This window comes from Achromobacter sp. NPDC008082, assembly GCF_042957345.1.
In the GTDB taxonomy this organism is placed as follows: domain Bacteria; phylum Pseudomonadota; class Gammaproteobacteria; order Burkholderiales; family Burkholderiaceae_B; genus Achromobacter; species Achromobacter kerstersii_A.
The window spans coordinates 285,000-339,373 of the sequence record NZ_JBIBIB010000006.1; the positions used below are offsets into that span (position 1 = coordinate 285,000).

55 protein-coding genes (1 of these 55 only partly in view) are annotated in these 54,374 nt (G+C 65.1%); 32 read left to right on the top strand and 23 right to left on the bottom strand.

What is annotated here, in order from left to right; all coding sequences use genetic code 11:
• Positions 1-166: the beginning of a TerC family protein gene (locus ACFZAI_RS24860; RefSeq protein ID WP_391569433.1), read on the bottom strand. 1,421 nt of this gene lie to the left of the window's left edge; the window shows 166 of its 1,587 coding nt (coding positions 1-166); the start codon lies at positions 164-166; its stop codon lies off the left edge, out of view.
• A 211-nt stretch (positions 167-377) separates the two neighbouring features.
• Positions 378-1,163, bottom strand: coding sequence for an inositol monophosphatase family protein (locus ACFZAI_RS24865; protein WP_391569434.1), 786 nt, complete (start codon positions 1,161-1,163; stop codon positions 378-380).
• A 130-nt stretch (positions 1,164-1,293) separates the two neighbouring features.
• Between ACFZAI_RS24865 and ACFZAI_RS24870 the strand changes: the two genes are divergently transcribed.
• Positions 1,294-2,085 carry an RNA methyltransferase gene (locus ACFZAI_RS24870; RefSeq protein ID WP_391569435.1) on the top strand — a complete coding sequence of 264 codons (792 nt, stop codon included), beginning with the start codon at positions 1,294-1,296 and terminating at the stop codon, positions 2,083-2,085.
• Positions 2,086-2,205: 120 nt separating this feature from the next.
• Here the strand turns inward: ACFZAI_RS24870 and ACFZAI_RS24875 are convergent, their stop codons facing one another.
• Positions 2,206-3,195: a Bug family tripartite tricarboxylate transporter substrate binding protein gene (locus tag ACFZAI_RS24875; RefSeq protein WP_391569436.1), complete on the bottom strand. Its 990-nt coding sequence runs from the start codon at positions 3,193-3,195 to the stop codon at positions 2,206-2,208.
• A gap of 160 nt (positions 3,196-3,355) precedes the next feature.
• Here ACFZAI_RS24875 and ACFZAI_RS24880 point away from each other — a divergent pair, with 160 nt between their 5' ends.
• Entirely contained in the window at positions 3,356-4,117 is a 762-nt protein-coding gene (locus ACFZAI_RS24880) for an IclR family transcriptional regulator (protein ID WP_054426580.1), read from the top strand.
• 181 nt (positions 4,118-4,298) lie between these two features.
• On the opposite strand, the gene ACFZAI_RS24885 is transcribed toward ACFZAI_RS24880, so the two are convergent.
• The 5 genes from ACFZAI_RS24885 to ACFZAI_RS24905 all read right to left on the bottom strand — a co-directional run bounded on the left by ACFZAI_RS24885 (position 4,299) and on the right by ACFZAI_RS24905 (position 10,284).
• Entirely contained in the window at positions 4,299-5,159 is an 861-nt protein-coding gene (locus ACFZAI_RS24885) for a mechanosensitive ion channel family protein (RefSeq protein ID WP_391569437.1), read from the bottom strand.
• Between the two features lie 122 nt (positions 5,160-5,281).
• Positions 5,282-6,394 carry a DUF1513 domain-containing protein gene (locus ACFZAI_RS24890; protein ID WP_391569715.1) on the bottom strand — a complete coding sequence of 371 codons (1,113 nt, stop codon included), beginning with the start codon at positions 6,392-6,394 and terminating at the stop codon, positions 5,282-5,284.
• The gene (locus tag ACFZAI_RS24895; protein WP_391569438.1) at positions 6,384-7,472 is read right to left on the bottom strand and encodes an imelysin family protein; all 1,089 of its coding nucleotides are present in this window, start codon (positions 7,470-7,472) and stop codon (positions 6,384-6,386) included. Before ACFZAI_RS24895 ends, ACFZAI_RS24890 begins: the two co-directional genes overlap by 11 nt.
• Positions 7,472-8,989 (bottom strand): di-heme oxidoredictase family protein, encoded by a 1,518-nt coding sequence (locus ACFZAI_RS24900; RefSeq protein WP_391569439.1) that lies wholly within the window; start codon positions 8,987-8,989, stop codon positions 7,472-7,474. The genes ACFZAI_RS24895 and ACFZAI_RS24900 overlap by 1 nt, the downstream gene beginning before the upstream one ends.
• Positions 8,986-10,284, bottom strand: coding sequence for an imelysin family protein (locus ACFZAI_RS24905; RefSeq protein WP_391569440.1), 1,299 nt, complete (start codon positions 10,282-10,284; stop codon positions 8,986-8,988). The genes ACFZAI_RS24900 and ACFZAI_RS24905 overlap by 4 nt, the downstream gene beginning before the upstream one ends.
• Before the next feature lie 212 nt (positions 10,285-10,496).
• Between ACFZAI_RS24905 and ACFZAI_RS24910 the strand changes: the two genes are divergently transcribed.
• From ACFZAI_RS24910 to ACFZAI_RS24925, 4 genes are all read left to right on the top strand, one after another.
• A complete protein-coding gene (locus tag ACFZAI_RS24910; protein WP_391569441.1) occupies positions 10,497-11,423 on the top strand; it encodes a LysR family transcriptional regulator in 927 nt (308 codons plus the stop codon).
• Between the two features lie 107 nt (positions 11,424-11,530).
• Positions 11,531-12,331 (top strand): class II aldolase/adducin family protein, encoded by an 801-nt coding sequence (locus ACFZAI_RS24915; protein WP_391569442.1) that lies wholly within the window; start codon positions 11,531-11,533, stop codon positions 12,329-12,331.
• Between the two features lie 100 nt (positions 12,332-12,431).
• Positions 12,432-13,391, top strand: a complete 960-nt coding sequence (locus ACFZAI_RS24920; RefSeq protein ID WP_391569443.1) for a Bug family tripartite tricarboxylate transporter substrate binding protein — start codon at positions 12,432-12,434, stop codon at positions 13,389-13,391.
• A gap of 32 nt (positions 13,392-13,423) precedes the next feature.
• Positions 13,424-14,413 (top strand): D-2-hydroxyacid dehydrogenase, encoded by a 990-nt coding sequence (locus ACFZAI_RS24925; protein WP_391569444.1) that lies wholly within the window; start codon positions 13,424-13,426, stop codon positions 14,411-14,413.
• Between the two features lie 124 nt (positions 14,414-14,537).
• Here ACFZAI_RS24925 and ACFZAI_RS24930 read toward each other — a convergent pair whose 3' ends face one another.
• The 3 genes from ACFZAI_RS24930 to ACFZAI_RS24940 all read right to left on the bottom strand — a co-directional run bounded on the left by ACFZAI_RS24930 (position 14,538) and on the right by ACFZAI_RS24940 (position 17,592).
• A complete protein-coding gene (locus ACFZAI_RS24930) occupies positions 14,538-15,860 on the bottom strand; it encodes an MFS transporter (protein ID WP_391569445.1) in 1,323 nt (440 codons plus the stop codon).
• A gap of 28 nt (positions 15,861-15,888) precedes the next feature.
• A complete protein-coding gene (locus ACFZAI_RS24935) occupies positions 15,889-16,554 on the bottom strand; it encodes a hypothetical protein (RefSeq protein WP_391569446.1) in 666 nt (221 codons plus the stop codon).
• Positions 16,555-16,680: 126 nt separating this feature from the next.
• The gene (locus ACFZAI_RS24940) at positions 16,681-17,592 is read right to left on the bottom strand and encodes a LysR family transcriptional regulator (protein ID WP_391569448.1); all 912 of its coding nucleotides are present in this window, start codon (positions 17,590-17,592) and stop codon (positions 16,681-16,683) included.
• A gap of 362 nt (positions 17,593-17,954) precedes the next feature.
• Between ACFZAI_RS24940 and ACFZAI_RS24945 the strand changes: the two genes are divergently transcribed.
• The 6 genes from ACFZAI_RS24945 (at position 17,955) to ACFZAI_RS24970 (ending at position 23,069) form a co-directional block, all read left to right on the top strand.
• Positions 17,955-18,962, top strand: a complete 1,008-nt coding sequence (locus ACFZAI_RS24945; RefSeq protein ID WP_391569449.1) for an ABC transporter substrate-binding protein — start codon at positions 17,955-17,957, stop codon at positions 18,960-18,962.
• A gap of 93 nt (positions 18,963-19,055) precedes the next feature.
• Positions 19,056-19,862, top strand: coding sequence for an ABC transporter permease (locus ACFZAI_RS24950; protein WP_391569450.1), 807 nt, complete (start codon positions 19,056-19,058; stop codon positions 19,860-19,862).
• Positions 19,863-20,684 carry an ABC transporter ATP-binding protein gene (locus ACFZAI_RS24955; RefSeq protein ID WP_391569451.1) on the top strand — a complete coding sequence of 274 codons (822 nt, stop codon included), beginning with the start codon at positions 19,863-19,865 and terminating at the stop codon, positions 20,682-20,684.
• 55 nt (positions 20,685-20,739) lie between these two features.
• Positions 20,740-20,922: a DUF4089 domain-containing protein gene (locus ACFZAI_RS24960; protein ID WP_054426595.1), complete on the top strand. Its 183-nt coding sequence runs from the start codon at positions 20,740-20,742 to the stop codon at positions 20,920-20,922.
• Positions 20,919-22,307 (top strand): AtzE family amidohydrolase, encoded by a 1,389-nt coding sequence (locus ACFZAI_RS24965; protein WP_391569452.1) that lies wholly within the window; start codon positions 20,919-20,921, stop codon positions 22,305-22,307. The genes ACFZAI_RS24960 and ACFZAI_RS24965 overlap by 4 nt, the downstream gene beginning before the upstream one ends.
• Positions 22,308-22,361: 54 nt before the next feature.
• Complete coding sequence (locus ACFZAI_RS24970) at positions 22,362-23,069, top strand: GntR family transcriptional regulator (RefSeq protein ID WP_391569453.1); 708 nt, start codon at positions 22,362-22,364, stop codon at positions 23,067-23,069.
• 50 nt (positions 23,070-23,119) lie between these two features.
• Here the strand turns inward: ACFZAI_RS24970 and ACFZAI_RS24975 are convergent, their stop codons facing one another.
• Entirely contained in the window at positions 23,120-23,662 is a 543-nt protein-coding gene (locus ACFZAI_RS24975) for an antibiotic biosynthesis monooxygenase (protein WP_391569454.1), read from the bottom strand.
• Positions 23,663-23,920: 258 nt separating this feature from the next.
• Here ACFZAI_RS24975 and hpxZ point away from each other — a divergent pair, with 258 nt between their 5' ends.
• From hpxZ to ACFZAI_RS24990, 3 genes are all read left to right on the top strand, one after another.
• Entirely contained in the window at positions 23,921-24,295 is a 375-nt protein-coding gene (gene hpxZ / locus ACFZAI_RS24980; RefSeq protein ID WP_391569455.1) for an oxalurate catabolism protein HpxZ, read from the top strand.
• Between the two features lie 168 nt (positions 24,296-24,463).
• A complete protein-coding gene (locus ACFZAI_RS24985; RefSeq protein WP_391569456.1) occupies positions 24,464-25,018 on the top strand; it encodes an NADPH-dependent FMN reductase in 555 nt (184 codons plus the stop codon).
• A 541-nt stretch (positions 25,019-25,559) separates the two neighbouring features.
• Positions 25,560-25,706 carry a hypothetical protein gene (locus ACFZAI_RS24990; RefSeq protein WP_391569457.1) on the top strand — a complete coding sequence of 49 codons (147 nt, stop codon included), beginning with the start codon at positions 25,560-25,562 and terminating at the stop codon, positions 25,704-25,706.
• 629 nt (positions 25,707-26,335) lie between these two features.
• Here ACFZAI_RS24990 and ACFZAI_RS24995 read toward each other — a convergent pair.
• Positions 26,336-26,551 carry a dodecin gene (locus ACFZAI_RS24995; protein ID WP_054426601.1) on the bottom strand — a complete coding sequence of 72 codons (216 nt, stop codon included), beginning with the start codon at positions 26,549-26,551 and terminating at the stop codon, positions 26,336-26,338.
• A gap of 186 nt (positions 26,552-26,737) precedes the next feature.
• On the opposite strand from ACFZAI_RS24995, the gene ACFZAI_RS25000 reads away from it, so the two are divergent.
• Positions 26,738-27,259, top strand: a complete 522-nt coding sequence (locus ACFZAI_RS25000; RefSeq protein ID WP_391569458.1) for a DUF6496 domain-containing protein — start codon at positions 26,738-26,740, stop codon at positions 27,257-27,259.
• Positions 27,260-27,424: 165 nt separating this feature from the next.
• Here the strand turns inward: ACFZAI_RS25000 and ACFZAI_RS25005 are convergent, their stop codons facing one another.
• On the bottom strand, positions 27,425-28,327 hold the full coding sequence (locus ACFZAI_RS25005; protein ID WP_391569459.1) for a LysR family transcriptional regulator: 903 nt from the start codon (positions 28,325-28,327) through the stop codon (positions 27,425-27,427).
• Positions 28,328-28,440: 113 nt separating this feature from the next.
• Here ACFZAI_RS25005 and ACFZAI_RS25010 point away from each other — a divergent pair, with 113 nt between their 5' ends.
• The 4 genes from ACFZAI_RS25010 to ACFZAI_RS25025 all read left to right on the top strand — a co-directional run bounded on the left by ACFZAI_RS25010 (position 28,441) and on the right by ACFZAI_RS25025 (position 31,917).
• Complete coding sequence (locus ACFZAI_RS25010) at positions 28,441-29,235, top strand: SDR family NAD(P)-dependent oxidoreductase (RefSeq protein ID WP_391569460.1); 795 nt, start codon at positions 28,441-28,443, stop codon at positions 29,233-29,235.
• A gap of 35 nt (positions 29,236-29,270) precedes the next feature.
• On the top strand, positions 29,271-30,284 hold the full coding sequence (locus ACFZAI_RS25015) for a zinc-binding alcohol dehydrogenase family protein (RefSeq protein WP_391569461.1): 1,014 nt from the start codon (positions 29,271-29,273) through the stop codon (positions 30,282-30,284).
• A gap of 233 nt (positions 30,285-30,517) precedes the next feature.
• Complete coding sequence (locus tag ACFZAI_RS25020) at positions 30,518-30,763, top strand: hypothetical protein (RefSeq protein ID WP_391569462.1); 246 nt, start codon at positions 30,518-30,520, stop codon at positions 30,761-30,763.
• Positions 30,764-30,954: 191 nt separating this feature from the next.
• The gene (locus ACFZAI_RS25025; RefSeq protein WP_391569463.1) at positions 30,955-31,917 is read left to right on the top strand and encodes a tripartite tricarboxylate transporter substrate binding protein; all 963 of its coding nucleotides are present in this window, start codon (positions 30,955-30,957) and stop codon (positions 31,915-31,917) included.
• Positions 31,918-32,006: 89 nt separating this feature from the next.
• Here ACFZAI_RS25025 and ACFZAI_RS25030 read toward each other — a convergent pair whose 3' ends face one another.
• Both ACFZAI_RS25030 and ACFZAI_RS25035 read right to left on the bottom strand, forming a co-directional pair.
• Entirely contained in the window at positions 32,007-32,804 is a 798-nt protein-coding gene (locus ACFZAI_RS25030) for a flavin reductase family protein (RefSeq protein ID WP_391569465.1), read from the bottom strand.
• 11 nt (positions 32,805-32,815) lie between these two features.
• The gene (locus ACFZAI_RS25035; RefSeq protein WP_054426608.1) at positions 32,816-33,880 is read right to left on the bottom strand and encodes an LLM class flavin-dependent oxidoreductase; all 1,065 of its coding nucleotides are present in this window, start codon (positions 33,878-33,880) and stop codon (positions 32,816-32,818) included.
• 107 nt (positions 33,881-33,987) lie between these two features.
• Here ACFZAI_RS25035 and ACFZAI_RS25040 point away from each other — a divergent pair, with 107 nt between their 5' ends.
• Positions 33,988-34,935 (top strand): LysR substrate-binding domain-containing protein, encoded by a 948-nt coding sequence (locus tag ACFZAI_RS25040; RefSeq protein WP_391569717.1) that lies wholly within the window; start codon positions 33,988-33,990, stop codon positions 34,933-34,935.
• Between the two features lie 13 nt (positions 34,936-34,948).
• Here ACFZAI_RS25040 and ACFZAI_RS25045 read toward each other — a convergent pair whose 3' ends face one another.
• Entirely contained in the window at positions 34,949-35,827 is an 879-nt protein-coding gene (locus tag ACFZAI_RS25045; protein WP_391569467.1) for an SMP-30/gluconolactonase/LRE family protein, read from the bottom strand.
• A gap of 290 nt (positions 35,828-36,117) precedes the next feature.
• On the opposite strand from ACFZAI_RS25045, the gene ACFZAI_RS25050 reads away from it, so the two are divergent.
• Genes ACFZAI_RS25050 through ACFZAI_RS25080 form a run of 7 tightly spaced genes read left to right on the top strand, consistent with a single transcriptional unit; the run spans position 36,118 to position 43,930 of the window.
• On the top strand, positions 36,118-36,888 hold the full coding sequence (locus ACFZAI_RS25050; protein WP_391569468.1) for an enoyl-CoA hydratase/isomerase family protein: 771 nt from the start codon (positions 36,118-36,120) through the stop codon (positions 36,886-36,888).
• 1 nt (position 36,889) lies between these two features.
• Positions 36,890-39,028, top strand: a complete 2,139-nt coding sequence (locus tag ACFZAI_RS25055) for an acetate--CoA ligase family protein (RefSeq protein WP_391569469.1) — start codon at positions 36,890-36,892, stop codon at positions 39,026-39,028.
• A 9-nt stretch (positions 39,029-39,037) separates the two neighbouring features.
• The gene (locus tag ACFZAI_RS25060; RefSeq protein ID WP_391569470.1) at positions 39,038-40,243 is read left to right on the top strand and encodes an acyl-CoA dehydrogenase family protein; all 1,206 of its coding nucleotides are present in this window, start codon (positions 39,038-39,040) and stop codon (positions 40,241-40,243) included.
• Positions 40,240-41,184: an acyl-CoA dehydrogenase family protein gene (locus tag ACFZAI_RS25065; RefSeq protein ID WP_391569471.1), complete on the top strand. Its 945-nt coding sequence runs from the start codon at positions 40,240-40,242 to the stop codon at positions 41,182-41,184. The genes ACFZAI_RS25060 and ACFZAI_RS25065 overlap by 4 nt, the downstream gene beginning before the upstream one ends.
• Positions 41,185-41,193: 9 nt before the next feature.
• Positions 41,194-41,952: an SDR family NAD(P)-dependent oxidoreductase gene (locus tag ACFZAI_RS25070; protein ID WP_391569472.1), complete on the top strand. Its 759-nt coding sequence runs from the start codon at positions 41,194-41,196 to the stop codon at positions 41,950-41,952.
• Positions 41,952-43,190, top strand: a complete 1,239-nt coding sequence (locus ACFZAI_RS25075; protein ID WP_391569473.1) for an SDR family NAD(P)-dependent oxidoreductase — start codon at positions 41,952-41,954, stop codon at positions 43,188-43,190. The genes ACFZAI_RS25070 and ACFZAI_RS25075 overlap by 1 nt, the downstream gene beginning before the upstream one ends.
• Positions 43,178-43,930, top strand: a complete 753-nt coding sequence (locus ACFZAI_RS25080) for a carboxymuconolactone decarboxylase family protein (RefSeq protein WP_391569474.1) — start codon at positions 43,178-43,180, stop codon at positions 43,928-43,930. The genes ACFZAI_RS25075 and ACFZAI_RS25080 overlap by 13 nt, the downstream gene beginning before the upstream one ends.
• 4 nt (positions 43,931-43,934) lie before the next feature.
• Here ACFZAI_RS25080 and ACFZAI_RS25085 read toward each other — a convergent pair whose 3' ends face one another.
• On the bottom strand, positions 43,935-44,291 hold the full coding sequence (locus ACFZAI_RS25085) for a hypothetical protein (RefSeq protein ID WP_391569475.1): 357 nt from the start codon (positions 44,289-44,291) through the stop codon (positions 43,935-43,937).
• A 239-nt stretch (positions 44,292-44,530) separates the two neighbouring features.
• Positions 44,531-45,436, bottom strand: a complete 906-nt coding sequence (locus tag ACFZAI_RS25090; RefSeq protein ID WP_391569476.1) for an aldose 1-epimerase — start codon at positions 45,434-45,436, stop codon at positions 44,531-44,533.
• A gap of 123 nt (positions 45,437-45,559) precedes the next feature.
• Between ACFZAI_RS25090 and ACFZAI_RS25095 the strand changes: the two genes are divergently transcribed.
• The 4 genes from ACFZAI_RS25095 (at position 45,560) to ACFZAI_RS25110 (ending at position 50,742) form a co-directional block, all read left to right on the top strand.
• Positions 45,560-46,333, top strand: coding sequence for a hypothetical protein (locus ACFZAI_RS25095; protein WP_391569477.1), 774 nt, complete (start codon positions 45,560-45,562; stop codon positions 46,331-46,333).
• A 119-nt stretch (positions 46,334-46,452) separates the two neighbouring features.
• Positions 46,453-49,107: a DNA mismatch repair protein MutS gene (mutS, locus tag ACFZAI_RS25100; RefSeq protein WP_391569478.1), complete on the top strand. Its 2,655-nt coding sequence runs from the start codon at positions 46,453-46,455 to the stop codon at positions 49,105-49,107.
• The gene (locus ACFZAI_RS25105) at positions 49,104-50,297 is read left to right on the top strand and encodes a JmjC domain-containing protein (protein ID WP_391569479.1); all 1,194 of its coding nucleotides are present in this window, start codon (positions 49,104-49,106) and stop codon (positions 50,295-50,297) included. The genes mutS and ACFZAI_RS25105 overlap by 4 nt, the downstream gene beginning before the upstream one ends.
• Before the next feature lie 217 nt (positions 50,298-50,514).
• Positions 50,515-50,742 carry an endopeptidase gene (locus ACFZAI_RS25110; RefSeq protein ID WP_082387197.1) on the top strand — a complete coding sequence of 76 codons (228 nt, stop codon included), beginning with the start codon at positions 50,515-50,517 and terminating at the stop codon, positions 50,740-50,742.
• A gap of 117 nt (positions 50,743-50,859) precedes the next feature.
• Here the strand turns inward: ACFZAI_RS25110 and bamC are convergent, their stop codons facing one another.
• The 4 genes from bamC to ACFZAI_RS25130 all read right to left on the bottom strand — a co-directional run bounded on the left by bamC (position 50,860) and on the right by ACFZAI_RS25130 (position 54,341).
• Positions 50,860-51,984, bottom strand: coding sequence for an outer membrane protein assembly factor BamC (gene bamC / locus ACFZAI_RS25115; protein ID WP_391569480.1), 1,125 nt, complete (start codon positions 51,982-51,984; stop codon positions 50,860-50,862).
• 17 nt (positions 51,985-52,001) lie between these two features.
• Positions 52,002-52,907: a 4-hydroxy-tetrahydrodipicolinate synthase gene (gene dapA, locus ACFZAI_RS25120; RefSeq protein WP_391569481.1), complete on the bottom strand. Its 906-nt coding sequence runs from the start codon at positions 52,905-52,907 to the stop codon at positions 52,002-52,004.
• A gap of 87 nt (positions 52,908-52,994) precedes the next feature.
• Entirely contained in the window at positions 52,995-53,642 is a 648-nt protein-coding gene (locus tag ACFZAI_RS25125; RefSeq protein WP_391569482.1) for a site-2 protease family protein, read from the bottom strand.
• 72 nt (positions 53,643-53,714) lie between these two features.
• Positions 53,715-54,341: an L-threonylcarbamoyladenylate synthase gene (locus ACFZAI_RS25130; protein WP_391569483.1), complete on the bottom strand. Its 627-nt coding sequence runs from the start codon at positions 54,339-54,341 to the stop codon at positions 53,715-53,717.
• Positions 54,342-54,374 lie beyond the last annotated feature (33 nt).

The following is a 54,374-nucleotide window of genomic DNA, read 5'->3' on the forward strand; positions in this document are numbered from 1 at the left end:
TCAGCGCGAGGCTCAGCCCCATGATGCGCGCGCGGTCGCGTTGCGCAGGGGGAAGTTTGTCCGCCAGGATGGCGATGAAAATCAGGTTATCAATGCCCAGGACGATCTCAAGGACGACCAGGGTAAGCAAGCCGACCCACGCTGCGGGGTCTAGCAGCCACTCCATCAGGAGCTCCAGAAGTTACACGACCGGTAATCGTACATGGAAAATTCGTGACATGCCGGTGACACGCCCCCGTCCGTATGCCTGATGGCCATTGGTTTTGCGCCAGATGCAGGGGTTGCATCGGGGTTGCATTGCGCTTAGCCCAACCGTGCGCGCAAAGAAAAACCGGCCCGAAGGCCGGTCTTGCAGAACGCCGGATCGGCGCTGGGAATCAGGCAGCCGACGGCGGGTTCAGCGACGTCAGCATCTGCGTGAAGATCTTCGGGCTGGCGGCCAGCACGTTGCCGCTGTCCATCCAGCCTTGTTCGCCGTCGAAGTCGGCGATCAGGCCGCCGGCTTCCAGAACCATCAGGCTGCCGGCCGCCAGGTCCCAGGGCTTCAAGCCCACGCCGCAGAAGCCGTCCAGGCGGCCGCTGGCCACGTAGGCCAGGTCCAGCACGGTGGAACCCATGCGGCGCACACCGGTGACGTTTTCAGCCATATGGCGGAAACGCTGCGAACCCTGTTCCAGGTCGCCGGCGTTGGGCCAGTGCGCGCCCAGCAGCGCTTCGTGATAGCGGGTGCGGCCCGAGACGCGCACGCGGCGGTCGTTCAGGAAGGTGCCGCTGCCACGGCTGGCCGTGAACAGTTCGTTGCGCGACGGGTCATAGATGACCGCTTGCGTGACCTGGCCGCGCTGCGTCAGCGCGATGGACACGGCGTAGTTGGGCAGGCCGTGGATGAAGTTCGTGGTGCCGTCCAGGGGATCGATGATCCACTGGAATTCAGCCTGGTCGGGACCTTGCAGCCCGAATTCCTCGCCCAGCACGGCATGGTCCGGGTAAGCGGCATGCAGTGTCTCGACGATGGACTCCTCGGCGGCGCGATCGACTTCCGTGACATAATCGCGCGGCCCCTTGCGAGCCACGCTGAGTCGTTCCAAATCCATGCTGGCACGGTTGATAATGGTGCCGGCACGCCGGGCCGCCTTGATGGCGATGTTGAGCATCGGGTGCATAAAATTCCGTACGTATGCGGTGGGTTCGCGTGATGGTTGGCCACTTGCCGCCCCCGGGTCCGTCGTTGCCCCAACCGGGGAAATCGACCCAAAAAACCAGGAAGGCGCGTAGCCAAACGTGCCATTTTAAATGACTCAAGCATTTTCACGTGTTCGCTTCGTTATGGTGAACCCCAGCCACCCCGGAAACGTCGGTTCGGCGGCCCGCGCCATCAAGACGATGGGCTTCTCGGAACTGGTTCTGGTGGAGCCAAAGTTTCCAGATGTAACTAGCCAGCCGGAGGCCGTCGCCTTGGCCAGCGGCGCGCTGGATGTGCTGGAAAATGCCCGCATCTACCCGACTCTGGAAGACGCACTGGCGCCCGTCACCCTGGCCTTTGCACTGACCGCCCGCGTGCGCGACCTTGGCCCCCCGCCCTGCGACATCCGCCAGGCGGCTGACCTGGCCTGCGCCCACCTGACCGAAACGTCCGAGGGCGTGGCCGCGGTGGTGCTGGGCACCGAACGCGCCGGGCTGACCAATGCCCAGATCGCCCTGTGCCATCGCATCTGCCACATCCCCGCCAACCCCGAGTACAGCTCGCTGAACGTCGCCCAGGCCCTGCAATTGGCGGCCTGGGAGCTGCGTTACGCGTTGCTGGTCGATGAGGGTGCGGCGCTGCTGCCGGTGTCCACCGCGCAGGAACCGTCGCGTGGCGCTGAACCCGCGTCCAGCGAAGCGGTGCAGGCGTTTCTGGCGCATTGGGAAGAAGCGCTGATCGGCGTGCAGTTCCTGGACCCCGCCCACCCCAAGAAGCTGATGCCGCGCATGCGCCACCTGTTCTCGCGCCCGGCACTCACGCGCGACGAAGTCGACATGATGCGCGGCGTGTGTACCGCCATGCTGGCAACTGCCCGTCGCAGCGGCGGCGCGAAAAAATAAGGACGGGCCTTCGCACCCCGTGCTGGCGAAAAAAAAGGACAGGCCTCGGCCTGTCCTTTTTTTTGGGGATCGCCCCCGGCGGCAAGCCGGCCCGGAGGGCGCGCCCGTCTTGTGCGGCGATCAGTCCACCTTGGCGCCCGAGGCCTTCACCACCGGGGCCCAGCCGTCCACTTCCGACTTGATGAACGCGCCGAATTCGGCCGGCGTCGTCTTCACGCCAACTGCGCCCAGCTTTTCATAGCTGGTCTGAACCGATGCCTTGTCCAGCGCTTGCTGCATGGCGGCGTTCAGCTTATTGATTACTTCCGGCGGCGTGCCGGCCGGGGCCAACAGGCCGAACCACGACGACACGTCGAAGTCGGTAAAGCCCGATTCCTTCATCGTGGGCAGGTCCGGCGCGCTCTTGGAGCGTTCGCTGGTGGTCACGGCCAAGGCGCGCAGCTTGCCCGATTGGGCGTGCGGCCATGCCGACGGCATGTTGTCGAACATGAATTGCACCTGGCCGCCGATCAGGTCGGTCATGGCCGGCGCGCTGCCCTTGTACGGCACGTGCAGGACGTCAATGCCCGCCTTCATCTTGAACAGCTCGCCCGCCATGTGAATGGAGGTGCCGCTGCCCGACGATGCGAACGCCAGCTTGCCCGGGTTCTTCTTGGCGTAGTCGACCAGTTCCTGGACCGACTTCACCGGCACTTGCGGGTTCACGACCAGGATGTTCGGCACCTTGGCGCCCAGCGCCACCGGCGCAAAGTCTTTGGTCAGATCGAACGTGACGTTCTTGTACAGCGATTGGTTGATGGCGCTGGTGACCGCCACGAACAGCAGCGTGTAGCCGTCCGGCGCGGCGCGTTGCACCTGGTCGGTGGCGATGTTGCTGCCGGCGCCCGGCTTGTTTTCAACCACGAACGATTGGCCCAGGCTCTCGGTGAGTTCCTTGGCCATGATGCGGGCGATCACGTCGGTGGTGCCACCGGCGGAAAAACCGACCACGATGCGGACAGGTTTGTCAGGGTAGGCAGCATGGGCGGAACCCATGGCGAATGCGCTTGCGGCGGTGGCCAGAAGGGTGGCGGCAAAACGCCGCAGTCCAGGCTTGTGACCTGTAGTCATAGTGTCTCCGTGCAGGTACTGTCCATTGAATGGACGATTTGAATTATTGGATGACGCATTTTGAGCTATACACGGCGGGGGCATCAAGGTAGAGTCCACGCTACGGACAATGGTTTTCCCTTGACCGTTTCGGAATAACCCAAAGTTTTCAGAGATTTGCATGCAAGACAGTGATGCCGCGGCCGCAGGCCCACGCACGTTGCGGCGGGGCCTGGCCGTTCTGGCCGCCCTGCGCGATCAAGGGCCCGATGGCCTCAGCGTGACGGATATTGCCCGCCTGACGGGCATACAGCGCCCCACCATCTACCGATTGCTGGCCGCCCTGCTCGACGCGGGTTTGGTGCTGCCGGTGACGGGCACCAAGAAATACCGCGCGCAACTGGCGGTGGACCCGGACACGCGTTCGCGCGATCCGCGGGTGCGCCAACTGCTGCCCGTGCTGCGCCGCCTGGCCGACCGCACCGGTGACGCCGTCTTCCTGGTGGTGCGCGACGAGGACGACTCGATCAGCCTGCATCGCGAAATCGGCAGCTACCCCGTGCAGATTCTGGCCACTTACGCCGGCAAGCGTCAGCCGCTGGGCGTGGGGTCCGGCGGGATGGCGCTGCTGGCGGCGCTGCCGGATGACATCGCGCGCAGCATCGTCGAACGCAACTCGGGACGGCTGGACGAGTACGGCGGCATGACGCCGCAGGAAATGTACCGGCTGATCGAAAACACCCGCGCGCGCGGCTATTCGGTGGTGGGCAACCACGCCGTGCGCGGCGCGCTGGGCGTGGGTTGCGCGCTGCTGGACACGCAAGGCCAGCCGCTGCTGGCGGTCAGCGTCACCGCCATCATCGACCGCATGCCGGCCCAGCGCCAACGCGAAATCGCGGGCTGGATCAAGTCAGAACTGGCACGGCTGGCGGTGCAGGCCTGATCGAAATGGCCGCGCCGCCTGCCAGTCAGGCGACGGGCATAAGACGGCGAACATAAGACGACGAACATAAGACGGCGAACATCGGACAGCCAACATAACGCAGCGAACATAACGCAGCGAACAAAAACAACGGGCGCCCGATTAAAGGCGCCCGTTGTCTTATTGGCGATACCCGCTAGGATCAGGTTGCCGCCCCACCCGAGGCCGCGTCGGCCTTGCCTGCCACCTTGGGGTTTTGAATTTCGCGCACCGGAATCGGCGGCTGGAAACCGGCCGCTTCCAGCGATGTGCGAATCTGCTGGTACAGGCCCCAACGCAGGTCCCAGTACTTGCCCGCCTCGGCCCACACGCGCACGTTCACGATGACGCCGTTTTCCTTGTACTCAAACACCTTCACCTGCGGCTCGGGGTCTTTCAGCGCATCGGGACGCGACGCCACGATTTCCTTCAGCTTCGCCAGCACCAGTTCCAGATCATCGCCATAGCGCACCGGCACCGGGATATCCAGACGGCGCGTCGGGTTGCGGCTGTAGTTGGTGATGGTGGCGTTCCAAACGGTGCTGTTGGGCAGCGTCAGGTGGATGCCATCGCCCTGCACCAACCGGGTCAGGAACAAGCCCACTTCGGCCACCGTGCCATCCGCGCCCGAGCTCAGCGCGATGTACTCGCCCGCGCGTATGGGGCGCAGCATTAGCAGCATGATGCCCGCGGCGATGTTTTGCAGCGTGCCTTGCAAGGCCAAACCCACGGCCAGGCCGGCGGCGCCCAGCACGGCGATGAGGCTGGCCGTTTGCACGCCGAAGCGCGCCAGCACCGCAATGATCGTGAAGATGCGCACCGCCCAGACGACCGTGGTGTAGAACATCGGCACGATGGTCGGATCGATCTTGCTGGACCGCGTAGACGCCCGTCGAACCCAACTGCCCAGCAGTGACGATATCCACCAACCCGCGATCAGGATAAGCAGGGCCACCAACAAATTGATGCCCATATCCACGAACCTGGGAGCCCAGGCGTTAAATTCCCTCAAGGCGTCTTCCATGGAATCTCCTGCGAAAAATGACAACCGAAAACTCTATCAGATGAAGAAGTCGCAAAGGGCCGCAATGCGGCCCTGGTATGTCAAGCTTTGTAAGAATACGCCCGATGCGCGGACTGCGGGGGTCAGCTGGGAACGATGCGGAAGTGGTTGTCCCAGGACACCTCGCGCGACGGCGGCAGCACCGGCGCTTCATGGCCGGCGGCATCGGTGCGCAGCATCGCGCCCAGGCCGCTGCTGACCAGAAAGCCCGCCTCAGGCGCAGGCGCCACGCCGCAGCCGTCGGCAAGCGCCGTCGTGCCCAGGCAACGGCCGCTGGCCGTATCCCAATAGATCACCTGCCCGCCTACGGGGCTGGACGTCGCGACGATGCCGCCCGACGCATCCACGGTGACCGAGCCCACGTAGTTGCGCATGTTGCGCAACGTCTCGGCGGGCCCTTCAAACAATTCCAGTTGCGCGCCGCGCCGATGCCGCCCAACCAGCGCGGGGCGGTCGGCCACCGGCCCCATGTACTGACAGCCGAACCACACGCTGCCATCGCCCGCCAGCGCCAGATGCCGGATCGACAGACGATGCAAATCAGGGGCAAGCTCCACCTTTTCCAGCAACTGCCCGCTGGCCGCATCGATGTAGGCCAATGATGGCCGCATCGTGTCCAGGTTCAGCTCCAGCTTGCCGTAATCGGGATGCGTCAGGATGCCGCCGTTGGCCACGCAGAGCGTCTTGCCGTCGGGCATCAGCATCACTTCGTGCGGGCCGATGCCGCCCGTGTCGAACTCGCCTACCCGCCGCCACGCGCCGCCCGGCGAAGCATCGTAAATGCCCAGAACGCCGCGCCCCGCTTCAAAATCGTTTTCGGTGGCGGCCAGCAGCCGCCCCTTTTCCATGAACGCGCCGTGGCCGAAGAAATGCCGCTCGTCCGGCATGGGCAATGCCTGCGGCTCGCCCCCATCGCGCAACGAAAAAGCCAAGGCAAAAAAACCGGGCTGACGGCCGAACACCACGGCGCGCTGGCTCGATGCGTCGATCGCAAAGCTGTGCCCGCGCGCGGGCATGGGCACCACCAGCTTGTCGCGGCCCGCGTCGTCCAGCAGCACCGCTTCATCGCGCCCGCCCCGTTTACGCGCGCTCAGGTACAGCGGGCCGCCATCGGCGGGCAGCACGGCAAGCGCCGCGCCGGGCGACAAGCCCAGCGCCGCAGCCAAGGCCAGAAAGCGGCGGCGGTCAATCACCATCGAGCGCATTGAATCCGATGGTGACGCCCAGCGCCGGGGCCAGGTCCTGGTCGACGATCGCTTTGGCGTTCTTGATGGTCAAGGACGCCAGCTCCAACTGGCGGCGGCCGTCTGCTTCGTTCAGCGCGGCCTCAAGCGGCGCCGGCACCTCCAGCAAGGTCTGCGCAGCGCTTTGCAGCTCACCTTGCACCGACACATCCATCCAGTCGCCCCCCGCCGGCAGCGGATACGCGCCGGCCTGGTAGAACGCCTTCAGGCTGCTCAGGTTCGCCGCCAGCAAACGCGTGGACAACTCACTGCGCCAGAACGCCGCGCGCTTGGGGCGCGCCGCATCTGGTGTTGCGCCCAGCACGGGCAGAATCTTCACGTCGCGCGCGAATTGCAGGCCGGTGGACAAGGCCTTCATGGCTTCCGCCGCCACTTCCTGCGGATCGCGGTACAGGTCGTTAGCCGCTTGCGGCTTGGCGAACTGCCGGCCGAATTCGCCTTGGGGGCTCCAGGCCTGCGCCACGTCGCGCGAGATTCCCGTCACGTTCGCCGTCACCGCGCGGGCATAGCCGCAGGCGTAGGCGAACGTGGGGCCGCCCGTGTTCTTCAGCAACGCCGGTTCGCCGTACAGCACGTATTCCAGCGCGGGCAGGCCCTGCACGGCCACGCTGCGGCCGGCAAGCGCCCCCGGCGCCAGCAGCGCGTCGTCCTTTGCGGCGATCAGTTGCTGCACCTGCCGGGGCATCACGCCGCGCGTGTCGGGCCAGAACGCCAGCCGCTCAAAACGGTTGGCTTGCACCAGCGGGCCAAAGCGCAGAATCTCGACGCCGGACCACGCCAACGCCAGATTCGTGAACGCGTCACCGACACGCGTGGCGCCCGCGGCATCCGGCTTGGCGCACCAACTGCCCAACGCGCCATCCAGCGCCGCCGCGGCATCCACCATCTTGCTGACGGCGGGCCGCGCGTAATCACGCGCCAGGCGTTCGCCCAGGTCGGCGGGCAATTGGGCCTGCGCCGCCAGCGGGGCCGCGCTCAGCAGCACGGCCGCCAACGCGGGTTTGAACACAGGCGGGAAGGATCGGGCCATCACAGCGACTCCAGGAAACGGATGAGGTCTGCGCGTTCTTCCGGCGTCATCGCCACCACGCGGTCACGCGCAGGCTTGCCCGCGCCGCCGTGCCACAGCACGGCTTCCAGCAAGGTGCGGGCGCGCCCGTCGTGCAGCCAGGTAGCGTTGGGGTTCACGGTCTTGGTCAGGCCGATGCCCCACAGCGGCGGGGTGCGCCATTCGCGGCCGTTGGCCTGGCCGTCAGACACGCCATCGGCCAGGTCGTCGCCCATGTCATGCACCAGCATGTCGGTGTATGGCCAAATCAGCTGGAAGCGGTGCTCGGGCTGCTTGGCGTTGCGGCTCGTCACGTACTTGGGCACATGGCAGGCCACGCAATTGGCCTCGTAGAATAGCTTCTTGCCCGCCAGCACCCGCGCGTCGTCGGCATCGCGCCGCGCCGGCACGGCCAGATTGGTGGAATAGATGGTGACGAAGTCCATCAGCTTGGCCGGCACCTCTTCCGGGCCAAAGCGCGGCTGCGCGCCGTGCGGCATGTCCAGACATTGCTTTTGCGCCGGGGTGCAGTCGCCCGAATGCTTCGGGAACATCGGCGTCGACAGCCCCATGTCGTTGGAGAACGCGGCGGCGCTTTGCTGCTCAACCGTGGGCTGACCGGCCTTCAGGTTGAAGCGGCCCAGCGCGCGCGCGCCGGTGCGCGCATCGGTCACCCAGTTGGGTTTGCCTTTGATGCCATCGCGCGTGTCGGCGCCCACGTTGGCCAGGATGTCGGCTTCGTGAATGGATTCCAAGAGGCCCAGGCCAATCATCGGCGGCGCCAGACGCGGCGAAATCTGCGTGTCGGCGCGCATCGGGCCATAGCCCAGGTTCTCGATACGGTAGGTGGGCTTCATCAGCGTGGCGGTTTCGCCACCGTTTAGCGCCACGGGTATGGGTTCGTACTCGATCTCCATGCGGCCTTCGGCCGGCAGGCCCGCCACCGCGAAGTTCTGCAACTGCACGCCGTAAATGGGTTCGGGCAGCTCGGCGATTTCACCCGGGGCCAGTTTGGGATGCCCACGGTCAGGGCCATGCGGCACGGCCAGGCGCAGCAAGAGCGCCACGGCGTCGGTGCGTTCCAAAGGATCGAAACCCGGCACCGTGCCGCGTCCGTCCTTGGTATGACAGGCCTGGCACGACCGGGCGTTAAACAGCGGCCCCAGGCCGTCGGACGCTTGCGTGGAGGCAGGCGCCGACACCCAGTCCTTGCGGAACAGGCCGTTGCCAACCTGGAATTCCTGGCGCCCCTCGAAGCTCATGTTCGCCGACGGCTGCGAAAAGATATCGGCGTTGATGAGCTTGTTGGTGGTGGCCGCGCCCGCCTGCATGGACTCAAAGGTTTCGACCTTCGAGAAATCGCGCGTGGGCGCGGTGATGGCGGTAACGCGTTTTTGATCTTCGGGCGTCAGGTCGTCACGCCCGGCTGGCACGTCGAGTGCGAAGGCGGCGCCGGCGTGAGCCGACGCCGCCAGTACGGCGGCTAATGCGAGTTTCACTTGAATACGGCGTCGGGTTTATCCAGGCTGTCGGAACCTTCGATGGCGACCTTGCCCAGGTCCAGCAGCGTGATCACGCGCTCCAGGCTGCGAGTCTGATCCACCAGGCGGTCGATGGCGGCCTGCACCACCGCGTTGCCTTCCTTGTTGCCGTCGGCAATCATCTGGTCATAGGTTTCGACCGTTTCGGCACGCGTCTTCATCGCCTGCATGGCCGCCACGGTGGCGTCCAGCTTGGCGCGCACTTCAGCGTCCAGCTTCGGGTCCTTGGCCTTGACCAGTTCCGACAGGCTGGCGCCCTTGACTTCCTTGCCGTCGATGCGCGTGTAGGCGCCCAGGTAGACGTTGCGGATGCCGATCTGGTCGTAGTAGTGCGAGTTGTGCGTGTTGTCCGAGAAGCAGTCGTGCTCTTCTTCGGGATCGTGCAGCATCAGGCCGAGCTTCATGCGTTCACCGGCCAGCTCGCCGTACGACAGGCTGCCCAGACCGGTCAGCATGGCGATCAAGCCCGCCTTGGGGTCTTCTTCGACGGCCTTGCGCGCCGCGCCTTCCTTCTTCCAGTTGCCCACCATTTCTTCCAGATCGGTGACCAGCAAGTCCGTCACGGCCTTCAGGAATTCGATGCGGCGCTCGCAGTGGCCGCCCGTGCATTGCTTGGTGTCGAAATCCGTGTGCGGGCGGTTGCCGGAATGGCGCTCTTGCGGCGTGCCCTTGCGGTCGGCGGGCGCCGGGCCGGTGCCGTTCAAGTCCTGGCCCCAGAGCAGGAATTCGATGGCGTGGTAGCCGGTAGCCACGTTGGCTTCGTTGCCGTCGGCTTCGTGCAGCACTTCAGACAGCAGCTGCGGCGTGATCTTGCTGACATCCACCGTCTTGCCGCCCACCGAGATCTTCGAGTTGGCGATGACGTTGACGGCGTAATACGCGTTCTCGTCGTTGTCGGTGCCGTACGAGGCGTCCACGTAGTCGATCAGGCCTTCGTCCAGCGGCCAGGCGTTAACCCGGCCTTCCCAGTCGTCAACGATGGGGTTGCCGAAGCGGTAGGCTTCCGTCTGCTGGTACGGCACGCGAGCGGCCAGCCAGGCTTCGCGGGCGGCCTTCAGCGTGTCGGGGCTGGGCTTGGCGATCAGCGCGTTGATGGCGGTGCGCAGCGTCTTGGCGGCGGTCAGCGAGTCTTCATAGCCCGCCAGCGCCAGATCCGAATAGGTGGCGACGACGGCCTTGGGCTCAACCGCGGCGTGTGCCGTTCCCCCGAATACCGCGGCTGCCAGCACCGCTCCCAAAAGCAACTTGCGCATCAACGTTCTCCCGTAACTTCGAACGGCGACCACCCCCGCGGCGGGCCGTTACGACTTTAATTTGCGGATGAGAGTGTAAACAATTTTCGTTTGATGTTCAGCGATAAGTCAGCTACCTGACGTCTTTTTGAACGTAAAACCTGAGCGATCCCGCGCCACTTCCGTGGCTGGCCCGCTACTATCCCGCTATTGCCGTCCCCGTTTTGAAGACCATGGAACTCCGTCAACTCCGCTACTTCGTGCGCGTCGCTGAACTTGGCAGCATTGGCCGCGCCGCGCGCGATCTGGGCGTGGTGGCCTCTGCGCTCAGCCAGCAGATCAGCCGCCTGGAAAGCGAGCTGGCGACGCGATTGCTGATGCGCACGCACACGGGCGTGGTGCCCACGGCGGCCGGCACCGCCTTTTTGCGGCAAGCCCGGCTGACGTTGCGGCACGCGGAAAACGCCGTGGCCGCTGCGCGCGAGGCGCGCCTGTCCGGCATGGTCAGCGTGGGCTTTGCGCCCACCACCGCATCGGTGCTGGCCAAGCCGTTCTATGCCGCCATGGCTGAACGCTATCCCAACGTGCGGCTGCATCTGGTCGAAGGGCTGTCGGGCAATCTGGGCGAACAGCTGAATAACCGGCGGCTGGATCTGGCGGTGCTGTTCCAGAATGACAGCAGCCAGGGGCGCAGCGCCATTCCCGTGCTGGACGAAAAACTGTTTCTGCTCGCGCAGCGCGGCATGTACGCCTTGCCTGACGGCGAACCCGTCACCATTGCCGAACTGGCAGGCTTGCCGCTGGCGGTTACCAGCAAAGCGCACGGCCTGCGCGCATGGGTGGAAGCCGCCTTCGAACGCGCCGGCATCGAGCCCTGGGTGGCCGTCGAAGTGGATGGCCTGACCACCTTGATGGACCTGGTGCAGGCCAATGCCATCGCCACCATCCAGCCCGGCGCCGCCGTGGCGCGGGCCGAGGCCGGGCTGCTGAACATGCACCCCATCAACGACCCCTTTCTGTACCGCCGCAACGCCGTCTACTGCATCAACGACGAAGAACTATCGCCCGCGGCGCTGGCGGCGCGCGTCGTGCTGGTGGACGTAATGCGCGCGCAAGTGCGCCACGGCGGCTGGCCGGGCGCCACCCTTCTCGATTCGTGATGCCCCCATGCCGGGCGCATGGCTAGGCCCGGGAAAGTCCCACGGATACATTGCATTCGTGAACGCTGCGGCAATGGTGCCGGGGCGACGGACCTTCTCGAACGCTGATGACGACTGACTCCCGACGCCCGGGCACGCTACCCATCCCCTCCATGCGGGCGCACTGTTCCGACCAGGAATGGCAGGCGCGTGTCGACCTTGCCGCCTGTTATCGGCTGGTTGAGCTCTACGGCATGGCCGACATGATGGCCAACCACATCTCGGCGCGCGTGCCAGGCGAGGACAACGCGTTCCTCATCAACCCCTACGGCATGATGTACGAAGAGATCACGGCGTCCAGCCTGATCAAGGTGGACCTGGACGGCACCATCCTGGCCAAGCCCGATTTCGGCGACATGGACTACGGCATCAACAAGGCCGGCTATGTGATTCACAGCGCGGTGCACGCGGCGCGCCATGATGTCGACTGCGTGATCCACACGCACAGCTGGGCGTCGATGGCCGTGGCGTCCTTGGATTGCGGCCTGTTGCCGGTCACGCAAACGGCCATGCGCTTTTTGAAGATCGGTTATCACGATTACCAAGGCGTGGTGCTGGACCTGCAAGAGCAGGAATCGCTGTTGAAGGATCTTGGCCAGGGCGAAGCGCTGATCCTGCGCAACCACGGCGCGCTAACCGTCGGCCGCACCGTGGGCGAAGCCTTCAACTGGATGCACCGGCTGGAGCTTGCCTGCCGCGCCCAACTGGCCGCCATGGCGACCGGCTCGCCGTTGCGGCAGGTCAGCCCGGCCGTGCTGGAAGACACCTGGAACAACTACCAGCCCGGCACCCGGCGCCCGTACGGCGTCATGGAGTGGCCGGCCCTGCTGCGCAAACTGGACCGCATGGACCCCGCCTTTCGGGATTGAAACCCCGGGATTGAAACCCCGGGATTGAACTCCAAAGCGCTGGCCGACGTGGCGGCACGGCGCTCGCAAGCCCAAACGACAACCACGAACGGAGACAACCATGAACACTGCCCGAGCCCTGCTCGCCGCCGCAGCGGCGGCCTGCGCCTGTACCGTACCGCCCGCGATGGCGGCGGACTATCCCGACAAGCCCGTGAAAGTCATCGTGGCGTTCACCGCCGGCGGCACCACGGACACGCTCACGCGCAGCATGTCCAATGCGCTGTCCAAGAAGCTCGATCAGCCCTTCGTCGTGGAAAACAAGCCAGGCGCGGGCGGCAACATCGGCACCGAATACGTGGTGCGCGCCGCGCCCGACGGACACACCTTGATCGTGAACTCCGTCGGCCCCATCGCCGTGAACGCGTCGCTGGCCAAGCTGTCGTTCGACCCGCTGACCGATCTGGTGCCCATGGTGCAGATCGCCACCGTGCCGAACGTGCTGGTCGTGCCGCCGTCGTCCCCCGCGAAGGACATCAAGAGCTTTCTGGCGTACGTGAAAACGGCGAAGCACCTGAACTACAGCTCGACCGGCGTGGGCACGTCGTCGCATCTGTCCAGCTACATGCTGATGGACGAGCTGGGCGTGCAAGCCACGCACGTGCCGTACAAAGGCGCCGACGCCGTCAACGACCTGCTGGCCGGGCGCATCGATTTCATGTTTGCGACCATCCCATCCGTGATCGGGCAGATTCGCGCCGGCAAGCTGCGCCCGCTGGCGGTCAGCACGCTGCAACGGTCGGCAACGCTGCCCGAGCTGCCCACCATCGCCGAGTCCGGCTATCCGGGCTTTGACGCGGGTTCGTGGTTTGGCTTCTTCGGCCCCAAAGGCACGCCGCCCGCCGTGGTGGACGTAATCAACCGCGAAGTGAATGCCGCGCTGCCCTCGTTGAAATCGCAGATGCTGCACGAAGGCGCGGAACCGGTGGGCGGGACGCCCGCGCAGTTCTCAACGTTCATACGCAGCGAACACGACAAATGGGCCGCGCTGGTGCGCAAGTTCCAACCCAATCCCAACTGATCGCCGCGCCTGCCGCGCGTAGTGAACCCGCAATGACGCCCCCCGACGAGATCCGCATCCTCTGTTCCCCTGCCGCCGCTGACACGCTGCGGCAGGCGCTGCCCCAAGATGGCCGGCGCTACCTCCTGCGCCATCCTGAACCCGGCCAAGCCTGCGATGCGCAGGTGGCTTTTGTGTCGCGCGACATCACGGGCGCGTCCACCAAGTTCAGCATCACGCCCGACACGGCGCGCTACTACGAGGCCATGCGCCACGCGCCGGCGCTGCGCTGGGTGCATGTGCACTCGGCGGGCGCTGACCGCGAGATCTATCAAAGCCTGCATGCGCGCGGCGTCATCATCACCACGTCCCAAGGCGCCACGGACGCCGTGGTGGCGCAAACCGCCATCGGCGGCGTGCTGGCGCTGGCGCGCCGGTTTGCGCTGCTGGCGGCTGACCAGCGTGACCATGCGTGGCGTCCGCTGCTGGGCGCCCGCACGCCGCGCGACCTGTCTGGCCAGCATGCGGTGCTGGTCGGCTGGGGCGGCATCGGGCAGCGCATCGGCGCGCTGCTGATGGCGCTGGGGTTGACGCTGACCGTCGTCCGGCATTCGGCTACCGCGGTGCCGCAAGCGCGCCGCACGGCGGCCTATGGCGAACTGCCCAGCCTGCTTCATGATGCCGACTGGCTGGTGCTGGCGTGTCCGTTGACACCGGCCACGCGCGAACTCGTCAGCCGCGACGCCCTGGCCGCCTTGCCCGCGCACGCCATGGTGGTCAACGTGGCGCGCGGCCATGTCATCGACGAACCCGCACTGATCGACGCGCTGGCCCATGGCCGTCTGGGCGGCGCGTTTCTGGACGTGTTCCAGCAGGAACCGCTGCCGCCGGAATCTCCGTTATGGGCGCTGGACAATGTCATCGTCACGCCGCACAGCGCCGGGTTTTCGGACGGCAACGCAGCGCGGGTGCGCGAATTATTCCTGAACAATCTGCGCCGCTGGGCGCAAGGCGAGGCGCTGATCAATCCGCTGATCGGCTGACGCCCGCCCCATGCAAAAAGCCCGGACCAAGGCGCGACCCATGCAAAAAAGCCCGGACCAAGGCCCGCCCCATGGAAAAAGCCCGGACCAAGGCCCGGGCCGTTACCTGCCTGCGTCGCGACGATCAGCGTTGCAGCGGCGCCTTGGCCGTTTCCTTCGCCGCCAGCAGCGCCACCGCCGTCACGGCCAGCGCAGCCGCCACGTACAGCGAAATGGCCAGCGTGGAATTCCACGACTTGTACAAGCTGGCGATGATCAGCGGCGCAAACCCGCCACCCACAATGCCGGCCAGCGTGTACGCCAACGACGACCCGGCGTAGCGCACCCGGCCCGGGAACTGTTCGGTGATGAAGGCGGCTTGCGGGCCGTACATCAGCGCGTGGATCAACAGGCCCACCACCACCGCCGCGCAGATGGCGATGGGGTGCGCCGTATCCATCAGCACAAAGAACACGAACGCCCAGATCATGCCCAGCACCGCGCCCAACAGATACACCGGACGGCGGCCGATCTTGTCCGACAGCGCGCCGCATAGCGGTACCGCAATCGCGTTGAGCGCCGCGCCCAGCATCGTCGCCGTCAGCGCCATGGGCCGCGACAGGTGCAGCACCGTCGTCACGTAGGTCAGCGTGAAGACAACCACCAGCGCATACAAAACGTCGGACCCAATGCGCGAACCGCCCGCGATCAGCAACTGGCGCCAGTACTGGCCCAGCACTTCCTTGATGGGCGTGCTGGCGGTTTCACGCTTTTCTTCCATCTCCCGAAACACCGGCGTTTCTTCAACGCCACGGCGCAGCCACAAGCCGAACATCACCAGCGCCACGCTGGAGACGAACGGCACGCGCCAGCCCCACGACTGAAAATCTTCCGCGCTGAGAAACGCGGTGACGATGGCGATGAAGCCCGTGCCGATCAGCGTGCCGCACGACGGCCCGACCTGCGTGAACGAGGCATTGCGGCCACGTTGGTGGGGCTTGCCATGTTCCATCGACAAGAGCACCGCGCCTGCCCATTCGCCGCCCAAGGCCACGCCCTGCACGAAGCGCAACGCGACCAGCGCCACCGGCGCCCAGACGCCCCACGAGGCATAGGTGGGCAGCAGCCCCATCAGCCCGGTCGAAATGCCCATGATGACGAGTGTCGCGACCAGCACGAACTTGCGGCCCAGGCGGTCGCCCAGATGGCCGAACACAAAGCCGCCCAGCGGCCGGGACACATAGCCCACGGCGTATGTCGAGAACGCCAGGATGGTGCCCGTCAGCGGATCGAACGACGGAAAGAAGATCGAGTTAAAAACCAGCGCCGCCATCAGGTTGTAGATGGTGAAGTCGTACCACTCCAGCGTGGTGCCGACCGAGCTGGCCATCGCCAGCCGGCGCATCTTGTTAGGCGCACCGGCGGTGTCGGCCGCGGCAGACGCCGCGGGCAAGGTGTGTTCAGCCATAGGGTTCTCCTTGTTATGTGGTTCAGTGTCAGCGCAGATCGGACGCGTGCAGCTTCCAGCCCAGCGCAAGCAGCCAGGCTTGGGACGCGTCGGTCTTGAAGGCGGCGGCGGCCTCGTCACGCAAGGCCAATGCGCCCGCTTCGGTGCTGGCTTCCACGATGAAGATCGGGGCCAGCTCGCGCTGCTCGGTGGATTCACGCGGCAGCGGCGTGCTGAGCACCGGGTCAGGCACCAGCAGGTACGACTGCACGAAGCCATCGGCGCCGGACAGCATCAGCCCCAGTTCGCGCGCCTGCACGATCAGGGCTTCGGCGGTATCCGTCATCGGCAAGGGCAGCACCACCAGCTGGCTGCCGCTGCCCGCGCCGATGACGGCTTGAACGGCGCACACGCGGCGCATCGGGTCACGCATGCGGTCCAGGTTGGCCACCGACCACGGCGTCTGGCGTTCGAACGCGGCGCGGTAATCGGCGGTGGTGAAGGCGGCCAGCGATTCGGTGCGATACAGGCCCAGGTACTTGCGCCCGCCGTGGCGCGACACATAGCGCGCGCCAGACAGGAAGCCGGGAATGCGCACACGTTCTTCTACGTGTTCGCGGTCGTACCAGCGGTTGAAATCGGGTTCGTCGGCGGCGGCCACGTCAGAGGCGACGAACAGCAGGCCATTGGGAAGCGAGGCGGCGGAATAGCTCATAAGCGGAAAGACCAGGGTTCCAACAATTGCAGAAGGCCCAATCTTCGTCCGCCAGGCGGGGCGGGGACAAACGAGTAATTCTTCCTCACGGCAACAGAATTACTGAGCGCCCCCCTAGGGATAACACTATTGCGCAGACCCGAAACGCGGCTCTACGACCGATGCCGTGAACTGGTCCGACGCCCGGCTCGCCAGCTCCGCCACCAGCCGGATGGCGTCCGACCCGGCGCTTTCCAGATAGCTCACCACCAGCAATTGCGGCGGCACGGGCAAGTCACAGCGGATGACCTGCACTTCGCCGCGCGCCACATATTCGTACATGGGCGGCAGCGGCACCAGCGCCCGGCCAAAACCGCTTTTCACCAGCCGCGCCAACGCCGACATCGAACTCACGCAGTGCACCTTGCCTTGCGGCATGCCCGCTTCGCGATACAGCGCCTTCAAGGCCTCATGCGGTTGCGAACCCGGGCTCATTGTCAGCACCGGCTCGCTTAGCAGTTGCTGCACGGTCAGCGATGGCTCGTCGCCCGCTGGCCCCACCCAGCCCATTTCCATCGGCAGGCAGGCGGTGCTGATGATGCCGGTGTCGCTAAGCAAATCAGTTTGCAGGGCGATGTCCAGCGTGCCTTCGCGCAAACCGCGATGCAGCGCGCGCGTGGTTTCGGATGTCAGCTGCACCTCGATGCCGGGATACGTGGACTTCAGGTTTGTCAGAAAGCCGATCAGCCACGTGTGCACCACCGTTTCGATGGCCCCGATGCGGACCAGGCCGAACACTTCGTCGCCACGCTTGCCCAGCGACAGGATCTGCTGGCGAATTTCCAGCAGCCGTTCGCCGTAGTCCAGTAGCCGCGTGCCGACGGCCGTCAGGCGCAGTTCCTTGGCGTCGCGCTCGAACAGCCGGGCGCCGATATCTTCTTCCAGCGAGGCGATGCGATTGGCCACGGCGGCCTGGGTGATGTGGAGACGGTCGCTGGCGGCCCGGAAACTGCCCAGGCGCGCCGACCAGAGAAAGGCTTCGACGAAACGCGTATTCATGATCCATGGCGCCGCATGACGGCGCCCCACTCTGCTTCAAGCTTCCGCGGCGGCAAGCCACGGCTGGCGACCATGCTACCGCCTTCCGGGCCGCTGCGCCGTGGCTGCTGCGGCCTGGACGTCGCCAGCGGCTGCTTCTGGCGGACTGCCGCCGCGTTATGTCCCCTTCTCTGGTGCGGCATGCACCAATGTGGCGCGCGCAAGGCACCACCCCGATGCCCGGCGCGCCCGCGCCCCAGGGCGGAGCAGGCTTACGCAAACCTGGCACGCGTTTTGCTTAATGACTGGTATGCAAGCTTGTCTACAAGACAGGCAACCGATTACGGCAACCCACATTCACCCCGCGCCCATCAGGAGCCCTCATGATCAACCGCAATGCGCCCTACGCTTTCAACGCCACTCGCCGCCGCCTGATCCAGGGGGCCGCGTTGGGCGCCGCGACGCTGGCCGCGCCCGCGCTGGTGCGTGCGCAATCGGGCCCGGTGATTCGCATCGGCTACTGGCCGGTGGCGGCCGGCCTGCCGTTCTACGCCGCGGTTGAGAAAGGGTATTTCAAGGAAGCGGGCCTGAACGTCGAACCGCTGAAGTTCGCCGGCGCGCAGCAGGTCATGGAAGCCATGCTGGCAGGCCGCGCAGACGGCAGCGCCAACGGCACGGGCTCGGCCAACCTGGCCATTGGCGAAATTGCATCGCCCGGCCTGTTCAAGATTTTTGCGTCCAACCCCAGCAACGCCAAGAACGTGCTGGATGAGTTCATCGTCGCGAAAGACAGTCCCATCAAATCCATAGCAGACCTCAAGGGGAAAAAGGTCGGATCTGGACCCGGCATCCAGAACGCCACGCTGGCCAAAGCAGTACTGGAGCGCGCCGGCGCAACCGGGGCAACCGTGGTCGAGTTGGCAATCAGCCAGCACGTCGCCGCGGTTGCCGCCGGCCAGTTGGATGCGTGCTACACGCTGGAGCCCACAGGCACGGTGGGCCGCCTGAACGGCACCACGCGCGTGCTGGAAACGGGCGTCATCGCCAAGTACGTATTGGGCGATCCGATGGCGCCGTGGTTCGGCGGATCGGCCTCGCTCACCACCGCGTTCCTGAAGAAGCACCCCGAGGAAAGCAAGAAATTCATCGCCGCCTATGCGCGCGGCATCGAACTGATCCGCACCAAGCCGGCCGAGGCGCGCCCCTTCATGAAGGGCTACACCGCCATCGAAGGCCCCATGACCGAAGAGGTGCCGCTGGCCGCCTACACGCTCTACAACGAGTTCACGCCAAGCGACATCCAGTACTTCCAGAAATTCTTCGACCTGTTCACCGACAAGGGCATCTTCGCGCAAAAGGTCGACGTGTCGAGCATGCTTTACAAGGGCTGACCCATGCCAGCAACGACCGTAACTTCCGCAGCGGCAGCCGCAACGGGCAGCACCGTGGCCGTGGCCGTCAACACGACGAAGGCATCGAGCGCCATGACATCCCCCTCCGCCCAAAGCGCGGCGCCGGCCAAGCAGCCGCCGCGCAAATTCAACGGGACGCGGTTTCTGCCGCTGATCGGCCCCCTGGCGCTGTTCATCGTGTGGGATCTGGTGGTGCGCCTGCAACTGGTCAGCCCCGTGCTGCTGCCCACGCCCAGCGCCACCATCGTGGCCCTGGTCAAGGGCCTGGCGGGCGGCCCGCTGCTGTGGGACTTCCTGGCATCGTTGAACCGCACGTTGCAGGCGTTCGTGATTGCCGGCGTGATCGGCGTGCCGCTGGGCGTGCTGTTGGGCAGCAATGAAAAGGCCTACCGCAGCGTTGAGTTCCTGGTGGATTTTTTCCGATCGACGCCGTCGTCTGCGCTGATTCCGTTGTTCCTGATGATCTTCGGCGTGACCGACATGAACAAGATCGCCATCGCCGCGTTTGCGGCCGTGCTGGTGATTCTGTTCAACAGCGCCTACGGCGTCATCAACGCGCGCAAGCAGCGCGTGATGGCGGCGCGGGTGATGGGCGCATCGCGCTGGCAGATTTTCAAAGACGTGCTGATCTGGGAAAGCCTGCAACCCACGTTCGTGGGCCTGCGCAGCGGGGTGTCGATGGCGCTGGTGATCGTGATCGTGGCCGAAATGTTCATCGGGTCCGACAGCGGCCTGGGCAATCGCATCATCAATGCGCAGCAGGTGCTGAACGTGCGCGAGATGTACGCAGCCATTCTGGCCGCGGGCGCCTTGGGCTATGTGCTGAACATCCTTTTTCTTGTGCTGGAAAAGCGCGTGGTCCATTGGAGCGGCCGATAAATGTCCACCGTCATCAACCCCATCATTGCCCCTGCGCCCGCCCCCGCGCCCTTTGCGCCCGGCCCGCTGGGCACCCACATCACCATCCGCGGCCTGACCAAGTATTTCGCGGGCTGGCCGCTGTATGAAGACTTCAACCTGGATATTCCCAAGGGCAAGATCGTCTCGGTGTTCGGCCCCAATGGCTGCGGAAAATCCACGCTGATCAACATGATTGCGGGGCTGATTCCCATCGACGCAGGCGAAATCCTGTTCGATGGCAAGTCGCTGGCGCAAACGAAGATCGGCTACGTGTTCCAGAACTATCGCGAAGCCATGTTCCCGTGGCTGCGCACCATCGACAACATCGCCTACCCGCTGCGTCTGGAAGGGCGCAGCAAGGCCGAAGTGGATGCGCGCGTGGAAGAGCTGGTGGCGTCGTTTGACGTCAAGTTCGACTTGAAGCGCTATCCGTATGAATTGTCGGGCGGGCAGCAGCAGACGGCGTCCATCATGCGGGCGCTGGCCCCCGGCCCCGAAGTGCTGTTCCTGGATGAGCCGTTTTCGGCGCTGGACTTCGAGATGACCTTGTTCATCCGCGAAAAACTGCAGGAGGTGTTCCTCCAAACAGGCACGACCATGCTGCTGGTGTCGCACGACCTGGAAGAGGCCGTGTACCTGGCGGACCAGGTGCTGCTCTTGACCAAGCGGCCCACGCGCGTGGCCGAGATTCTGAACTACACCGACGCCCGCCCCCGCACCGTGGAGACCTTGTCGGAACCCAGCTTTATCCAGATGAAGAAACTGAGCCTGGAGATCTTCCAGCGCGAAGTGCGCAAGTGATTTGAGTACGCTTTAACCCCAGCAGCAACCATCCAGTCTATCGGGAGCATCCGCCATGACCCAGGAAACCATCGATCAATACGTGCGTAGCGCCTTGGCGTTATCGGGCTACGCCTTGCGCGAATCCACCACGGCGGAAGTCGTGCAGCAGTTCTCGCGCATCCACGACATTGCGGCCAGCTTCGTTGACGAGCCGCTGCCGGTGGAACTGGAATCGGCTTCGGTGTTCCGTCCGTGAGCGGCCCCGCCATCGACATCGCCCGCCAGGTCGCCAGCGGCGAACGCACCGCCGTTGCGGTGCTGGACGCCACGCTGGCCCGCGTGCGCGAGCGCGACCCCCACTACAACAGCTTCACGCTTGTCACCGAAGCCCGCGCGCGCCAGGAAGCCGCCGCCATCGACGCGCGCCGCGCTCGTGGCGAGACCCTGCCGCCGCTGGCGGGCGTGCCGTACGCCGTCAAGAATCTGTTCGACATTGCCGGCGAAGTGACGTTGGCGGGTGGAAAGGTCAACGCGTCCAATCCCCCTGCCCGGCACGATGCCCGCCTGGTCACGCGGTTGCGCGACGCGGGCGCCGTGCTGATCGGCGCACTGAACATGGACGAGCACGCCTATGGCTTCACCACGGAAAACACGCATTTCGGCGCCTGCCACAACCCGCACGACGTCACCCGCATTGCGGGCGGTTCGTCAGGCGGCAGCGCGGCGGCCGTCGCGGGCGGACTGGTGCCGCTGACGCTGGGGTCGGACACCAATGGGTCCATCCGCGTGCCGGCGTCGCTATGCGGCATCTTCGGCCTGAAGCCCACGTATGGCCGCCTGCCGCGCACGGGGTCGTTTCCCTTTGTGGGCAGCCTGGATCATCTGGGCCCCTTCGCAGCCAGCGCCAGCGACCTGGCCGCCGCCTACGACGCACTGCAAGGGCCGGACGCGGATGACGCCGCATGCGCGCAACGCGCCGCCGAGCCCGTGCTGCCCACGCTTGCCAACGGCGCGCGCACGCTGCGCGTGGCGGTGCTGGGCGGCTACTTCCATGATTGGGCCGGCCCGCAAGCCCGCCGCGCCGTCGACATCGCCGCGCGTGCGCTGGACGCCACCGCCATCGTCGAACTGCCCGGCGCCACGCAAGCCCGCGCCGCGGCGTTCATCATCACCGCAGCCGAAGGCGGCGCCTTGCATCGCGGCAAGCTCATCTCGCATTACGACGAGTACGAACCCTATTCGCGCGACCGCCTGGTGGCCGGCAGCCTGGTGCCTGCGGCGTGGGTGCAGCAGGCGCAACGCATCCGCCACCGCGTCTATCGCGAAGCGCTGGCGCTGTTCGATCAGTACGACGTACTGATCGCGCCTGCCACGCCCGTGTCCGCCACGCCCATCGGCACCGACTGGCTGACGCTGGCCGGCAAGGAACTGCCCGCGCGCGCCAGCATGGGCTTGTTGACGCAGCCCCTCTCGTGCATTGGCCTGCCTGTCTGCACCGCGCCCACCTGGCCGGAAACGGAACAGGACGGCCACTTGCCGTTGGGCGTGCAACTGATCGCCGCGCCCTGGCGCGAGGCCGATTGCCTGAGCGCCGCCTATGCGCTGGAACAAGCCGGCGCCGCGCGCGTGCGGCCCGTTTGACCGGTCAGCCCCTACGCCACGTTCTCACGCTAGCTTCGCACCCAAGGTCACGCAATGGAAACCGCTTTCGCCGCCATCGACATGCCGCGCACCCTGGCCGACTCGGCCTATAGCGCGCTGAAACGCGACATCCTTGATTTCCGGCTGGCCCCGGGCGACCGCTTCACCGAAACCGAAATCGCCGACCGCTTGCAGGTCAGCCGCACGCCGGTGCGCGAAGCCTTGTTCCGGCTAGAGCGCGAAGGCTATCTGGAAGTGCGTCAGCGCAATGGCTGGCTGGTGAAGCCGTTGGACTTCAACACGCTGGACCACTTCTACGAGTTGCGCAGCGTGCTCGAAACCGCGGCCGTGCATGCGTTGTGCGCGCCCGGCCATGGGCCGGACCCGGTGCGCGCGCTGCAATCGCTGGCGGATGTTTGGCTGGTTGATGAGAGCAGCCATTCAAGCGATGGCGAATGGCTGGCCGACCTGGATGAACGCTTTCATATGGACCTGGTGGCGGCGGCCGGCAACCCCGAGATATCCCGCGTGCATCGCGCGGCCACCGAGCGCATCCGCATTGTGCGCAGGCTGGACTTCACGCAGCAGGACCGCATCCACAAGACGTATGAGGAACACGGCGCGATCTTGCGCGCCGTGCTGGCCCGCGACGCGGCCAGCGCCGTGCCGCTGCTGCAATCGCATATCCAGGACAGTCAGAACGCCGTGCGCAAGATCACCTTGCACCGGCTGTATTCCACGCGCCATGCGAAGGCGGCATGACGCGGGGAACACGCTGAGCGGTTCACCGCGTCAGCGTCGGGCGCGGCGCGTTACCCCGCGCGCAGCCAGCGTTGCAGGACGCGCGAGATGACCGGGATGCAGATGAACACCATGATGGGCGTCAGGATCACGCTGGTGATCAGCACGCGCCAGAACACCGGCAGGATGCTCAAGTGCTCGCTGACCAGAATCGAGAACACCAGCAACACCGGAAAGTAAGCCAGCCAGATGCTGACCGCTTGCTTCCAGCGCGGCGGCGCGCTGGCGGCAGTGGGCGCGAACCAGCTGTCCGTGCCGCTGACCTTGCGTTCATGGCTGGCGCGTACCAGCTTCGCGCCGCGTTCCAGCCACATGCGCCGCGGCAGCGACTTTTCCCAACGGTTCAGGCTCGCCTCGTCCGTGAAGCGCAGCACGATCTGATATTGGTCGCCGCCTTCCGGCGGTTGCAGCACGCCCGATCCCAGAAAGCCGGGAAAGCCCGCCGCCAGAATTTCGCCCTGGCGAATCCAGGACAGAAAATCGCTATAGCGTTCAGGCGCAATATGGCGGGTGACCAGCATGGTGACCGGGGCGGAAACAGCGGAACTGGACATGATGGAACTCCTGAGCAGCGGTGTAGCTTGTTATGTCGTGCGGTGCAGTGCAGTGCGGACATCGTGGGGATGCCGCGCGAATGCAGTATTTACCCTGACAAACCCTAGCAAAGTGCGTGCCAGGTATCCGGCGCCGCGTTTCGCCCGGGGCCGAGTGTGTATCGCCCGCGCAATGATGAATTGACGCACCGCAGCAGACACCATATTGGTGATTACCCCTACAACCCGCACCATTCTGGTGCAACCGGAGTCTTACGCATGGACATCAATTTGCCCGACGTCGTGGCCGAAGTGACGGCGGCTTTTGAGCAGTATGAAACGGCGCTTGTCACGAACGACGTCGAGGTGCTGGACACGCTCTTCTGGAACAGCCCGCACACGCTGCGCTACGGCGCCAGTGAAAACCTGTATGGCTACGACGCCATCCGCGCCTTTCGTGCCGGGCGTTCGCCGCAGGGCCTGGCGCGCCGCGTGCTGCGCACCGCCATCACCACCTACGGCACCGACTTCGCCACCGCCAACCTGGAATTCCAGCGCGACGGCAGCGACCGCATCGGCCGTCAGAGCCAGACGTGGATGCGCACCCCGCAGGGCTGGCGCGTGGTGTCTGCGCATGTCAGCCTGATGAGTTGAAGCTGGAACGGCTGCGCACGGGGCGGCACGGCACGACAGCGCATGGCATGGCGCTGAAGCGTCTGCCGGCCGGGCAGGACGCAGCATAACAATATGTGCAATCAGGATTGAGCACGTCACCGTCCAGGTCTACACTGGACTTTCCCTTTTCCGTTGGAGCCCCCACCCATGAGCACATACAAGATTGCGGTTTTCGTCGGAAGCCTGCGCGCCGCCTCGATCAATTTGCGACTGGCGCGTGCGCTGGAAAAGCTGGTCCCTGCCGACTTCAAATTTGAGTATGTGAGCCTGGGCGACATCCCGCTCTACAACCAGGACAACGAGAACAACCTTCCCGCACCGGCCGCAAAGCTCAAGCAACAGATCGCCGATGCGCAAGGCATCCTGTTCGTCTCCCCCGAACACAATCGTTCGCTGCCCGCCGCGCTGAAAAACGCCATCGACTGGGGCTCGCGCCCGTGGGGCCAGAACTCGTGGCCGGGCAAAGCCGTGGGCATTGTCGGCGCCTCGCCCAGCGCCGCGGGGACGGCGATGATGCAGCAGCACCTGCGCAACATCCTGGCCGCCGAAGGCGCCAACGCGCTGACCACGCCGGAAGTGTTCTTGCAGTACGCCGACGGCCTGGTCGATGACCAATTCACCATCACCAACGAAGGCACGCGCAAGTTCCTGCAAGGCTGGATCGACCGCTACGTTGACTGGGTCAAGAAACAGAACGCCTGATCGCCGCCGCTGCCGGCAGCGCGCGAGCCTGCCGGCGCCGATCGCCCGATCTACCTCCGGGCGATCAAGCCCCCCGATACGTCGGGGGGCTTTTTTATAGGACGAATCCGTCACGCCACGCCAAGCGTACGGCGGAGCCACTGACTATCATTCAAGGGTTCAGTGACTTGCCATGTATTTGGCGGAGGAGTGATGGTCATCCCGTTCTTGATACTTAGCCCGCTTGCGATGATGTGGCTGTTGGCGCTATGGCATCACCCGCCTGCACGGCGGCAAGTCCGCGTGGTGTGGCACACCTTCTTGCATGCGCTGACAAAGCCCGTAGGAAAACAGCGGGACGCCTTTGCACACTTCTTTGCTGGCATCGCGATTGCAAGCGGGTTGGGCGCGACCTCTGTCGCATTCGAGACCCACCCGGAACTAACGGCGTGGACATGGTATTTAAAACTCGCCGCGCTGATTGTGGTGTTGATAGTGGCGCTGTCGCTCGCCAGCCTTTGCTACATCAGGCATCACCCTCGCAGGCATCAAGGAGACAAACATGGTGTTCGGAACCCTCGTCATGGTGGGCTTGTGCGCCGCCCTGATCGTCTTCGGCTTGTACGTCGGCACCAACATCATCAAGGCTGACCGCAAGGCGCGGCTCCAGGAATTGCGGCGCCGCCGGCAATGGCGCCGGTCGGTATAACCGGCACGGTAAGCCGTGCTCGGCGGTCAGGCCCCGAACTTATCCCCGCCAACTGTGGAGAAGCTTGAGGACAGTCTTGGGGTAGAGTCAAAATTCCCTGTCCTGCCAAGCACTTGCACGGGCTGATCAAACACTGCGCAATCCTCCATTTGGATGAGATTTGGCGTGTTTATGCACAAAAAGCCTGGATGTCCGTCCAGGCCTTTTTCATATCCGCTTTCGCCTGTGCATTTGTCCCAGCATTCTGTGGACAAGCATGAGGACAGTCTGAGGGCAGGTCGGAAATAGCCTGTGATATCAATGCCCTGCAAGGGGTGGTCAAGAAAGGCTCAGTGCGGCATTTTGGCGCCTGGGGTTGTCCCCGCCAAATGTGGATAAGCCTGAGGACAGTGTGCGGGTACTCGCGAAAAACCCTTGCCTGCCAAGGACTTGCAGGCGGCGGGCAAGAAACGCTCAACGCCGCTTCAGCGCCGCCATGCCCGCCACACCGCGCGATGCGCTGGGGATAAGGGCATAGGCTTGTCCCCATCGAATGTGGACAAGCCTATGAACAGTCGGATAACAAGCCTGAAAAGTCCTTACCCGACAAGTACTTGGAAGGCGTGCTCAAAAAAGAGGCAGCGGCGGAATTACTTGTCGCCTTCCAGACGCATGCCGATCTTCAAACCGACCTGCCAGTGCGCCACCTTGCCGTCCTTGATGTGGCCACGCACTTCGGTGACCTCGAACCAATCCAGATTGCGCAGCGTTTCCGACGCACGCTCGATCGCTTTGGCGATGGCGTCGTCGGTGGACTTGGTGGAAGAGCCCACCAATTCGATTTGCTTGTACACATGATTCGACATAGCTCGTCTCCGCTAAGGGGGGTGAGGTGTGAATCGCCGGCGTGCGGCCATGTTCCGGTGCTTACGACCGGCAATTCATTCGAACACACAGCATACGCCCGCCGCGCTATCGTGGTGTTACGAGTTCCGTCGCACGGTCTCGACCCGCGACGGACTCCGTTTTTTCAACTCGGCAAGGAGACCACCATGCCAGAAAGAAAAACTCTGGAACGGGCCAAGCGCGACAAGCGCGAGGGCAAGTCGGCATCCACGCAGGCCGGCGAATTCGTGCGTGAAGAAATTGACCATGTGCGCGAGGGCAAGCACGGCGTGCGGTCTAGCAAGCAAGCGATTGCGATCGGGCTGTCGAAGGCGCGGCGGGCAGGCGTCAAACTCCCGGCGTCCAAAAGCGCCAGCCCCGCCACGAAGCGCAAGGCCGCGCAGGATTCCCATGCGGCCAAGGACGGCCACGCCAAATCCACGACACGGTCACGCGCCACCACCACCGCCTTGAAGAAGGAAAGCGCCAAACCGGCATCGCGCGCCGCGTTGTCGCGGCAAGCCAGCAAGACCGCCGGCCGTCGCACCGCGGCTGACCGTTCCGCCGCGGCGAAAAAGGCCGCCACCACCAAGGGCGCGGCCGGCCGGTCGGCGGCGGCGAAGAAGGCGGCCCACACGCGCGCAATGAACAAGCAGGCGGCAAGCGGCCATCACCGCGCTGCGCATTGAACGGTGGACAATAGCCCGACGCGCAGCAGCCGCGAAGCGTATCAGCCGCGATCCGTATGAGCCGCGACGCGTATCAGCCGCAAAGCGCAGCAGCCGCAAAGCCCAGCAGCCGCGAAGCGCATCAGCCAGGACGCATCCGCCGGAGACGCGTCGGTCCGGAGCGCCTTAGCCCGCGTCGAACTGCCGGAAGCGTTCCTGCAAAAACTCGCGCATACGTTTGACGGCGGGTGACAGCAGCATGCGATGCACGCACAGCAGGTAAAGCGGCGAGGGCTCGGTGACGTAGTCGGGCAGCAGCTCAACCAGCCGCCCTGCGCGCAAGTCGGACAGCACGTCGTAGCGCGACTTGTAGGCGATGCCGTGGCCGGCCAGCGCCCAGCGGCGCACCAGGTCGCCATCGTCGCCTACGCGGTCGCCCTTGATGGGCACGGTTGTGCTGGCGCCATCGCGGTCGAATGTCCAGCGGTCGTGCAGGGTTTCGCCCAGCACGAACGACAGGCAATTGTGCCGGCGCAGATCGGCCGGGGCTTGCGGCACGCCGTGGCGCGCCAGATACGCGGGCGATGCGCACACCAAGCGGCGGTTGTGTTCGGCCAGCGGCAACGCCACCAGCGCGGAATCGTTGGGTGTGCCGTAGCGAATGGCGATGTCGACCGGCTGGCGGTACAGGTCCGCTAGCCGGTCGCTGATCCGCACCTGGAAGCTCACGCGTGAATGCTGCTGCTGGAAGTCGTCCAGCCACGGCAGCAGCACATTGCGCCCCAGGTCAGACGGTATGGAAACGGACAGCGTGCCAGAGATGGCGGTCTTGTCGCGCGCCATGGCGTTCTTGCCGGCTTCCAGCGTCGCAATCGCCGAGCGCGCGTACTCCAGATAACGCTCGCCGTCGCCCGTCAGGCGCAGGCTGCGTGTGGAGCGTACAAACAATCGGGTCTCAAGCGTCAGTTCCAGGCGCTTGAGCGCGGCGCTGGCGACGGCGGGCGTCAGATCCAATTCGCGCGCCGCAGCCGAAAAGCTGCCGTGGTCGGCCGCCGCCACGAAGATTCTCAAGTCCTCGAACCGGACCATGGTCGCCTCATTTTCAAAAAATTATTGAAACTGAGTGCGATGCTAGCCGGTTTTTCATCGCTGCGGACTGGGTAATCATGGACCCGTTCCCCCCTATTCCTGGAGTCACCGCAATGAAGATCGAACTGAACGGCAAGAAGGCCCTGGTCACCGGATCGTCCGGCGGCATCGGGCTGGCCATCGCTTTCGGGCTGGCCGAAGCAGGCGCGGAAGTGGTGCTGCACGGGCGCAGCGCCGACAAGCTGGCGCACGCGGCAGCCGCCATCACGCAGAAGTTTCCAGACGCCAAGGTTGGCACCGTGCAAGCCGACCTGGCTACCGCCGACGGCGCGGCATCGCTGTCCGCCGCGCATCCCGACGTGGACATCCTGGTCAACAACGCCGGGTTCTTCGCGCCCAAGTCCTTCACCGAAATCACCGACGACGACTGGCAGCAGATGCTGGACACCAACGTCATGAGCGGCATCCGGCTATCGCGCTACTACTTGCCGCGCATGATGGCGGCCAACTGGGGCCGCATTGTCTTTATCTCAAGCGAATCCGGCGTGCAGATTCCCGCCGAGATGATCCATTACGGCGTCAGCAAAACCGCATTGCTGGGCGTGTCGCGCGGCTTGGCCGAACTCACGGCCGGCACCGGCGTCACGGTCAATGCGGTGCTGCCCGGCCCCACGCGTTCCGAAGGCGTGTCGGATTTCTTCGCCGAAATGGCCAAGGAGCAAGGCGTGTCGCAAGACGAGATGGAACGCGACTTCATCGCCCAGCATCGTCCGACGTCGCTGCTGCGCCGCCTGGCCACGGTGGACGAAGTGGCCAACATGGTCGTCTACACCTGCTCTACCCAGGCCGCCGCCACCAATGGCGCGGCGCTGCGCGTGGACGGCGGCGTCGTCCGCTCCATTCTTTAAGCAATCGCCCCTAACTCTCAAACGAGCCTCATCCCATGAAAGCCATCGCCTATTTCAAGAACCTGCCCGCAGACCACGCCGACGCGCTGCAAGACATCACCCTTGACGCCCCTACCCCCGGCGACCACGACCTGCTGGTCGATGTGCACGCCATTTCCGTCAACCCCGTGGACGTGAAGATCCGCGCCAACCGCGCCCCCAAAGACGGCAAGCCCGAGGTCATCGGGTGGGACGTCGCAGGCGTGGTGCGGGCCGTGGGCGCCAAGACCAGCCTGTTCAAGCCGGGCGACCGCGTCTGGTACGCCGGCGCGCTGAACCGGCCGGGGGCCAACAGCGAGCAGCACGTGGTGGACGAACGCATCGTCGGCCGCATGCCCGAGAGCCTGGACTTCGCGCAGGCCGCGGCGCTGCCGCTCACGACCATCACCGCCTGGGAACTGCTGTTTGACCGGCTGCGCGTGCTGGACAACAACGCCCCCAGCCAGCGCACCCTGCTCATCATCGGCGCGGCCGGCGGCGTGGGGTCGATCCTGACGCAACTGGCCCGTCAACTGACCGGGCTGACGGTGATCGGCACCGCCTCGCGCCCCGAGACCCAGGCGTGGGTGCGCGAACTGGGCGCGCACCACGTCATCGACCACAGCAAGCCGATCACGGACGAACTCAAACGCATCGGCGTGAACCAGGTGGATTTCATTGCGGGCCTGACCCACACCGACAAGCACTTCCCGCAACTGGCGGAGGCGATTGCGCCGCAGGGCAAGATCGCGCTGATCGACGACCCCGCCGCCATCGACGTGCGCCTGCTGAAGGGCAAGTCCGCGTCGCTGCACTGGGAATTCATGTTTGCGCGGCCGCTGCACAACACGCCCGACATGATCGCCCAGCACGAATTGCTGAACCAGGCCGCCCGCCTGATCGACAACGGCACGCTGCGCACGACGCTGGGCGAGCACTACGGCACGATCAACGCGGCCAACCTGCGCCGCGCGCACGCCTTCATTGAAAGCGGCAAAGCGCAGGGCAAGGTGGTGCTGGAAGGGTTCTGACCCCGAAAGCCCGACGAGACCTCCCGGCGGGCTTTGTCTCAGGTGCAGCCTGAGGATTCCGCCCGGGAGTTTCGCCACCGTTACGCAACCGTTACGCCACCGTCACGCCAGGACCTCTCGCCAACGCCGCCCGAAAGCAGTAAAACCTCGTTCGACCCTGCCCCACGCCCCGAACGGAGTTTCCTCTGCTTGCCCATTTCATCGCCCAGACGCTCGAACCGGTCCTCTGGGCCATGGTCGCGTTTACGTTGCTGATGCTCCGGCTGTTTCCGCTGCAAGGGTGGAAGGCCATCATCGTTGCGGGGTTTTCGGCGGGGCTGGTATTCGACACCATTCAATTCCGCGTCGGGCCGCTGCGGCTGTGGGACGCGCAGGTGGTGGCGTCCGTGCTGGCCGCGCTGGCGGCGGCGGCCGTCCTGGAAATTGCCTTCCAGCTGTTGCAACGCGCCCGCGCGGCGCGGCTGCCCGCCAGCCGATAACCGCGGCCTTCGCAGAACTGTTTTGCGTAACGGTGGGGTAATCGGCAAGTCCGATAAAAATTATCATCGATTGCAGTGACAACCCCAGGCTGGCGCACGCGCGCCCGCCGCCCCAGCTGCTCATGACAACACGCAAAGCCGGCCCGCAGAAGGCCCGGACATGCATGGCGGCGGGAACAAGGAGAGAGACAATGTTCAAGCTCACGCGCCGCGGATTCCTCGCGGCCGGCACCCTCATGATGCTTAGCCCGGCCCTGCGCGCCGCCCCCAAGCCCGTGTCCCTGATCGTGCCTTACGCCGCGGGCGGCCCCAATGACAACTTCGCGCGCCTGTTGGCCGAAGGCATGAGCGCGCAGCTGGGCGTGCCGTTCATCGTCGAGAACAAGCCGGGGGCCAACGGCATCATCGGCGCCGCCCAGGTGGCGCGTGCGCCCGCCGACGGCAACATGCTGCTGATGGGCGGCTCAGGCCCCGTGTCGCTGAACGTGCTGCTGCGCCCCAGCCTGCAATACCGTTTCGACAGCTTCGATTCGGTCGCCATGATGTTCGATGGGCCATTGACCATCACCGTGCCCGCCACCATCGGCGTGAATTCCATCGCGGACCTGGTCGCCTACGCCAAGAAAGAAAACCGCGCGCTGACCTATGGGTCTTTGGGGCCGGGCAGCGTCACCGATCTCTACGGGCTGATCCTGTCGAAGACGCTGGGCATCCCGCTGACCGCCGTGCCATACAAGAGCACGCCGACGAGTCTTATCGACCTCATCACCGGCCGCAACGACTTGTCGTACATGACGCCCATCGCGCTGGCCGACCACCAGAAGGCGGGCGCCGTGAAGATTCTGGCCTTGACGACCGATCAGCGCGACCCTGCCCTGCCCGACGTGCCATCGGTGGCCGAGCTGGGCTATCCGCAATTGAAGGCCAGCTACTGGACCGGCTTGCACGCGCCCAAAGGCACGCCCGCCAGCGTGATCCAGGCCTATTCCGCGGCCGCCATCAAGACGGTGCAATCCGAGAGTTTCCGCCAATTGCTCGTCACCAACGGGCAGACCGAGAAAGCCGGCGGCCCGCAGGCCCTGGACGCCCAACTGGACGCCGACCGCCAATACTGGGGCAAGGTCATCCAGGAAAACCACATCGTTCTGGACTGAACGACAGGTTTTCCGCCAGCAAAAAGAAATGCCCGCCAATCTGGCGGGCTTATTCCTTATTCATGCAGGCAGGCAATCACCTGCCACGGCTATTGCAGCCGCACCGGCGCAATCCGATGGGTCGCCGACTTGAAGTTGATGACGGGCTGCGCCTCGCGGCACGCCGTCTTGCGGATCTTGCCCACGATCAAATCATGCGTGCCCAGCACTTCGGTGCAGACGATATCGCACTCGATACTGGCCAGCGCATCCGGCAACACCGGCGTGCCTTGCTCGTTCATCACCCAGCCGCCTTGCGCAAACCGCGCCATGCCCTGCGGCTGGCCCAGAAACGCCTGCATGACGGCCTCGTGCCCTTCGCCCAGCACGTTGGCCACAAAGCGGCCGTGGCGCAGCAAGGGCTCGCGCGCAGATGACGTCTGCTGAACGAAGAAGCCAACCATCGGCGGATCGGCCGAAATCGACGTCAGGCTCGACACGATCATGCCGGCCACGTGCTCGCCCTCGCCCGTGGTGACGGCGCTGATGCCCGCCGGCAGCGATCGCATAGCCGCCTTGAAGTCATCCACCGACACCACCTGGTCATGCTCATTGACCACCATGTGCGCGCGGATGTCGCCGCGTTCGTCCACCCATCCGTGGCGGGCCGCGTAGTCCACCATCGCGGAAAAATCCGCTTCCCACTTCGGGTCGCCCGCGTGTTGCGACAAGAAGCGCAGCACCGAGGGCGACAGGCGCACATGGCGCTCGTCTTCGCGCCGCCCCACCCGGGCAATCGCGTGCTCAAGCCGTTCGCGCGGCTGCGGATCGGCCAGCACATCCAGCCGCCGGAAGTCCGCGGGATGGCGCAGCGTAATGGCGCCCGCGTTGCTCAGATAGATCTGCATGGTGCGCTCCTTTACGCAATAGCTGCGGTACTGCCGACTTCCTTGCGGATGGCCGGAATGATCTTGTCGCCCCACAGTTCAATCTGCTTGAGCATCGTCTTCTGATCGAAGTCGCCCAGCTGCGTCTGCAGGGCAATGTGCTTGGGCCGCAGGATGCTGATCTCTTCCAGCATCTTGTCGATCACTTCATTGACAGAGCCCACCGGCAGATTCTTGCGCAGCTGCTCGAACGTGGGGTCATTTTCCGACGGCACTTCCTTGACCATGTAGCCGTCGTCGCTTTGCGCACGGCGGAACTTCAGGCTTTCGGAAATGCGGCGCTGAAAGCGCGCGCAATCCAGATACGCGTCAATCTCGGCCTTGTTGTCCGACGCATAGCCGCAACGCAGGAAGCCGAACTTCACATCGCGGTCCAGATCGCGGCCGTTGTCCTGCGCCACCTTTTCCAGGCGGCCGCGCAGCTCGGCAATCGCATCATTGCCCTTGAGCAGCGCGGTGACGAACAGGTTGTGATTTTCTCGCACGCCCCGGCCCAGCGTGACCGGATTGCCGGACGTGATCCACAGCGGAGGCATCGGGTCTTGCAGGCAGCGCACCGCGATGGAGCTGGGCGGAATCTTCAGGAACTGGCCGTCGTGCTCGAAGATCTTTTGCGTCAGGCCCTTGGGGATGACGTCCAGAAATTCGTTGAAGATCGCCCCCGATTCCGCGATCTGCACGCCAAAGCGTTCGAACTCGAATTCCTGGTAGCCCGACCCCACGCCCAAGTCCAGACGGCCATTGGACACCGTGTCCACGAAACCGACCTCGGCCAGAAAGCGCGCGGGGTGGTATAGCGGCAGAATGCACACGGCGGTGCCCAGGCGGATGCGGTGCGTTTTGGCTGCGGCGTGGGCCACCGTCATCAGCGGCGACGGCGACAACGAGTAGTTGTTGAAGTGGTGCTCGGCGTACCAGGCGGCGTCGAAACCGGCCTGCTCAGCCACCACGGTTTGCTCGATGGAGTTGTTGATGACTTGCTTTGAGGACTGGTGGTAACCTCGCTGCTGCGCCAGAATGAACACGCCGAATTCCATAATGTCTCCTCATTGATTGCTTGACGTCTGAGGAAATTCTAGAGGCCGGCAGTCATCGGCTGAATACAAGAAAAGCGGCGTTCTGTGCTGCATAAAGTGGAGGAATGATGGACAGACTGCGCGCGATGGAGCTCTTTCTGTCGATCTCGAAAACCGAGAGTTTCTCTGAAACCGCGCGGCAGTTTGGCGTGTCGGCAACATCGGTGTCACGCATGATCACCGAGTTTGAAAACGAGTTGAACGTCAAGCTGCTGCTGCGCTCGACCCGCCAGGTCGTGCTGACTGAAGCCGGCCAGGAATATGCGCAACAGCTTGAATCCATTCTGTGGAACATCAACGAGGCGCATCGCAACATCACCGAAATCCGCGCGGCGCCCAAGGGCATTCTGCGCGTGCATTCGCGCATGATGTTCGGCCTGGGCGTGCTGCCCCCGCTGGTGGCGGCGTTTCGCCAGCAGTACCCCGACATTCACATTGAGCTGGTGCTGTCCGAAGCCAAGACGGACTTGCGCCGCAACAACTTCGATATCGATTTCCGCATTTCGCCGCCTGTAGAAGCGGGCCTGAAGCGGCGCATCCTGTTCAAAAGCGAACGCTTTCTGGTGGCCTCGCCCGCGTATCTGGCCAAGCACGCCCCGCCCGAAAAACCCGCCGACATCGCGCAGCACGATTGCCTGGCCTATCTGCTGCCCGGCGATCAAACCTGCTGGCGCTTCAAGCAGGGCGAAGCCATCGAGGAAGTGCTGATCAAGCCGCGCCACGTGACGAATAACGGCGTGGCGCTGCTTGAGCTTGCGCTGCTGGGCGAAGGGGTGGCGCTGCTTGACGACTACACCGTGCACAACGATATTTCGGGCGGCACGCTGGTGCGCTTGTTCCCCGATTACCAGGTCACGAACACGACCTTCGAAGAAGGTATGTACGCCACCATTCTGGACACGGCGATGATTCCGGTGAAGATCCGGCTGTTCCTGGATTTCGTGGCGTCGCACGTGTCGGGTTCCGCGCTGCGGTTCACGGCGTACAACAAGATGGCGGCCGCCGAAAGCCCCTGATCCGGGGCGGTAATTAAAGGCGAATGCGGCACTGCCCGCGCGGCGCGCCCACAGCGCCTGCGCCCCGGATGCGCAGCAACGCGCCATCCAGCGGCCCCGATGCCGACAAGCGGCCGCTGTCGCTGATCGTGGTCACGAAAAGGGCCGACAGATCAGGACCGCCAAAACACAGTGACGCCGGGTGCGCCACCGGCAATTCGATGCGGCGGTCAAGCTTGCCGTCCGCATCGAACCGCGCAATGGCGGCGGCATGCACCAGCGCCGTCCACAAGCCGCCCTCCCGATCAAAGCAGCAGCCGTCAGGCGCGGACCCCAGCGCGTCCGTGTCCACGAAGACTTCAGGGGATGACAAGCGCCCTGGCGCGTCCATGCGATAGCGGAAAATCTTGCGCTGCGCGCTGTCGCAAACATGGAAGTGCATGCCGTCGGGATGCATGACGGGGCCATTCACCACGCCCAGGCCCTGGGCGATCCGGCTCACGTTGCCTTCCAGGTCTACGCGGTACAAACCGCCCAGCGGGGCCTCGCCTGCTTGCCGGTGGATGTGCATGGTGCCCGCCACAAAGCTTCCGTCTGGCAGCGGCGCACCATCGTTCAAGCGCAGATGCGGATGACTGTCACCGATGCCGCCCAGCGTGCGCAGCGCGCCATCTGATAAGCGGTACAGCGCAAACGTGTCTTTCAGCGCCACGATGATGTCGTCGTCGCCATTGAACGCAAACGAGCCCACCGGGGCGGGCAACTGCCAGGTTTGCGCGGCGCCGCTGTCCGGGTCAATGCTCAACAATTGTCCGCTGCGGCAATCCAGCATCCACAACCTGTTCCTGGCCGCGTCCCACACCGGGCATTCGCCCAGCGCCGCGCGAACCGTGCCGATACGCTCGATCTGCATCTGCCGACCGCCTCTGTTTTGCTCGTCCGGCGGACGATTTCCCATCCCATGGTATCGGCTTGCAGGCCCGTGGAATATGGCGTTTTCATGCAGAACACAACCAACAATTTTGGCCTGAATCCGCAGCAATACCCGTCCATATAATCCAAAAAAAGCCGGCGCCCCCGGGCAGCAATGCAGGGCGAGACCGGTCCATCCGACTCAAGGAGACACGCGATGCCGCATGCCAACCGCGCCCTGCGCCCCTCTGTTTTTTCCCCCGCATTTTCCACGTTCTTCAAGGTGACGGCATGAGCGAATCCACTGTCACTCTCGACGTCAACGAAGGCGTTGCCCTTGTCACGCTGAACAGCCCGCCCGTCAATGCGCTGAACCGCGACATGCGCCGCCGCATTGTGGCCATCTTCGACGAAATCTCCGAACGCGACGACATCCGCTGCGCCGTGCTGACCGGCCACGGCAAGGTCTTCTGCGCGGGGGCCGACTTGAAAGACCGCCCCAACGCCGACATCGCGGGCGACTTTCTTGAGCACAACCGCATCACCCGCGAAACCGGCAACGCCATCAAGGAATGCGCCAAGCCCGTGATTGCCGCCGTTAACGGCGCAGCCCTCGGCGCGGGGCTGGGCCTGATGGCGGCATGCGACATCATGTACGCCTCCGACAACGCCACCTTCGGCATGCCCGAAATCAATGTCGGCCTGGCGGGCGGCGCGTCCATGTTGCGCACGCTGGTCGGCCGGTCGACCCTGCGCCGCATGTTCTTCACCGGCCAGCGCCTGAGCGCCCACGATCTATTGCGCCGCAACGTGCTGGAAGAGGTGCTGCCGCCCGATCAACTGCTGCCCGCCGCGCTGGCGCTGGCGCACGAGATCGCATCCAAAGCGCCGCTGGCCGTGCTGTACGCCAAGCGTGCGGCCAATATGGTCGACCTGATGCCGCAGCGCGATGCCTACCGCTTCGAGCAGGACTTCACCATGGCGCTCGCCAAGACGGAAGACGCCCGGGAAGCGCGCATGGCCTTCCTGGAAAAGCGCCAGCCGCAGTTCAAGGGGCGCTGACATGGCGGTTCTGGCACACGCACTTCCCGCGGGCGCGGGGCTGTCGCCGTTTTTCAAGGCGGCAAGCATCGCCATCGTGGGCGCTTCGGAAGACATCACAAAAATCGGCGGCCGGCCGGTGCATATGCTGATCAAGCACGGCTATGCGGGCGCGGTCTACCCCATCAACCCCAAGGGTGGCGTCATTCAGGGCTTGCCCGCTTACGCCTCGGTGCGCGACACGCCCACCGCGCCCGAGCTCGCGATTCTGGCGGTGCCGGCCAGCGCCACGCCCGCCGCGTTGCGCGACTGCGCCGCACGCGGCACCAAAGCGGCCATTGTGCTGTCGGCCGGCTTCACGGAAGCGGGTCCGGCGGGCGCAGCGCTGCAAGCCGAGCTGGTGGCCATTGCGCGCGAGCACGGCATGCGCGTGCTGGGGCCGAACTGCCTGGGCGCGGTCAATGTGGCGGACCGGCTGATTGGTTCGTTCTCGATTGCACTGGAAGAACATATGCCGCCCGCTGGCCACGCGGGCATCGTGTCGCAGTCGGGCAATGTGGGCAGCCACACCATGCAAAGCGTGGCGCGGCGCGGCATGGGCGTCAGCCGCTTCATTGCCACCGGCAACGAGGCTGACGTGGACGTGGCCGACGGCATCGCCGCGCTGGCCGACGACCCGGACACGCGCATCATTCTGTGCTGCATGGAAACCTGCCGCGACGCGGCCAAGCTGATCAGCGCGCTGCAACGGGCGCGCGAACTCGGCAAGCCCGTCATCGTGTTGAAAATTGGCTCCACTGAAAAAGGCCAGCAGGCGGCCGCATCCCACACCGGCGCGCTGACGGGTTCAGACGCCGTGATCGACGCCGTCTTCCGCCGCCACGGCGTGTTGCGCGTGCGCTCGGTGGAAGCGCTGATCGATATCGGCCACGCCGCCTCCTTGCTCATGCCGAACCGCCTGCCGCGCAACGACGCCGTGACGCTGGTGGCGGCGTCTGGCGGCTTTAGCATCATGATGGCCGACGCCATGAGCGAAGCCGGCATGGCCCTGCCCGCCTTGGCGCCGCTGACGCAGCAACGCATCCTGGATGCCGTGCCTACCGCCAGCACCGGCAACCCGGTCGATGCGTCGGCGCAAATGTCGAGCCGGCCCGACATCTTGGGAAAGATGCTGACCGCCTTGCTGGAAGACCCGTCCGATAGCGCGCTGGTGTTGTTCATGTCGCTGTCGCTGTACAACACGCGCCTGCGCGGCATCTATCTGGAAGCGCTGGCGCAGGTTCGCGTGAGCCATCCCGACCGCTTGCTGATGATCATCAGCCAGGGGCCGGCCGACGCCATCGCGCAGATCAACGCGCTGGGTATTCCGGTGTTCTCCAGCATCGACGCGGCGGCCACTGGGCTGGCCGGGCTGGTCCGGCTTGGACAATTGCGTGCGGAAAAAACGCATCAACGCGCGCTGCCCGCCGCCGAACCCGTCGACCCCATCGTCTTTCAGAACGAATTCCACGCCAAGCAGGCGCTGGGCAATGTGGGCATTGATGTCCCGCACGAAGTGATTGCGGGCGATGCCGACGCGGCCGTGCGCGCGGCCGATGCCATCGGCTACCCCGTGGTGTTGAAAATTGCGTCGGAAGATGTGGCGCACAAAACCGAGGCCGGCGGCGTGATGCTGAACGTCGCCAACGCCCAAGCCGTGCGCGACGCGCATGCGCGCATTCTGGCCAACGTGGCGCGGCACGCCCCCGCGGCCCGCATCGATGGCGTGCTGGTGGCGCCGATGCTGCAAGGCGGTACGGAGATGATTGCGGGCGTCTCGCAAGACCCGGTTTTCGGGCCGATCGTCATGGTGGGCATGGGCGGCATCTATGCCGAAGTGCTGAACGATGTGGCGGTGCAGGCCGCCCCCGTCACCGAAGACGAGGCGCTGGCGATGATCCGGTCATTGAAGATGTTCCCGATTCTGGACGGCGCGCGCGGGCAGGCCAAAGCCGATATCGCCGCGGCGGCGCGCAGCGTGGCGCGCTTGTCGGAGTTCGCGTTCCGGCATCGCGACGACGTATCCGACATCGACATGAACCCCATTCTGGTGCGGCCGCAAGGCCAAGGCGTGGTCGTGCTCGACGCGCTGATGATCCCGCGCGCCGCGCCCGCACTGTAAGGACCAAGCATGCAATTCGAACAACAGGTGGCGGTACCCGATCCGTCCGCCGGGCCTGAAGGCTACCGTCAACATGCGCGCACCTGGCTGCGCGCCAATCTGCCCGACTTCATGCGCGCCGACAGCCTGAATTGGCGCGCCGCCACGCTGGCCGAAAGCAGCCTGTGGGAAGCCGCCATGCACCAGGCGGGGCTGGCTGGCATGACCTGGCCCAAGGCCTATGGCGGCCACGGCCTGACGCTGCGCGAACATCTGGCGGTGAACAAAGAAATCGGCGCGCTGCCCATGCCGGAAAGCGTGAGCTCGATCGGCAAGGAGCTTGCCGGCCCCATCATCATGGCGGTGGGCAGCGAGGCGCAGAAGCAAACGTTTCTGCCCAACATCCTGACGATGCAGCAGTACTGGTGCCAGGGCTTTTCGGAACCGGACGCGGGCTCGGACCTGGCGCGTCTGCGCACCAAGGCCGTGCAGGAAGGCGAACACTGGCGCATCAACGGCCAGAAGATCTGGACGAGCGGCGCGGCCAAGGCGCACTACTGCCTGCTGCTGACGCGCACCGGCACCGTTGCCGACAAGCACCGTGGCCTGCTGATGTTTGCCGTGCCCATGGATACGCCGGGCATCCGCGTGGTGCCCATCAAGTCCATCGACGGCAAGGAATCATTTGCCGAAGTGTTCTTCGACGACGTTGTCGTGCCTGACAGTGCGCGCCTGGGTGCGCCGGACGAAGGCTGGAACGCCGCCATCCGGGTGCTGTCGATCGAGCGCGCCACCAACCGCATGTACCGCCCGTGGCGCTTCGAATGCGAACTGCGCCAGTTGATCGCGGCCTGCAAATCCGACTCCCAGCTGGCCCCCTCGCTGGACGACGGCTACGTGCAACGCCGCGTGGGCGATCTGGTGAGCGAGATCGACGGCTTGAAAGGATTGGTCGAACTCACGGTGGAACGCATGCTGCGCGGCGAATCGCTCGGCGCGCGCGGCTCGTTAACCAAACTGTATTGGTCGGAATGCCACCAGGCCTTCGCCAGCCTGGCGCTATCGATGCTGGCGCCCGTGGGGCCGCACTCCAGCCCCTTGGCGCAGCGTGCGCACAAGGCCTTCACCAACGCGTATCTGTTCTCGCGCGCTGAAACGATTTACGCCGGCACAACCGAAGTGCAGCTGGACGTGATCGCGCAGCGCGTGATGAATCTTCCCAAGGACCTGACATGAGTAGCGAAGAACTGCGGCCGGAAGAGTTCGCGCAGGCCGCCGACGCGGCCATTACCGATGCGCTATCGCACAAAGACCCGCACGATCAGGCGGCCGTGCTGGCCCAAGCCGGCCTGTGCGGCGTGATGGCGGATGAGGCTGATGGCGGTCTGGGACTGGACCTGGCCTTTGCCTTGCCCATCGCGCAGGCGGCGGGCCGATTGCAATTGCCCTTGCCATTGGCCGAACAGATGCTGCTGGCCCGGGCGTTTGCCGGCACGCCGCAAGCCGCGGCATTGGCGGCCGGCGAACGGATCGCGGGCATTGCCTGGCAAGGCACGCTGCAATCCGGCAGCGTCCGTGTAGACCATGGCCCGGCCGACTGGGTGCTGGTGGCTGATGACAACGGCGCGGCGCTGGTGGACGTGAGCGCAGCAACGTGCGATGCGCAGGCCGCGCTTGACCCCGAGCATCCGCAACTTTGGCTGACGCTGGCAGGCGCGCCGGTGCTGGCGCGGCTGGACGCGGCGGCGTTTGTAGCGGTTCGCCGGCAGGCGCAGCTGTTGCTGGCCGAGTTCGCCAATGGCGCGGCCGAAGGTGCGCTGCAAATGGCGGCCAGCTATATGGCGACGCGCGTGCAATTTGGCCGGCCGCTGTCGGCCAAGCAGGCGGTGCGGCACTTGCTTGCGCGCATGCGTTTGCTGCAAGACGTGTCCAGCGCCGCGATCCGCCGCGCCATGAACGCGGACGAATTCGGCGCCCCGCGCGACACCCGTCCCGCGCTGGCGGGCGCGATCGCCAATGCCGCCTTCGTCATCGAGAAGGCCATCCATCTGCACGGCGGCATGGGCTTCACCTGGGAGCTGCCCTTGCACCCTGCGCTGCGCGCGGTGCGCAAGCTGGACGCGGCGTTCAACGGGTTGTCGCGCCAGACCGGCCGCGATTTCATTCAATCGGTGTAGGAAGAAACCATGCAACAAGATCTGGCTGGGCGCGTTGCGCTCGTCACCGGCGCCGGAGCCGGCATCGGCCGCGCCACGGCCCGCGCACTTGCCGCGCGCGGCGCCCTCGTCGGCGTGAACGATTTGAAGCAGGAACTGGTGGACGCCGCCGTCGCCGACATCACGGCATCGGGCGGCAAGGCGTTTGCAGTGGTGCAGAACGTGGCGTCGCGTGAAGGCATCGCGCAAGCGGTGCGCCAGGCCGCCGAACACGGTTCGCGCTTTGACATCCTGGTCAACAACGCGGCGTGGGTCCGCTACCAAAGCGCCGCCGAAATTCAGGCCGACACCATGGACCGCATGCTGGACATCGGCTTCAAGGCGGTGATCTGGGGCATCCAGGCCGCCGCCGAGGCGATGGACCCCGAACGTGGCGGCGCGATCGTCAACGTGGCTTCCACCGCCGCGCTGAAATCCGCGCCCAGTTCGATGGTGTATTCGGGCATCAAGGCGGGCGTGCTGGGCATTACCCGCGCGGCGGCGGCCGAGCTGGGCGGGCGCGGCATCCGCGTGAATGCCGTGTGCCCCTCGGCCGTACCCACGGAAGGCACGCAGCGCAACCGCAACGCCGAGCGCGATGCGCGCCGTATCGCTAGCACGCCGATGGGGCGGCTGGGCACCGTGGAAGATGTGGCCAGCGGCATCGCGTTCCTGGCCAGCGACGAGGCGCGCTTCATCACCGCGCAGGCGCTGGTGGTGGACGGCGGCATCACCTTCACCACGCTCTGATGGACACCGTCCTGTTGACGGGCGCCGCCAGCGGCATCGGCCGCGCCACGGCCTGGCGGCTGGCGCGTGAAGGCCGGCGCTGCGTGCTGGTGGATCGCAATGCCGAGGCGCTTCACGCGTTGCTGACGGCGCTGCGGACAGCGCTGCGGCCGGAGGGAGCGGCCTTGGATCATCTTGCCCGCGTGGCGGACCTGACTGATCCTGACCAGATTCACGCGCTGGCCGATGGCCTGCCTCCGCTTGACGCCATCATCAACAACGCGGGCATGACGGACGCCAGCAATCTGCCTGCCGTCGACCAAGCCGATGACAACTGGCAGCGGCTGCTGGACCTGAACCTGCACGCGCCAGCGCGGCTGCTGCGCGCCCTGCATGGACGGCTGACGCGGCATGCGCGCATCGTCAATGTGGCCTCTGGCGCGGGGCTGCGTGCAATTCCCATGCGCGGCGCGTACAGCCCCAGCAAGGCCGGACTGATCGCGCAAACTCAGGCCCTGGCGCAAGCACATCCGGAACTGCGCGTCAGCGTGCTGTGTCCGGGATTCGTGCAGACAGACCTGGTCGACGGCTTGATCGCATCTGGCCGCCTGGACCCCGTGCGTGCGGTCGCCAAGATTCCGTTGGGCCGCCTGGCCGCCCCTGACGAAATCGCCTGCGCGCTGGCGTTTCTGGCCAGTGACGACGCCGTGCTGGTCTCGGGCGGCCGCTTGTCCGTCGATGGCGGATCGTCGGTGTTTGGCGGCAGCCAAGCCTATGCCCCCAGCGCCATCGCCCCAGCGCCCTGCGATACGCCGTTATCGTTGACCGTGCATGGCCACTGGCCGGCGCTGCACAGTACCGAGGTGCGCGATGGCGATGACGCGGTCATTGACGCCACGGTCGAGGTGCGCGACGGCTACGACGCGGTCATTGACGCCACGGTGCTGAATAGCCCGCCCGGCGGGCGCTTGGCCGCCACCTTGGCCGCCGCGCGCCGTCATGGCTCGCGCGACGCGCCTGGCAGCCTGACGCTGCTCTTGCCGCGCGCGGCCGATACCGATTGGGAACACGCCGGGGACGACGCCGCCGCCCGCATGCTGGTCGCCACGCTCGCCTGCGAATGGGGGCCGCGCGCGCGCCGCATCAACGCCGTTGAAGTGGCCTCGGCGGAGCCGAACCCTGCGCTATCGCCATTGCTGCGCTTCGTGGCGGGCGCCCAAGCGCAATACCTGACCGGGCAAACGCTATGCAGCCGCTAAAGGATCTGGACGCCATCAAATCGCGCTTCATTGCGGCCCGCGGCTATTGGCGGCCGTGGACCGAAGCACTGCTGCACGCCAACCCCGCGTTTCTGTCGCACTACGCGGACTACGCGGGGTATCCGGCGCAAACCGGCCCGTTGACTCCCCGCATGGTCGAGTTGGTGTATGTGGCGCTGGACGCCTCGGCCACGCATTTGTACGAGGCAGGTCTGACGACCCATCTGCGCATGGCGCGCGAGGCCGGCGCCAGCGAAGCCGATGTGTTCGACGTGCTGCATCTGGTCACCGTGCAAGGCCTGAGCGCCGTCCTGCAAGCCGCCGACGTGCTGCATGACGCGGCTGCGCCATCGCCCTTGCCAACAGAAGATCCGTTACGCGATCGTATCCACGCGCTGTGGCCAGAACAGGCGCCCAGCCTGCTGCGCCTGGCGGCGCAAGACCCGGGCTATGTCACGGTGCTGTTGGACTTTGTGGAAGGCGGCGCGCCAGCCGATGGCTTGACACCCGCCGAGCGGCTGCTGGTGCGCATCGCGCTGCACGCCTGCTTCACGCAGGCAGATGGGCAGACGTTGCAAACGCTGATTCCGCACGCGCTGGCCCATGGCGTGGCGCGCGCCGAGATCCTGCAAGTGATTCAGCTGGGCGCCCATCTGGCCGTACATGGCGCGTCATTGGGCGCGATGGCTTACGCAAAGATGGCCGGCAGCGTTGCGCCGCCGGCGGACCGGCCCGCTTGAGCGGTCAGGCCTGCCCTTCGCGCTTGGCGCGCGCGTGCGGGTCGTTGATTTCGGTTTCCAGTTCGGCGATGAGCCAATCGAACCAGCCCTTTTCGGTTCGGGCATAGACTACGGCGGCGGGCGTCTTGCCCTCACGCCAGCCGGGCTGATGCGTATCCATCCACGACGCCAGGCTCTTGTGCGGCGCCAACAGGCCCGACAACCACGTCCACAGATACTCTGGCACATTGCGCCGAAAACCCTTTGCGCTGGCGTAAAGCGTGGGCTCCAACGGCAGGCTGCCCGAGCGGGCCAGCTTCTCCTGCACCCGGCGCAGCGTTTCGGCCGCGGCCTGCAATTGTTCGGTGCTGAGCTTTTTCACGTAAGGACTCCTGGTTTGGGGTTGCCGGATTATCGCCGGAGGAAGCCGGCCTTTCAAAGCGCGGCGTGCAGTCGCTTCAGCTGCTTCGGCCATGCAGCCATTCAGCCATGCAGCCGCTTCGGCCTTTCAGCGACGTCGGCAACTTCAGCCATGCAGCCGCTTCGGCCTTTCAGCGACGTCGGCAACTTCAGCCATGCAGCCGATTAGGCCTTTCAGCAACGTCGGCAACTTCAGCCACTTCAGCGTCTGGCCCGAGGCGGCGTCAGCGCCATCAAGGCCGTCGCCGCAAAGCGCGCCCCCGGCTCCAGCACCTGCATCCCCGTGCGGGTTTCGCCCGCCGCCGCCAGATTGAACGCGTCCGCCACATTGGTGACCGGCTCCACGCACAGAAAATCCGACCCCGGCGCGGTGTAAATGACGACGTGCGCAAACGCCGGGTCCGCGTGCAGCGCCAGCTCGTGGCCGTCGGTCCAATAAAGCGTGGCGCGCCCTTCCCATTGCGACAGATACGTATCGCAGCCTTCGGCCGACCGCCGCACTTCGCGCACATGTTTGACCCGGCTGCCCGTAGGCAACCCGTCCGCATCCGCTGGCCACAACCGCCGCGCATTCAGCGCCACGCGCTCGGCGGTGAAGTACGGATGAATACCCAGCCCGCAAGGCATGGGGGAATCGCCGTGGTTGATCAGGCTGAGCGACAGGCTCAAGCCGCGCGCATCCAGCCGATAGCGCTGTACGCATTCAAATGGCCAGGGCCAGCCCAACACGCCCGCCGGCTGGCTCAGCACCAGGTCAACACTGTCCGCCGTGTGATTGCGCACCTGCCAGGGCTGAAACAGGCCCGAACCATGAATGGCCTGCGGCCGGCCCGGCACGGATTGAAGCGCATGGCGCGCGCCATTGAACGTGAACACGCCGTCGCGAATGCGGTTGGAATACGGCGCCAACGGGTAAGAGCCCGCGCGCGGCCACTTGCCGGCCGGCCACTCCGTGGCGGTCAACGGCACAATCCAATCATGCGGCCCCGTCGACAATCGGGTCAGCCGCCCACCGCCGCCCGGCGCGAACTCCGCCTGGTGCGCCCCGCTGGCGATGGTCACGCGCTCGGCCGCATTCACGGGGTCGGCGAAAGGAAATTCCGGCATCTGCTGCTCCCGCGGCCATCACGGGGCCGCGTCGTGCGATTGTGCCGGTAAAGTGAAGCCCTTGCATAATTTGACCCACGCTTTCCGCCCCCCGCTGCCCCCTATCCCCGACCGCACATGCCGATGACCGTTGACGACGTTTATCTGATCACCCCTAAGTTGTTGCTCGCTGGCGCCGACGACGTCGATGCCTTGAAACACTGGCTGGGCGCCGACCTGCCCGGCGGCTACGCCCGCTTCGTCACTTTGCTCGGGCAAGGCACGTACTGCGGACGGCTGATGGTGTGGATGCCGGCGCAGATTCTTGCCGATTGCGAATCAGAACGCGCGTTCATCCGTGAGTACTTCGACGATTTCTGGGGGGATGACGGCACGATCGCCATGGAGGAAGCGGCGCGCGGCGTGCCGTTTGCCAGCACGGTAGATGGCGACAAGGTCCTATACAGCCTTGACCGTCGGCAGGTCTTCGTGCTTCCCCGGCATGGCCAGAAGGTGATCTGGATGCCGCAGGGGCACGACGATCCGCGGGACTGGGGGTTGCGCAATGGCGAAGATATAAACGCTGAAAGCAAATGGCGATACTTCGATTCGCACGTGGAGCGCGCCATCATCGAGCTGTTCTCATCCGGCAGCTTCCTGATCCAGGAGATGGCGCAACGGATCGCCGGGCATTTTTCCCCCGCGCATCGCATCGACGCCCCGTGGGGCGCCCGTCTATTCCTGTCCGACATTCATGGCATGGCCCAACTGACACAAGCCCCCGGCGACAAACGGGTTGGCGTGCGGCTGGAGTTCGACCCTGCCGCGGCTGCCCAGGTGCAACGCTTGGTGGACGAACTGGCGAACCAGGGTTTCAGGGAAACCTGGCGCTGGCCGACGCCCAAGGGCCACGATTAGGCGCGGAAAGGGGGGCCGTGCTCATCGATACCGGCCGCGCTCGGTGAAATCATTAACCCGCGTCAAAAGCATCCCGCCCTGCCCCGCACGCCCCCGCCCGCCCCGATACAATCACGGGCATGAATTCAGCAACACAACCCACCGCCGCCGACGCCCACGCGGGCCACACTCCGATGATGCAGCAATACCTCCGCCTAAAAGCGGAGGCTGGCCCCTTGCTGCTCTTCTACCGCATGGGCGACTTCTATGAAATGTTCTATGAAGACGCGGAACGCGGCGCGCGTCTGCTCAACCTGACGCTGACCAAGCGCGGTTCGTCCAACGGCATTCCGATTCCGATGGCCGGCCTGCCCGTGCACGCCATGGAGCAATACCTCGCCCGGCTGGTCGCAATGGGGGAATCCATTGCCATCTGCGAACAGATTGGCGACCCGGCTGCGTCCAAGGGGCCGGTTGAACGCCGTATCGTGCGTATCGTCACGCCAGGCACGCTGACCGACGACGCCCTGCTGCCGGCCAAGGCCGACCGCGCGCTTGCCGCCGTGTTCGTTACCGGCAACGCCCGTGCGCCGCGCGCCGGGCTGGCCTGGCTGAACCTGGCCAGCGGTGAATTCCGCGTCACCGAATGCGCGCCGGCTCAATTGGAATCGGAACTGCATCGCATCGCGCCTGCCGAGATCATCTGCGCCGACAGCGCTGAATTTGATTTTCCGTTCGACGGCGCCCGCGCCCGGGTGCCTGACTGGCACTTCGAAAGCGATGGCGCACGCGCGCACCTGCTGGCCCACTTCAAGACCGACACGCTGGCCGGCTTTGACATCGAAGACATGCCGGCGGGCATCTGCGCCGCAGGCGCGCTGCTGCGCTACGCGGCGCGCACCCAGTCGCAGGCCTTGGCCCACGTGCAAAGCCTGTCGGCCGAGCGCCCGGGGCAGTACGTGCTGCTGGACCCGGTCACCCGCCGCAACCTGGAACTGACGCAAACGCTGGCCGGCGAAGATTCGCCCACGCTGTTTTCGTTGCTGGACGGTTGCCGCACGCCGATGGGCAGCCGTTTGCTGCGCCGCTGGCTGCATCACCCCTTGCGCGAAAACGAGCAAGCGCTGGCGCGCCAGCAAGCCATTTCGGCGTTGCTGGCCGGCCGCATGGATGTCGAGCAGACGTTTGGCTCTGCCGGGCTGCTGGAAGCGCTGCGCAGCGCACTGAACGCGTTCCCCGATATCGAACGCATCGCCGCCCGCCTGGCGCTGCGCTCAGTGCGCCCGCGTGAACTGGCCAGCCTGCGCGATGCGCTGGAATCGCTGCCGGCCTTGCGCGACCTGCTCGAACCCATGGCCGCATCGCCGCGCCTGGGCGAACTGATCTCGCATCTGTCCGTAGACCCGGCGCTGGCCGCGCTGCTGATGCGCGCGATTGCGCCGGAACCCGCCGTGGCCATCCGCGACGGCGGCGTGCTGGCGGCAGGGTTTGACGCCGAACTCGATGAACTGCGCGGCCTGGCCGCTGACGGTGGCGACTTTCTTCTGCAACTGGAAGCCCGCGAACGCGAACGCACCGGCATCAGCAACCTGCGCGTGGAATTCAACCGCGTGCACGGGTTCTATATCGAAGTCACCAAGGGCCAAACGGCCAAGGTGCCGGAAGACTACCGCCGCCGCCAGACGCTGAAGAACGCCGAACGCTACATCACGCCCGAGCTCAAGACCTGGGAAGACAAGGTGCTGTCGGCGCAAGACCGTTCGCTGGCTCGCGAAAAATGGCTGTTTGAACAGTTGCTGGATGTGCTGGCCGAACACGTGCGCCCGCTGTCCGATTGCGCGGCGGCGCTGGCCGAGCTGGACACGCTGGCCGCCCTGGCCGATCACGCGCGCCGTCACGACTGGATCGCGCCTGACTTGTCGGAACAGGCCGACATCGACATCGACGCCGGCCGTCACCCCGTGGTTGAACATGCCATCGAACGCTTCACGCCCAACGGCTGCCGGCTGGACCCGGCGCGCCGCATGCTGCTGATCACCGGCCCGAACATGGGCGGTAAATCGACGTACATGCGGCAGGTGGCGCTGATTGTGCTGCTGGCGCGCATCGGCAGCTTTGTGCCGGCGGCGCGCGCGCGCATTGGCAAGATCGACCGCATCTTCACCCGCATCGGCGCGGCCGACGATCTGGCCGGCGGGCGCTCGACCTTCATGATGGAAATGACGGAAGCCGCCGCCATCCTGTCTGCCAGCACGCCCAACAGCCTGGTGCTGATGGACGAAATCGGCCGCGGCACGTCCACCTACGACGGCCTGGCGCTGGCCTGGGCCATTGCCTGCCGCCTGCTGGCGCACAACCGCGCGCTGACGCTGTTCGCCACCCACTATTTCGAACTGACCCGCCTGCCTGCCGAACAACCGGCATCCGCCAACGTGCATCTGGCCGCGGCGGAATCCGCCAGCGGCATCGTGTTCCTGCACGAAGTGCGCGAAGGCCCCGCCAGCCGCAGCTACGGGATTCAAGTGGCGCAGCGCGCGGGCGTGCCTGCCGCCGTCATCCGCCAGGCCACGCGTGAACTCGAACGGCTGGAAGCGCAGGGTGCGCCCACGCCGCAACTGGGCCTGTTCTCGGCTGCGGCCGATGCCGATGCGCAAGCCTACGCCGAGGCCGAACGTTCCGACGCCATCGAGGCGCTGGACGCCTTGCGCGAAGAACTGGCCACCATCGACCCCGACAGCCTCACCCCGCGCGAAGCGCTGGATGCCCTTTACCGTTTGAAGAAACACGTTCAATGAACCTCGATCACGCGTTGCCGCTCTTGGGCAATCAAAGCCCCAACGACTTCATGCGCCGCTATTGGCAGCGCAAGCCGCTGTTGATCCGCCAGGCCATCCCTGACTTCAAGCCGCCGCTCACCATCGCGGCCATCAAGAAGCTGGCCCGCCGCGACGACGTGGAGTCGCGCCTGATCTGGCGCGAGAACGGCGAATGGCAAATGGAGAACGGCCCGTTCGCGCGTCTGCCCAAAGACAACGAAGGCGACTGGACGCTGCTGGTGCAAAGCGTGGACCTGCTTAGCGACGCCGCGTCCGAACTCATGGGGCTGTTCCGTTTCATTCCCGATGCGCGCCTGGACGACGTGATGATCAGCATCGCCAGCCATGGCGGCGGCGTGGGCCCGCACTTCGACAGCTATGACGTGTTCCTGCTGCAAGCCGCAGGGGAACGCGAATGGCGTTACGGCCGTCAGAAAGATCTGTCACTGACCCCCGACCTGCCGCTGAAGATTCTCAGCAACTTTCAGCCAGAAGAGAAGGCCGTGCTGGCCCCGGGCGACATGCTGTATCTGCCGCCGCAGGCCGCGCATGACGGCATTGCGGTCGGCGACGGCTGCATGACGATTTCGATTGGCTTCCGCGCCCCCACGCAAGCCACGCTGGCGCGCGGGCTGCTTGAAGCGGCGGCTGACCAGGTGATGGCCCGCGTGGGGTTGCTGGGCGGCCCTTACGGCGAACCCGCGCTGCCCGGCCCGAAGTTGTCTGCGGTGTACCGTGACCCCGGCCAACCGGCGGTGGACACGCCTGCGGCCCTGCCCGATGCGCTGGTCGCGGCCACGCTGGAAACGGTTGAAAAGATGCGCTTTGATGATGCGCTGGCCTCGCGTTTCCTGGGCTGCTGGCTGACCGAACCGCACAACCAGAGCGTATTCGACGCCCCCGAAGACATGGACGTGGATCTTGAAGAAGACTGGCCCGCCGTCGGCCGGCTGGTGCTGGACCGCCGCAGCCGCATGCTGTATCGCGGCAAGCAGCTCTTCATCAACGGTGAAACCGCCATGACGCCCGCAGATGCCGCCTTGCGCCAGCTTGCGGATGCGCGCAGTCTGGATTGCGCCCATCCGGCCTGCGCAAAGCTGTCGCCAGAGGCCCGTTCATGCCTGGCGGATTGGCTGGATTCGGGGTGGATTCACTACGTGGCATCGTAGTATCCAGACACGTGCGCGTATCTGTCTCGAACAGAACGCAATCAGGTCTGATCGCGGGGACACATACAGAAAGAGATAACACGAAGCTGAAAGGTTTGTTGCCGTTGGGATGCCACCTTTTTAACTTTCACACGCGATCGGCCCGCGGGTTCCTGTAGCCTGGATTCTGGTTTCCCCTAAGGGGGTTTCAAGAGTCGTCATCTACAGGAGTCCAAAAATGATGAGCAAAACCTTGATTATTGCCTCGGTGCTGGCCGTCGCGCTCAGCGCTTGCAACAAGAAGGAAGATGCCCCGGCGCCCGCGACCAACCCCACTCCGGGTGCAAGCACGCCCGCGCCCACCACCACGCCGCCGGCCACCTCGCCGGCTCCGGCCCCCACTCCTAACACCACGCCGGGTGGCGGTTCGACCACCCCGGGCGGCTCGACCACGCCCGCGTCTTAATAAAAACAGAGACGAACCCCCGCTCTGAAGACGTAAAAAAGCCCTGGCAATGCCAGGGCTTTTTTGCGTCCTTTGAAAGCGGACGGGCCGGCGATTCAACGCCGGCCGTTCTCAGATTTACATCTTGTCCTTCAGCACGCTCAGCAGACGCTGGGCGGTGGCGCTGCTGTCGCGCGCGCCGTTGGCGTCCAGCACCGTGACCGTGGTCTGGTCGCCGGTTGCGGCCAGGTGAATGCGGTACTGCGGCGCCTGGGCCTTCTTGTCGCCCGAGAACATGCGGCCGAAGAAGCCCGGCTGCTCGTTCTTTTCGCCGGTGTCGGTGTCGACGTAGCGCACGAAGTAGTCGCCTGCGGAACGGTCGCGGTCTTCAACGGCGAAACCACCGCCGTCCAGGGCCACGCCAACGCGGCGCCATGCGCGGTCAAACGATTCGGCCACCAGCAGCGATGCGCCTTGCGCACGCACGTCTTCCTGCACGGCGGGCTTTTGCGGCGCGGCTTCGGCTTGCTGCACCAGCTTGCGAGCGTTGTCGACGTCGGAACCCAGGTAGACCATCATGCGCGCGAGCATGGCGGCGTTCAGGCCCGGATCTTCCTTGCCGTTCTGCCACTGCACTTGGCCGCCGTCGCTGCCGACGCGCTTTTCCAGCATCTGGCGATGGCTGACGAACACTTCGGTGTGACCATTGACGCGCTCGACGCGGGTGCGGAATTTCTCGCGTTCGCCGCTATCCCAGGCCGACTCCAGCACGGCGCCCAAGGCTTGGCGCAACCAGCTTTCCGGAATCTTGGCGCGGTTTTCCGCCCAGTCGGTTTCGATCAAGCCAGCGCCGGGGTTGTTGCTGGCCACCGTGAAGCCGTTCTCGGTCCAGAAGTCGACCAGACGCGGGAACACATCTTCCGGGGCACGATCAATGACGAGCCAGCGCAGGTCGCCATCACGCTCGACGCGCATGTCCTGACGGCCGGGAAGCACATTGCTGGACTTCGGGGCCGACGCTTGCGCCTGGCCCTGCTGTTGGAACTGCGAATACGTCGTCGAGCCCGAGGCCGGCGCGCGGTAACGCGGATCACTGTTTGCCTGAGTCAGATCCGGCGGGATGCTCAGAGGCTCTCCACGCTGGGTGACGGCGCTCTTGTAGTTGACGGATTCTTCATTGCCCAGGAATTGATTGACCTCGCTGCAGCCGGCCAATAACACCAGAGACATCAATGCCGACAAACCGGCATGACGCTTGTTCATACGTATCCTCACGATATTTAGAGCAGACCCGTTTCCTGGAGCGCACGACGCACGATTTCGTGGTTCTGCGTTCCCAGTTCAACCAGCGGGAGCCGGTAGCCCAGTGCGCTGCGGCCCATTTCGGCCAACGCCCACTTGACGGGGATGGGATTGGCTTCAACAAACAAAGCCTTGTTCAGACGCGCCAGGTACGCATTAAGTTCACGCACCTTCGGCACATTGCCGGCCAGCGCCGCGGCGCACAGCTCATGCATGAGCTTGGGCGCCACGTTGGCGGTGACCGAGATGTTGCCACGCGCGCCCAACAGGATCAGGGCGGCGGCGGTGGGGTCATCACCGCTGAAAACCTGGAAGCTGGCAGGCGCTTCGCGCAGCAGCAAGCCACCGCGGGCGATGTCGCCGGTGGCATCCTTGATGCCGATGATGCCCGGCACCTGCGCCAGACGCAGAACCGTGTCGTTGCTCATATCGGCAACAGTACGGCCCGGTACGTTGTACAGGATGGTGGGCAGATCGACGGCTTCCGCGATGGTGCGGAAGTGACGGTACAAGCCTTCTTGCGACGGCTTGTTGTAATAGGGAACGACCGACAGGCCGGCCTGCGCGCCCACTGCCTTGGCGTGACGCGTCAGGTGGATGGCTTCGTCGGTGGAGTTGGCGCCCACGCCAGCGATGACCGGGATACGGCCAGCGGCATGTTCGACCGCCACGCGGATCAGTTCCGCATGCTCTTCCATGGAGACCGTGGGAGATTCCCCAGTGGTGCCCACCACCACCAGCGCATCGGTTCCTTCCTGGACGTGCCAGTCGATCAATGACCGGTAGGCAGCGTAGTCCAAGGTGCCATCGGGCTGCATGGGGGTGACCAGGGCCACCAAGCTGCCCTGGAAATTAACGCCTGCGGCGGTTGCAGGGGATGCCATAAATGTAGGGCTCCAACGCCCCACGGCAGGATGCCCCAGGGCCAGAATCAATGAAACCGCTGAGTTTAACGGATATTGGCCGAAATCCTACAGAAACCACTGGACGATAGTCGTTCCAAATTCGTACACCGGGCGCATCAAAAGCCAGAGCACATCGGTGACCAGCAGGACGATGACAATCACCAGACCATAGGGCTCAATCTTGGAATACTGCCAGGCCAGGCGGTTGGGCAGCAGGCTGAACAGGATGCGTCCCCCATCCAGCGGCAGGATCGGCAGCAAATTCAGCGCCATCAGCACCAGATTGATATTCACGCCCGCCACGCCCATCTGGAACCAGAACGATTCCTGCATGCCGGACTCCAGCATCAGGCGCAGCGAAAACGCCCAGAGAATCGCCATGAACAGGTTCGCGGCAGGACCCGCCAGCGCCACCCAAAGCATGTCGCGCTTGGGGCGGCGCAGACGGCCGAAGTCCACCGGCACGGGCTTGGCCCAGCCGAACAGCATGCCCGGGCTGCCCAGCAGCTTGGACGCCAGCAGGATGGCGACCGGCACCAGCAGCGTGCCGACCGGGTCGATATGGCGCGCCGGATTCAGGCTGATGCGGCCAGCCTCATACGCGGTGGGGTCGCCGAACATGCGCGCGACGTAGCCGTGCGCGGCTTCGTGCAGAGTAATGGCGAAGATTACCGGTATCGCGTAGACCGCAATGGTTTGGATGATGTCATTCATGGCGAACCGGATTGTAGATGAGCCGCGTGCCGGCGGGAGCCGGCACGCAAGGTAAAACGCAAGGGGGAAAAATCAGGCAAGGCCAAGCGTGGCGGGATCGCCCCGGCCTACGCGAACCACGACGGGATCGTCGCTGGTGAGGTCGATGACGGTGGTCGGCGATTGCGGGCAGGCGCCCGCGTCGATGATGGCGGCCAAGTCATGGTCGTAGCGATCGCGGATGGCTTCAGCGTCGTTCAACGCTTCGGTTTCGTCTTTGGGAATCAGGGTCGTGGATAGCAACGGCGCGCCCACTTGTTCCAGCAATCCCAGGATGACGAGATTGTCCGGCACGCGAATGCCGATGGTCTTGCGCGACGGGTGCGACACCCGCCGCGGCACTTCCTTGGTGGCTTCAAGAATGAAGGTCCACGGACCCGGCGTTGCGGCTTTCAACAAGCGGTATTGCTTGTTGTCGACGCGCGCGAAATGGCCGATTTCAGCCAGGTCGCGGCACAGCAAAGTGAGGTGATGTCTTTCGTCCAGGCCGCGTAGCCGGCGCAAGCCGTCCGCAGCGTCCTTATCGTCCAGCCGCGCGACGACGGCATAACTGGAATCGGTGGGTACGGCCACAAGGCCCCCATCGTTCAGCCATTGGGCTGCCTGCTTGAGCAGGCGAGGTTGAGGATTCGCAGGATGAATAGATAAATGCAGAGCCATGGGTTTATCCTAACACTCTTGAATGCCGCCCAG

What these genes read in the sequence shown, in the direction of transcription:
- ACFZAI_RS25025 (WP_391569463.1), top strand. Translation starts at nt 30,955, where the DNA reads ATGTTCAAGCTCACGCGCCGCGGATTCCTCGCGGCCGGCACCCTCATG.
- ACFZAI_RS25130 (WP_391569483.1), bottom strand. Translation starts at nt 54,341, where the DNA reads ATGGCTCTGCATTTATCTATTCATCCTGCGAATCCTCAACCTCGCCTG.
- ACFZAI_RS24880 (WP_054426580.1), top strand. Translation starts at nt 3,356, where the DNA reads ATGCAAGACAGTGATGCCGCGGCCGCAGGCCCACGCACGTTGCGGCGG.
- ACFZAI_RS25070 (WP_391569472.1), top strand. Translation starts at nt 41,194, where the DNA reads ATGCAACAAGATCTGGCTGGGCGCGTTGCGCTCGTCACCGGCGCCGGA.
- ACFZAI_RS24960 (WP_054426595.1), top strand. Translation starts at nt 20,740, where the DNA reads ATGACCCAGGAAACCATCGATCAATACGTGCGTAGCGCCTTGGCGTTA.
- ACFZAI_RS25105 (WP_391569479.1), top strand. Translation starts at nt 49,104, where the DNA reads ATGAACCTCGATCACGCGTTGCCGCTCTTGGGCAATCAAAGCCCCAAC.
- ACFZAI_RS24890 (WP_391569715.1), bottom strand. Translation starts at nt 6,394, where the DNA reads ATGGTGATTGACCGCCGCCGCTTTCTGGCCTTGGCTGCGGCGCTGGGC.
- ACFZAI_RS24990 (WP_391569457.1), top strand. Translation starts at nt 25,560, where the DNA reads ATGGTGTTCGGAACCCTCGTCATGGTGGGCTTGTGCGCCGCCCTGATC.
- ACFZAI_RS25095 (WP_391569477.1), top strand. Translation starts at nt 45,560, where the DNA reads ATGACCGTTGACGACGTTTATCTGATCACCCCTAAGTTGTTGCTCGCT.
- ACFZAI_RS24975 (WP_391569454.1), bottom strand. Translation starts at nt 23,662, where the DNA reads ATGTCCAGTTCCGCTGTTTCCGCCCCGGTCACCATGCTGGTCACCCGC.
- ACFZAI_RS25075 (WP_391569473.1), top strand. Translation starts at nt 41,952, where the DNA reads ATGGACACCGTCCTGTTGACGGGCGCCGCCAGCGGCATCGGCCGCGCC.
- ACFZAI_RS25125 (WP_391569482.1), bottom strand. Translation starts at nt 53,642, where the DNA reads ATGAATGACATCATCCAAACCATTGCGGTCTACGCGATACCGGTAATC.
- ACFZAI_RS24875 (WP_391569436.1), bottom strand. Translation starts at nt 3,195, where the DNA reads ATGACTACAGGTCACAAGCCTGGACTGCGGCGTTTTGCCGCCACCCTT.
- ACFZAI_RS24870 (WP_391569435.1), top strand. Translation starts at nt 1,294, where the DNA reads ATGACTCAAGCATTTTCACGTGTTCGCTTCGTTATGGTGAACCCCAGC.
- ACFZAI_RS25040 (WP_391569717.1), top strand. Translation starts at nt 33,988, where the DNA reads ATGGACAGACTGCGCGCGATGGAGCTCTTTCTGTCGATCTCGAAAACC.
- ACFZAI_RS25035 (WP_054426608.1), bottom strand. Translation starts at nt 33,880, where the DNA reads ATGGAATTCGGCGTGTTCATTCTGGCGCAGCAGCGAGGTTACCACCAG.
- ACFZAI_RS25015 (WP_391569461.1), top strand. Translation starts at nt 29,271, where the DNA reads ATGAAAGCCATCGCCTATTTCAAGAACCTGCCCGCAGACCACGCCGAC.
- ACFZAI_RS25005 (WP_391569459.1), bottom strand. Translation starts at nt 28,327, where the DNA reads ATGGTCCGGTTCGAGGACTTGAGAATCTTCGTGGCGGCGGCCGACCAC.
- ACFZAI_RS24945 (WP_391569449.1), top strand. Translation starts at nt 17,955, where the DNA reads ATGATCAACCGCAATGCGCCCTACGCTTTCAACGCCACTCGCCGCCGC.
- ACFZAI_RS25055 (WP_391569469.1), top strand. Translation starts at nt 36,890, where the DNA reads ATGGCGGTTCTGGCACACGCACTTCCCGCGGGCGCGGGGCTGTCGCCG.
- ACFZAI_RS24995 (WP_054426601.1), bottom strand. Translation starts at nt 26,551, where the DNA reads ATGTCGAATCATGTGTACAAGCAAATCGAATTGGTGGGCTCTTCCACC.
- ACFZAI_RS24950 (WP_391569450.1), top strand. Translation starts at nt 19,056, where the DNA reads ATGACATCCCCCTCCGCCCAAAGCGCGGCGCCGGCCAAGCAGCCGCCG.
- ACFZAI_RS24905 (WP_391569440.1), bottom strand. Translation starts at nt 10,284, where the DNA reads ATGCGCAAGTTGCTTTTGGGAGCGGTGCTGGCAGCCGCGGTATTCGGG.
- mutS (WP_391569478.1), top strand. Translation starts at nt 46,453, where the DNA reads ATGAATTCAGCAACACAACCCACCGCCGCCGACGCCCACGCGGGCCAC.
- ACFZAI_RS25030 (WP_391569465.1), bottom strand. Translation starts at nt 32,804, where the DNA reads ATGCAGATCTATCTGAGCAACGCGGGCGCCATTACGCTGCGCCATCCC.
- ACFZAI_RS24940 (WP_391569448.1), bottom strand. Translation starts at nt 17,592, where the DNA reads ATGAATACGCGTTTCGTCGAAGCCTTTCTCTGGTCGGCGCGCCTGGGC.
- ACFZAI_RS24955 (WP_391569451.1), top strand. Translation starts at nt 19,863, where the DNA reads ATGTCCACCGTCATCAACCCCATCATTGCCCCTGCGCCCGCCCCCGCG.
- ACFZAI_RS24865 (WP_391569434.1), bottom strand. Translation starts at nt 1,163, where the DNA reads ATGCACCCGATGCTCAACATCGCCATCAAGGCGGCCCGGCGTGCCGGC.
- ACFZAI_RS25060 (WP_391569470.1), top strand. Translation starts at nt 39,038, where the DNA reads ATGCAATTCGAACAACAGGTGGCGGTACCCGATCCGTCCGCCGGGCCT.
- ACFZAI_RS24925 (WP_391569444.1), top strand. Translation starts at nt 13,424, where the DNA reads ATGACGCCCCCCGACGAGATCCGCATCCTCTGTTCCCCTGCCGCCGCT.
- ACFZAI_RS25045 (WP_391569467.1), bottom strand. Translation starts at nt 35,827, where the DNA reads ATGCAGATCGAGCGTATCGGCACGGTTCGCGCGGCGCTGGGCGAATGC.
- ACFZAI_RS24895 (WP_391569438.1), bottom strand. Translation starts at nt 7,472, where the DNA reads ATGGCCCGATCCTTCCCGCCTGTGTTCAAACCCGCGTTGGCGGCCGTG.
- ACFZAI_RS24930 (WP_391569445.1), bottom strand. Translation starts at nt 15,860, where the DNA reads ATGGCTGAACACACCTTGCCCGCGGCGTCTGCCGCGGCCGACACCGCC.
- ACFZAI_RS24985 (WP_391569456.1), top strand. Translation starts at nt 24,464, where the DNA reads ATGAGCACATACAAGATTGCGGTTTTCGTCGGAAGCCTGCGCGCCGCC.
- ACFZAI_RS24935 (WP_391569446.1), bottom strand. Translation starts at nt 16,554, where the DNA reads ATGAGCTATTCCGCCGCCTCGCTTCCCAATGGCCTGCTGTTCGTCGCC.
- ACFZAI_RS25080 (WP_391569474.1), top strand. Translation starts at nt 43,178, where the DNA reads ATGCAGCCGCTAAAGGATCTGGACGCCATCAAATCGCGCTTCATTGCG.
- ACFZAI_RS24970 (WP_391569453.1), top strand. Translation starts at nt 22,362, where the DNA reads ATGGAAACCGCTTTCGCCGCCATCGACATGCCGCGCACCCTGGCCGAC.
- ACFZAI_RS25110 (WP_082387197.1), top strand. Translation starts at nt 50,515, where the DNA reads ATGATGAGCAAAACCTTGATTATTGCCTCGGTGCTGGCCGTCGCGCTC.
- ACFZAI_RS25065 (WP_391569471.1), top strand. Translation starts at nt 40,240, where the DNA reads ATGAGTAGCGAAGAACTGCGGCCGGAAGAGTTCGCGCAGGCCGCCGAC.
- ACFZAI_RS25050 (WP_391569468.1), top strand. Translation starts at nt 36,118, where the DNA reads ATGAGCGAATCCACTGTCACTCTCGACGTCAACGAAGGCGTTGCCCTT.
- dapA (WP_391569481.1), bottom strand. Translation starts at nt 52,907, where the DNA reads ATGGCATCCCCTGCAACCGCCGCAGGCGTTAATTTCCAGGGCAGCTTG.
- ACFZAI_RS25090 (WP_391569476.1), bottom strand. Translation starts at nt 45,436, where the DNA reads ATGCCGGAATTTCCTTTCGCCGACCCCGTGAATGCGGCCGAGCGCGTG.
- ACFZAI_RS25010 (WP_391569460.1), top strand. Translation starts at nt 28,441, where the DNA reads ATGAAGATCGAACTGAACGGCAAGAAGGCCCTGGTCACCGGATCGTCC.
- ACFZAI_RS25000 (WP_391569458.1), top strand. Translation starts at nt 26,738, where the DNA reads ATGCCAGAAAGAAAAACTCTGGAACGGGCCAAGCGCGACAAGCGCGAG.
- bamC (WP_391569480.1), bottom strand. Translation starts at nt 51,984, where the DNA reads ATGAACAAGCGTCATGCCGGTTTGTCGGCATTGATGTCTCTGGTGTTA.
- ACFZAI_RS24910 (WP_391569441.1), top strand. Translation starts at nt 10,497, where the DNA reads ATGGAACTCCGTCAACTCCGCTACTTCGTGCGCGTCGCTGAACTTGGC.
- hpxZ (WP_391569455.1), top strand. Translation starts at nt 23,921, where the DNA reads ATGGACATCAATTTGCCCGACGTCGTGGCCGAAGTGACGGCGGCTTTT.
- ACFZAI_RS25020 (WP_391569462.1), top strand. Translation starts at nt 30,518, where the DNA reads ATGGTCGCGTTTACGTTGCTGATGCTCCGGCTGTTTCCGCTGCAAGGG.
- ACFZAI_RS24915 (WP_391569442.1), top strand. Translation starts at nt 11,531, where the DNA reads ATGACGACTGACTCCCGACGCCCGGGCACGCTACCCATCCCCTCCATG.
- ACFZAI_RS24920 (WP_391569443.1), top strand. Translation starts at nt 12,432, where the DNA reads ATGAACACTGCCCGAGCCCTGCTCGCCGCCGCAGCGGCGGCCTGCGCC.
- ACFZAI_RS24885 (WP_391569437.1), bottom strand. Translation starts at nt 5,159, where the DNA reads ATGGAAGACGCCTTGAGGGAATTTAACGCCTGGGCTCCCAGGTTCGTG.